Source organism: Pseudomonadota bacterium (assembly GCA_039193195.1).
In the GTDB taxonomy this organism is placed as follows: domain Bacteria; phylum Pseudomonadota; class Gammaproteobacteria; order Steroidobacterales; family JBCBZW01; genus JBCBZW01.
Window position 1 is genome coordinate 402,858 of record JBCCWS010000001.1, and the last position, 56,778, is coordinate 459,635.

Sequence of the window (56,778 nt, forward strand, 5' to 3'; positions counted from 1 at the left end):
GCGCAGTGCCCATGAGGGAAAGAACCCAGCGGACGGCGCGGTGCTCTACTACCACCTCTCCCCGCCAAGCGAGGGCGATGGAGAGGAGGAGCTGGCGATCACGATCGAGATCGAGGAGGCCGCTAGCGGGCGCGTGGTACGCCACTACTCTTCCGCTGGCCTGGCGGACGATGAGTGCGTTAAGGGCAACGAAGATCCCCGCAGTCCGGTGAGCATCGACAATCCGAGTGCCTCGCCGGGGCTCAATCGCTGGGTGTGGGACTTCGCCGAAGATCGCCTGAACTGCGTGGAAGACGTGCGCTTATTCGCCGGTTGGGCAGGGCCGCGAGTGGCGCCTGGAGAGTACCGCGCAGTGTTCACCTACGCTGGCGAGCAAGTGAGCGTCCCCATCAGCGTGAGACCCGATCCGCGCCTGCCCTACGATGTCGAGGGACATGCGGCCAGAAGCGCCGCTTTGCGCCAAACCGTGACGTTGATGAACAGCCTCCTGGGCACCTTAGATCGGGCGCGCCATGTGCGCGAGGCGCTGACAGATGCCCGCGGGCGCTTGGACGGTCTGGGGCAAAGCGGGGCGACGCTCACGCGCCTGGCGGACGAGGCGATCGTGCGCCTGGATGCGTGGGAGCAGACTGTGACGCAGCCCTTGCACAAAACCTTCGAGGACGACATCAACTGGCCGAACATGATCGATGTGCAAGTGCGCCATTTAATCGATGCCATCGATTCAGCTGGCACGCCGGTGACAGTCGGCGCCAAGCGCCGTCTGTCCGATCTGGAGCAAGTGTGGGCGGGGCGCATCGACGCGTTGGCGGCGATTCACGACGAGTACCTGGCGCCGTTCAACTCAGGTATGCGTGAGCGCGGTGAGCCGTACGTGGAAGCGGTGTTGCAGCCCTAGCGATCGATGGCGGACGTTGATGTGGTGAAGAAGTCGGCCGTCGAGGCAGCTCATCCTTTCGATAGGTTGACGCCTAGCTTCATCCTCGACGCCCTCGAAGCGCAGGGCCTAGCTTGCGACGGCCGCCTGCTCGCTCTGAACAGCTACGAGAACCGCGTCTACCAGGCGGGCCTCGATGAGGCGGAGCCGGTGATAGTCAAGTTCTATCGACCCGGGCGTTGGAGCGCGGAGCAGATACAGGAGGAGATCGACTTCACCTGCGAGCTCGATGAGCTTGAGTGTCCGGTAGTAGCGCCCTTGTTCGATGGCGATGATGAGGCGCTGTTCGAACACGCGGGCTTTTTCTACACGATTTCGCCCCGTCGCGGCGGTCGGGCACCGGAGCTTGATGACCTGAGCAACCTCGAGGTCTTCGGACGTACCCTTGGGCGCATGCACCAGGCGGGCGCGGCGGAGGATTTCGAGCATCGTCCGGTGCTCGATGCTCAGGGTTTCGGCCACGACAGCGTCGAGTTTCTCCTCGCCAGCGAGATGGTGCCCCCAGAGCTACAGGAGGCTTGGGAGGCTGTCGCTCGCCAGGTGTTGCTGGAAGTGGACGCGCACATGGACTTCGTGCCAGCGAGTCGATGGATTCGCTGCCATGGTGATTGCCACGCTGGCAACGTGCTGTGGCGCGAGTACACGCCCTGGTTCGTGGACTTCGACGACGCGCGGACCGCGCCTCGCATCCAAGACCTGTGGATGTTGCTCTCTGGCGATCGCGATCGCCAGCAAGCCCAGCTAGCAAAACTGATCGCAGGCTACCGTGAATTCTGCGATTTCGATAGTACGGAGTTGAATCTCATCGAGTCGCTGAGATCCCTGCGTATGCTTCATCACAGCGCCTGGCTAGCCCGGCGTTGGGATGATCCGGCCTTCCCTCCCGCCTTTCCTTGGTTTGGCACCCAGCGCTACTGGGAGCAGCAAATTCTCGAGCTGAAGGAGCAGTTGGCTGCGATGCGTGAGCCGCCGCTGGAGCTGCTCTGAGCGCCAGGGGCGCATCGACGGGGGCTCGGCGGTTCACGCTGACCTGTGCCCGGCACCTGCCGTCCCTACTGTTGCAAGAGGTTGGCGAGTTCGGCTTCGAGCAGGTGCAGGAGCGCGCAGGCGCGGTGATTGCCAGCGGTGAGTTGGAAGCTGCCTACCGTGCCTGCCTGTGGTCGCGCACGGCCGGGCGCGTCCTGATGGAGCTCGGTGCCGGTTCGGCCGCAGATGGTGACGCGCTCTACGCGACGGTGCGCGAGATCGACTGGAGCGAGCACCTGGGACCGAAGCAGACTCTCTCCGTAGCCGCCACCCTGCAGCGTGCACGCATCCGTCATAGCCACTTCGCCGCCCAGCGAGTAAAGGACGCCATCGTCGACCAATGGCGCGAGCGTAGCGGCGAGCGCCCCGACGTGCAGCCGACGCGCCCCGACGTGCCCCTGCACGTGCTGGTTCGCGGCGAGCAGGCGGTGATCTCCGTCGACCTGTCCGGAGAACCCTTGCATCGGCGCGGCTACCGGTTGGAGCAGGGGGCGGCACCGCTGCGAGAGACCCTCGCCGCGGCGTTGCTGATGCGTGCCGGATGGCCGCAGATCGCTGCTGCTGGCGGCGCATTCGTCGACCCGATGTGCGGCGCGGGCACGCTACTCATTGAGGCGGCGTGGATAGCCGGTGATGTTGCGCCTGGTCTGCCGGCTCGCCGCTACTGGGGCTTTGACGGCTGGCTCGGACACGACCGGGAGCTTTGGGAGCGCTTGCTGGAACAGGCAAGCTCGCGCGCAAGCGCTGCTCGAGATCGCTTGGCGACGGGGCGCGTACGGGGATTCGATGCCGACGGCAAGGTCTTGCGTATCGCCCAGGGCAACCTTGTGCGTGCAGGCCTGGGCGATCACGTGCCGCTAAGTCGTCGCGAGATTGCGGATGATGGGTCGCTCTCGGATCTGCCGGCTAAGGGGCTAGTGCTCGCGAATCCGCCCTACGGTGAAAGGTTGGGTGAACAGCGCGAGCTTGCGGCGCTGTACGCGAGTCTCGGTCAGCACCTGCGTCGCCACTACCGGGCGGGTTGGGCTGGCGCCGTGTTCACGGGCAATCCACCCCTTGGTCGCGAGCTCGGCCTGCGAGCCACTCGCACGCACCGCTTCATGAACGGTCCTATCGACTGTCGCTTGCTGCAGTTCGACCTCGGGCAGGTGAGCCGACCGGTCTCGGACAAGCGCGAGCGGGGGCCTTCCGATCTATCCGCCGGCGGCCGTGAGCTGGCAAACCGCCTGGCCAAGAACCTGCGCAACCTCTCGCGCTGGCGGCGCCGAGAGAGTGTGACGTGCTATCGCCTCTACGATGGCGACCTGCCGGAGTACCGTTTCGCGATCGACCTCTACGAGACCGTGCAAGGACAACTGCACGCGCACGTGCAAGAGTACGCTGCGCCCGCCAAGATCGATCAGGCACGCGCCCGCGAACGGGTGCGTGATGCCTTAGGGGCCGTGCGCGAGGCGCTTTCCCTGTCGCCGACGCAGGTGCACCTCAAACGGCGCCAGCGCCAACGCGGCAGTACCCAATATGCCCGTCAGGCAGATCGCAACGATCGCCTCGAGGTGAGCGAACACGGTTATCGCCTTGAGGTGAATCTGGATGATTACCTAGATACGGGCCTGTTCTTGGATCATCGGCCCCTGCGGCGCTGGGTGATGGAGCAAGCTGACGGCGCGGACTTTCTAAATCTCTTCGCGTACACGGGGGCGGTGACCGTCGCAGCTGCAGCAGGCGGCGCCCGTGCCACCACCAGCGTCGATCTCTCCGCGACCTATCTCGATTGGGCGCAGCGCAATCTCGCCATGAACGTCCCTGAAGGCCCTTGGTCGAAGGCGGCTCATCAGTTCATCAGAGCTGATGTGATGGGATGGCTGGCGCAGCGCTGGGAGGGGCCGCAGGCGCGCTACGATGTAATCTTCGTCGACCCGCCGAGCTTTTCCACATCCAAGCGCGTGGAGGGCACCTTTGATGTGCAGCGTGATCACGTTGACCTGCTGCTGCGAGCCCTGCGCTTGTTGAAAGCGGGTGGGACTCTACTGTTTTCGAACAACTTGCGCGGTTTCAAGTTCGATCAGGCCGCGCTGCTGGCGCGGGCGGGTGTGATAGCGATCGACGATCTCACCCGGGACAGCATCCCGCTGGACTTTGCGCGCAACCCGCGCATCCACCATTGCTGGCGTCTGCGCCGCACTTAAGCAGCTCTAGAGATTGAGTTCGCGCAGCATCTCGCGCTTGAGAGTGCGGGGGACATCGTCGAGGTCATCGATGAACTCGCGCGTGGCATCCGCGTCGAGGTTGCTCAGCAACACCACCGTGCGATCGCCTTCGTCTTCGCCGCGGGCGTGTATGCGCACAGCCCCGTTCTCAGCGTTGCGGGCGTTTCGGCTGGGGTTGCCAAAGCTGATGTGAACGCTGTCCTCGCCGTCGCCATCGGCGTGGATCTCGATACCGTGTTCGCCGATGGAGATGTAGGCCGTGCCGCCGCCATCACCGGTATCCTCCGCAACGATGGTGACCTGCTCCGATCCCTCTGAGTCGATATCGACGAGGTTTACGCCATTGTCATCGGCGAGTCGGCGGATGCGACGCGACGCGCGCTCGACGTCTCGGCCCTGCAGCAGTCGGGCGTCGTCGTCCATGCCCTCGACGCCGGTGGCGGTGTCGCGATCGAGGCGAATGACGATGATCTGCTCATCGTGGTCGTCATCGCTAAACAGCGCCACGTCGAAGGTGCCCTGTTGCGAGTGACGTGCGCCGGCGGTGATGGGGGCGCTAGCAATGGCGAAGATGGAAAAGCCGAGCAGCAGGGCTGCGGCGGTAGGATGGGTACGGCTCATGACTGGGTCCCTCGATCACTCCAACGGGTCGACGAGCCCCGCCCCGGTCTGATGCCGGAGCAAGGGTGTGTTTTCTCGTTGGATGCGCCTTGGGCCCGGTTGGTTTGCCTCGGTGTCGGCGCGGGGGCGTCAGCCCCTCTTCTTGCCGCCATCGCCCTCGCCGCTGGGCACGGCGAAGCGATCGTTGAGGGTCTCGATGAAGCGCCCGGCGTTGGCGAGTACCGTGTCGAGCTTGCGTCGCGTCAGCGGGCCCCACCCGGTCGGCTGATCCGCCACGGCCAGCATCCAGCCGGAGGTGTTCTTGCGGATGGCGTTCAAGATCCAGTCGCGATGCGTGTTGCCTTCGAGCTTCGCGCCGAAGTGCTTTACGGTCTGCCCGCTGGCGGCCCGTCTCAACACCAGGTGCAGATACGCGATAAGGGCGATCAGTACGGCCAGTAACACCCAGTTGATGAACGGGAACTGCTCGGCGAGGCCCGTCCAGGGCGGAGTAAAGGAGAACCCCTCCCACATCCCGAAGGCTACGCTGGTGCCGAGGGCGACCAAGAGCAGCGCGCCCATCGCCGCGGCATCGAGGATCAGCGAGCGTCGCTTCCACCAGCGGCGTGCCTCGCGCACGGTCGGCATCATGTCGTCGCGCACGGCCCGCGCCGTGCGTTCCAGGGCGCCGGTCACGCGGTAGGCGCGCTCTACTTCCACCCGGTCCAGACGCATGTTGATCTCGTCAGCGTCTACCTTGCGCTTTGCCTCGAAGCGGGCGGCTAGCGCTTCGTCTTCGATAGGCAGGGCGGAAGCGACGTCGTAGATGCGGTAGAAGCGGCCCGCTGTCAGGCCCTGGCTGGCCAGGGCACGCTGCCAGGCGGCGAAGACCTCCTCTGGGTTGTCCTCGCGAGCCGTAGCGTCTACCTGGTTGAGGATGTACATGAACTTGTTGAAGTCCGGCCGATCCTTCACGTCGCCTACCAGGTGCTTGAGCGTTTGCTGCATGGCGCCCGGTTCAGGGTGACGCGCGTCGAAGAACACCAGCACCAGGTCTGCCAGGTCGATAATGTGCTCGATGATGGCGAGCGTCGCGGCGCGTTGTTCGTCCGAGTCGAAGCCCGGGGAGTCGATCAGAATCTTGCCGCGGATCGCCTCTGAGTTGCAGGCCTTTAGCTGCAGGAAGGCGTCCATGCGTTCGGCGTCGCCGTCGGATACCTCTTCGATCTGATGACTGATCTTGTAGAAGGGGAAGCGAGGGTCGCTGTCCAATGCTAGGCCTGGCAGCACCTGGGGCTGCTCGTTGGGGCCGTAGCAAACCACCGTGAACTTGTCGTCGACCGCTTGGTTGCCCGTCAGCTGTAAACGCTGGCCCAGGTAGGAGTTTACGAATGTTGACTTACCCGCGGAGAAAGTGCCGAGCAGGGCGACCACCGGGAACCACGACACCTGCGAGGCCAGGGATTCGTTGGGCTCGGTCAGGCCGAGGCGATGAGTTACCTGATCGAGCTGGCGAAAGGCCTTTACGACCTCGAGAAGTACGGGGTTCTCCCGCTGTAGATGCGTTTCCAGACGGTGCAGGCGCTCTTCCAGACTGGAGAGTTGCAGTTGGGACATGAACAAGCTCCGCGGCGTGGCACACGTAATGGCGGTCAATCGTGCCAGCAGGCGAGTGTGGTTACCAGCGAATGGGGGGCCGGTGAGTGCGGTCTAGGCGGCGCATGTTGCGATCCAGCGGAGTCCGCTCAAGCCTCGGATGGACCCTCGGCCGTGAAGCGGCCACGGTGGAAGAGCAGGGGCTTGCCGGCGCTCTCCTTCATCGCCAAGACCTCTCCGAGCAGGATCACGTGGTCACCGCCATCGTGGGCTTGGCGCGTGGCGCACTGAAGCTGTCCGATGCAGTTGGCGAGCAAGGGCACGCCGGCGATACCGTCGATGACTCCGCCTAGGTCTGTGAACTTGTCCGTCCGCTTGCTGGCGAAATGGGTAGCAAGCGCTTGCTGTTTCTCGCTCAGCACGTTGACAGCGAAATGGCTGGCGTTGCGGTACGCCTGCAGGGCGGCAGACTCCCGGCCTAGGCACCAAAGGATCAGCGGTGGCGACAGGGACACGCTGGTGAAGCTGTTGACGGTGATGCCGATGGGGTCGCCAGCCTCGTCGCGGGTGGTGACCACCGTGACGCCGGTGGCGAAGGTGCCGAGCACATCGCGCAAGCGCCGACGTTCGGCATCGTTGGAAAGATCGAGGGTCATGTCGTGGTTCAAGTGGCCTGGGGGAGCGACGGAGCCGCCGCTGCAGTGCATGATATCAGGTCAATTCGTGGCGACGGGGCCGGGGCCGGTAGCATACCGGGGGCTCGTCGCACCGCGACACTTCAAGATCGGAGTCGCCTGACGTTGACCGGAGAGTCTCGCCGTCGCCTGGCTGCCGCCATCGGTCCCGGGGTGTTGTTCGCTGGCACCGCCATCGGCGTTTCGCATCTTGTGCAGTCAACTCGCGCTGGCGCGGTCCACGGCCTCGGCTTCGTGCTGATCATCGTGCTTGTGCACGCCTTGAAGTACCCGGCTTTTCGCTTCGCGCCCCATTTCGTCGCAGCCACCGGTGAGTCGCTGCTACACGGCTACCGGCGCCGCGGGCGCGCCATCTTGGTGCTCTACTTCCTTACCTTTCTCCCCACCCTATGCACTGTCATGGCTGCCTTGGGCATCACCCTAGCCGGCCTTGCAGGGGTCACCTTCCAGGTGACGATGACGCCGCCGGTGCTGGCGAGCCTGCTGGTGGTGGCGGCAGTCGTACTCACCCTCGCCGGGGGCTTCGCGCTGCTCGACCGCCTGACCAAGGTGTTCGTGGCCTTCTTGACCCTAGCGACGCTCGCGGCCACGGTGCTGGTCCTGCCGCGTATCGACTGGCAATGGGCAAGCCTTGCGCCCCCTGCGCTCGACGGGGCTACGCTCGCCTTTCTGATCGCGCTGGCTGGGTTTATGCCAGCGGGACTGGATCTCTCCGTCATGCACAGCTTGTGGAGCGTGGCTCGAGCCCGTCAAACGGGCCTTCGCGCACCCATCGCCGAGGCCATGGTCGACTTCAACATCGGCTACGTGGCCTCGATCGTGCTGGCTCTTTGCTTCGTACTCATGGGCGCAGGTGTGATGCACCAAGAAGGTGTGGTGCCGGAAGCTGGCGCCGCGGCCTTCGCCGCGCAGGTGGTAAGTCTCTACGAGCAGACCCTTGGGGCCTGGAGCGGCGCCCTGGTTGGTGCCAGCGCCTTTGCGGTGCTGCTGACCACGCTGCTGGCCATCACCGATGGGTTTCCGCGGGTGGTCGCCGCCGTGCTGGCGCAGGTGTCATCGCCGACGCCCGGGTCCGCGCGAGGGGGGCGCCGCGACCCCGCGTACGTAGGCGTCATGCTCGCCATGGCCGCGGTGGCGGTGCTCATGCTGCACTTCGCCTTGAGTAGCTTTCGAGCCTTTATCGACCTGGTCACCACCGTTGGGTTCATCACCAGTCCGATCATTGCGTTACTCAACCACTTGGCGGTGACGGGGCCGGACGTACCCCAGGCACTTCGCCCGGGGATCTGGCTACGGCGATGGAGTCTGCTGGGGGTGCTGGTGCTGTTCGCCGTCGCCATCGCCTACGGGGTGATGTCTTGGCTCACGGCCTCATCATCGTAGTAGGCGAGGAGTAGGTCGCGTAGGCGCTCGAAGGCTGCCGCCGCCTCCTGCATGGTCTCCTCGAGAGTGAGGGTTTGGTTCGGTTGCAGGCCAGCCGCGTAGTTGGTGATGAGGCTGATCCCCGCGATTCGAACGCCTAGGTGCCGCGCAGTGATAGCCTCCGGTACCGTGGACATACCGACCGCGTCGGCGCCTAGGCGGCCCAGCATGCGGATCTCGGCCGGCGTCTCGAAGCTCGGCCCGGTGACCTGAACGTAGACCCCGCGTCGCAAGGATACCCCACTGCGCTCGCTCGCCCGTTGCAGATGCTCCCCTAGCGCGGGGTCCCAGGCGCGGCTCATGTCTGGGAATCGAGGGCCTATGTTCTCGTCGTTGTCGCCGATAAGGGGATTGCGACCGGTGAGGTTGATGTGATCATCGATGCGCATGAGGTCGCCGGGTGTGAGCTGCGGATGAATGCCGCCAGCGGCATTGGTCATCATCAAGCGTTTGACGCCGAGCGCGTGGAGCGTGCGCACTGGGAGGGCGATCTGGGCCGCGCTGTAGCCCTCGTAGTAGTGCATCCTCCCCTGCATGCACAGGAGCGATCGGCCGTTTGGTAGCTCGCCGAGAAGTAGGCGCCCACGGTGACCGCTCACGGTCGATCGCGGGAAGTGGGGTATCTGCTCATAAGCGATCTCTGCGCGCAGGCGGAGCGTCTCTGCGAAGCGCCCGAGCCCGCTGCCGAGGATGATGGCGTCTTCGCCGAGGGGGGCCCTACCGACGAAGCGTCTGATGGCCTGGGCGGCGTGCTGGTGTTCGCTCATCACGTGGGGGTCCTGACAGTGCGGTATGCAGTTGTAGGTGATGGCACCACTAGGGGGCGCGTTCTTAGCGCTCTTCACTGCGAAGTAGCTTGTCGACCTCCGGCGCCCGGTATTGGCGTATGCGCTTGAGCAAGGACGTTGCGTCATCTTCGATGATCAGCATCTCGCGGTGCTGAGCGCGCAGAAAGCCCTCCTCAACCATGTTGTCAATGAAGCGATGGAGGGCCTTCCAGTAGCCGTCGATCTCCAGCAGAGCCACGGGTTTGGCGTGGTAGCCAAGTTGGGCCCAAGTCCAGACTTCGAAGACCTCCTCCATGGTGCCGATGCCGCCGGGCAGGGCTACGAACGCGTCTGAGAGCTCGGCCATGAGCGCCTTTCGCTCGTGCATCGTGCCGACGACGCGAAGGTCCGTTTGATGGTGGGCGACTTCCACCGACATCATGGCTTTGGGGATCACGCCGATCACCTCGCCACCCTCGGCCAAGGCTCCATCCGCCACGGCTCCCATCACGCCGATCCTAGCACCGCCATACACAACACCGATGCCGGCCTTCGCGAGCATCCCGCCGAGGACACGGCCCGCCTCACGGTAGCGTGCATGGCGCCCGTCACTCGATCCGCAAAACACGCAGATACGCATACGATTCCTTTCCTTCCAGTCTTCGGGCATCGTTCGAAACTCACGCAGTTTCAGTCTATTATCTCGCCGTCGGGCGCGTCTGGGGAGGCGCCCGCCGGCGTATGGGGGAATTGACGGTCGCAGGTGTCAATGGCGCGTATCGAAACCGATGGCGAGCCATACCCGAAACCTTCTGCTGACAGCAGCTCGGCCTGCTCGCCAGGGCGAAGGGCGGCGCGCAGCCGCGAAGCCGAGAACGAGCGCAACGCGTGGAGCGGCCGAACATGGCGAAATGTCACAGCTGATGTCGCCGGCTCTCACGCCCAGCATAATGGTGAATTGCCCCGTCGCCGGGCGCGCGCGCAGCGCGCAAGGCCTCAGGCTCGAGTTAAGGAATTGTGATGCGAATCCTGCCTCTACTTACCACGACCATCGCTTGCGCCGGGCTCAGTGCGCAGGCCCTCGCCGGCTTCGACGAGCGACGCTGGGAGTTTAAGGTGTTCCTAGACGATCGCGAGATCGGTTACCACACCTTCGTCGTCCGTGAGTCCGAGGATGTCCAGACCGTCGACAGCGAGGCACGCTTCGACGTCAAGATTCTGTTCATCAACGCCTTCAAGTATCGACATCGCAGTGAAGAGCGTTGGGTGGACGGCTGCCTGCGGGATATTGCCTCCAGCACCCGCACCAACGGTGATCGCAACCGCGTGGAAGGTGAGGCAAGCGGTGATGGCTTCACCTTGCGTTCCGTCTCAGCTAGGAGAAAGGCTGATCTGCAGTTTGGCGATGACGACGAGCGCAAGGTGGACTCGGGCTGTCTGAGCACCTTCGCCTACTGGGATCAGGCTTTCGTCGACCGCGACAGCCTTCTCAACCCGCAGACGGGTGAGGTGGTCCCCGTAGAGATCACGCGAATGGGGCAGGAGGAGCTCGACGTGAGCGGCATTCGTACGCCAGTCATCCGCTACCGCATCGAGACGCCCGATGGAGAGGTGCAGGTCTGCTACACCAAGGTGCGCAATCGTTGGGAGTGGGTTCGCCTAGAGTCTCCCATCGAGAACCGTATGCTGCGCTACGAGCGCGAAGGCGGTGAGCTCCCCCGGATGTTGGCGGCCGCTACCGTCGACCCCTTCGCCGATGAGACCCCGAGCGAAGGTACGCGCTGATGGCCACGCGAGCGCCGTCGATTGGGCTGCGGGCTGCTTGCTTCGCGCTGGTTGCCTTCTTCGGCCTCGCCGCTTGCTCCGATGAGGGAGAACCTATGGAGACCGTCAGCTACGTTGACCTCGAGCGTTTCTCCGGCGATTGGTACGTGGTGGCGGGGATCGTGACCTCGATGGAGGAAAAGGCCTACAACCCCGTGGAGACGTACGAGGTTGCCGGGCCTGGCAAGATCGCTACCACTTTCACCTTCAACAAGGGCTCCTTCGACGGTAAGCAGAAGATCTTCAAGCCGAAGGGGTTTATTCGCAATTCGGAAACGAATGCAGAGTGGGGTATGCAGTTCATCCCACCCTTCAAGCTCGACTACCGCATCATTTACCTCAATGATAAGTACGAGACCACGGTCATCGGTCGCAATAAGCGCGACCTGGTATGGATCATGGCGCGCACGCCGTCGATCGACGCGGCAGAGTACGCGGATATCGTCTCCATGCTCGACCAGGTGGGCTACGACACCTCCAAGATTCGTCAGATGCCTCATGAGGCCACGAGCCAGGGTTGAACTCCTCCCGCCTGCGGCGCGCCCGAGCTAGACGCCGCGCACCATCGCGGTGTAGTCCGCGAATGCTGCCTCCACCGCCGACGCTTCCAAGCCGTAGTCCGCAAGGCTGTACTGGTGGCCGCCCTGCTTGTGGCTTTGTCGTTGTTTGGATAGGTAGGCGCTCATCGCCTCCCGGGCGGCCGCCGTCAGTTCGCGGTCCATGGCCGCGTAGACGCGCTCCGCGGCGCGCATGGGGTCTGCGATCAGCTCGGGGTAGTCGATGTCGACGAAGTCTGCAGCCGGCAGCTGGTGGCGCGCGGCGACGTTGCGGTTTACCGCATCGCCGAGGTAGCGCAGGGCCTGGCGGCCGACCTGCTCGTTGTCCACCTTCAACATAGTGGGTTTGTAGGCCTCCGCAGACAGGCTGCAGTAGGACGCGACGCAGCTCACCGGGTCGCGGCATTGCTGGACCACCAGCGCATCGGGGAACACCTCGAGGATGGCCTCCATTGCCCATAGGTGGAAGGGCGTTTTCAGCACCCAGAACTTCCCCGGGTACCACCACTGAAGCAGGCGCAGTTGGTCCGCGTACAAGCGGTAGGCGTCCACCCACTGTTCATGGCTGCGGCCATCGAGCCAGTCGAGGTAGCTGGCGATAGGGCCATAGAACATGAAGCTGTGGGACATCAGGGAGGTTTCCAACAGCCCGTAACACTCCTCCGGCACGTCGACGGCGGAGGAGTGAATGCTAGACAGGCCCGGGGTGAAGCGCTTGCGAGCACTGATCGCCTTGCGCGACATCTCCACACGGTAGTCCTGTTCGAAGTACTGCGAGTCCTCGCGCCACTTGGGCGTCGCTGGCGGCGGCTGCAGCGTCTCCCACAAGCGGGGGGCGCGCACGCTGGAGTCTTGGGCGAGCAGGCGATGGAGGAACGTTGTGCCTGTGCGCGGTGGTCCGATCAGGAACACCGGTCGCGCCAGCTCGATGCCGCCGATCTCTGGATAGCGCGCGAGGTACTGGCGCAGGCGAACGCGCTTGATCAGGTTGGCAAGGAGGAGCTTTTGCGCGCGGCTGCGGCCGATGAAGTGAAGCTGCTTCGTTTCCGCAAGGCTCGTGCACAGTGCGTGTAGCGCGTCGCTCTCAAGGTAGCTTACGTCCTCCTCGCTAGTGTCGCGCGCCGCCCAGCGCAGAAGCTGGGGGACGTCGAAGGGCGGGGGTGCATCCTTGGTTTCGTCGCCGCGATGGTCGTTCGCCATGTAGCACTCCTGTGGTCGCGGCGCAGTGTGGGGGAATCGGCGCGTAGGCGCTACCGTCTCACGGCGCACCGTTCTGCAAGCTAAGGTAGGGGCTGATCGAGGCGCGGGATGTGCGTTTGGTCACATCCCCGCGTGCTGGCGACATCTCTCACGATACGTACGCAAAAGGGCGGTACCGATCGTTCGGTACCGCCCCATTAGCGGCTGCGCAGTGCGGGATCGGCGTGCCTTACAGCACTTCGATGATGCCTGCAGCGCCCATGCCTGTGCCGATACACATGGTGACTAGGCCATATGCGGACTGGCTGGCGGCCTTGCTCTTGCGCAAGTTGTGCACGAGCTTGGTGGTCAGGATAGCGCCGGTGGCGCCCAGGGGGTGGCCAAGGGCGATGGCGCCCCCCAGCGGGTTAGTCTTTTCCTCATCCAGGCCGACCTCGCCGATCACGGCCAGGGCCTGGGCGGCGAAGGCTTCGTTCAGCTCCACCCACGCGAGGTCGTCTAGCTTGATACCGGTGCGATCGAGCACCTTGGGGATAGCGCGGATCGGCCCGATGCCCATCACCTCCGGCGGCACCCCGGCCACGGAGAAGCCGTGGAACACCGCCAGCGGTTGGGCGTTGTGCTCTTTGAGCCCACGCTCGCTCATCAACACCAGGGCGGCGGCGCCGTCGCTCATCTGTGAGCTGTTCCCTGCGGTGACCGAGCCCTTCGCTGCAAACACCGGGCGCAGCTTGCCGAGGGCTTCGAGGCTGGTGTCCGGGCGCGGTCCTTCGTCTACTTCAACCGTGTGGCGTATCTCGCTCACCGTTCCGTCACTGCCAGGGGCATGGCGAACGGTTTCGTAAGGTAAGACGCCGAGCTGCTGAGCACCGCTCTTGATGGCGGCGATCGCGCGCTGATGGCTGCGCAGGGCAAAGGCATCCTGGGCCTCGCGGCTCACCTCCCACTTCTGCGCGACCTTCTCGGCGGTGATGCCCATGCCGTAGGCGATGGCCACGTTCTCATCCTTCGCCAGCACGGCTGGGTTGAAGGAAATCTTGTTGCCCATCATGGGCACCATCGACATCGACTCCGTGCCGCCGGCGATCATCACGTCGGCCGCGCCCGCCTGGATGCGCTCTGCAGCCATCGCTACGGTCTGCAGGCCGGAGGAGCAGAAGCGATTCACGGTCACGGCGGGAACGGACTCGGGCAGGCCGGCGAGCAGGGTGCCGATTCGGGCCACGTTCATGCCCTGTTCGCCCTCGGGCATAGCGCAGCCGATAATGACATCCTCGATCGCGCTCGGGTCCATGGAGGGCACCTGACCCGCCACGCCGTGCAGGACGTGGGCGAGCAAGTCATCGGGACGGGTGCTGGCGAAGCCGCCCTTGAAGGCGCGACCCACGGGGGTGCGTGCCGCGGCAACGATATAGGCTTTCTCGGTCATTCGATGTTCTCCTGATCAGTTGCGCAGGGGCTTGCCCGTCTCGAGCGTGTGCATGATGCGGGCCTGGGTCTTCTTCTGCAGCGTCAGGGCAACGAAGTGCTCGCGCTCCACGCGCAGCAGCCACTCCTCGTCCACCACAGTGCCCGGATCGAGATCGCCACCGCACAGGGCGTCGGCGATGCGCGAACCGATCTCGTAGTCGTGCTCGCTGATAAAGTGCCCTTCCAGCATGTTCACCATGTTGGCCTTCAGGCTCGCGCTGGCGAAGCGCCCTTGCACCGGCCAGGTCTGCCACGGGTGAGGCGGACGGTAGCCGGCAGCGTGCATGGCCTTGGCCTGGGCGAGGGCCGCGTGGAGGATCTCGTCCGGGTGCATGACGATCCGATCGCCCTCACGCAGGTAACCGAATTCCCGCGCTTCGTGGGCGCTGGAAGCCACCTTGGCCATGGCCACGTTCTCGAAGTACTTCGCCAGCTGAGCGAAGCGGTCGCCGGCTTGGGTCGCATCGGCCGCGCGGATTGCGAGCTCCTTGCAGCCGCCGCCGCCCGGGAGCAGGCCAACGCCCGCTTCCACCAGCCCGATATAGGTCTCGTGGGCAGCCACGATACGGTCGCTCTGCAGCGCCAGCTCACAGCCGCCGCCGAGGGCCATGCCGCGGATGGCAGCGACCACCGGTGCGCCGCAGTACTTCAGGCGCATCATGGTGTTTTGGAAGGTGGCGACGAGATCGCGCAGACCGTCTACGTTGCCGCTGGCCACCAGCCCCGTGGCACCGGACAGGTCAGCTCCAAAGGAGAAAGGTTCCTGGGTTTGCCAGACGACAAGGCCGTGCCAGTCCGGGCCTTCGGCTAGGTCCGCCGCCCGGCGTAGGCCGGCGAGTACGCCCGGCGAGAATGTGTTGCGCTTGGTCTTGAAGCTCGCGATCAGTACCTTGTGGTCGAGGGTCCAGAGGCGGATATCGTCCGTCTCCTCGATCACCGTGTCCTGTGGGGCCGGTTCGCCGAGAAGCAGCTGCGGGCGTGCCTGGCGACGGGTGATCTTATCGTTGCGTGGCACATCGGCCTGGCGCACCGCGGAGAAGGAGCCGGCGGCGCTGTGCACGCCCTGGCGGTCCTGCCCCTCCACCCACCCGGGCAAAGGTGCGCTCGCGAGCGTGCGGCCTGCATCGATGTCCTCACGGATCCATTGAGCGACCTGACGCCAACCGCAAGCCTGCCACAGCTCGAAGGGACCGAGCTTCCACCCGTAGCCCCAGCGAATGGCGAAGTCCACCTCGCGGGCGCTGTCAGCGATTTCCGCCAGGTGGTAGGCGCAGTAGTGGAAGAGATCGCGGTGCAGGGCCCACAGGAACTGTGCCTGTGGATGATCGCTGGCGCGCAGGGCGGCGAGGCGCTTGGCCGGGTCGCTTTCCTTCAGGAGTGTCACGACCTCCGGTGCGACGCTCTGATCCGTGGGACGGTAAGCGCCAGCTTGCGGGTCCAGCACTTCGATGCCTGCCTTGGTCTTGCGGTAGATGCCTGCGCGGGTCTTCTGGCCGAGAGCGCCTTGATCCAACAGACCCTGGTACCAAGCCGGGAGCTTGAAGTGCGCGGCCCAGGGATCGTCAGGCAGCTGGTTGGTCATGGTGGCGACCACGTGCGCCATCGTATCCAGCCCCACGACGTCTGAGGTGCGGTAGGTGGCGCTCTTCGGACGGCCGAGGGCAGGTCCTGTCAGCGCGTCCACCGTGTCGAAACCGAGCTGGTATGAGGCCGTGTGCGCCAGCGTGCTCAGGATGGAGAAAACGCCGATGCGGTTGCCGATGAAGTTCGGTGTGTCCTTGGCCCTGACCACGCCCTTGCCCACCTGATGGGTGAGGAAAGACTCGAGGGAGGACATGACCTGCTCGCTCGTGCCCGCGTGGGGGATCAGTTCCACCAGGTGCATGTAGCGCGGTGGGTTGAAGAAGTGCACGCCGGCAAAGCGTGACTTGAGGCCCTCCGGCACGGCACCTGCTAGCTCGGTGATGCTCAGGCCGGAGGTATTGCTGGCGAAGATCGCGTGAGCCTCTAGGTGCGGGGCCACCTGCTCGTACAGCGATCGCTTGATGTCCATGCGCTCGGCCACCGCTTCGATGACCAGATCGCAGTCCGCGAGCAGCGCGAGGTCGGTCTGATAGTTAGCGGGGCGTAGGCGCTTGGCCTGGGCGGCAGTGGCGAGCGGAGCTGGCTTCAGTTTGGCCAGCATTTTGATCGCCTTGGCGGCGTTGGCGTTCGGATTGGCGCCCTCGGCGGGCAATTCGTAGAGCAACGTCGGAATGCCGGCGTTGGTCAGGTGGGCAGCGATCTGGGCGCCCATGACGCCGGCGCCGAGCACGGCAACCTGGCGGACGTACGGCGCATCGGCCGAGGCGGTGGCGGACGAGGTGGTCACTCGAGTTCTCCTTTGCCGGAGGTGGTTTTCGCTCGCAAGGCGCAGGGCGCGGGGAGCGCCCGCGCCATTGTGAAGCCGATTGTAGAACGAAAACCGAGCGAACGCTCGCGTTTTTTCGATCGGGATAGGCGCCCCGATCGAGGCCAATCAGGTCCTGGTGTTGTTCTGTAGGTTTGTCAGTACCGCTTGCACGAGCGCCTCGGGAACATCCGAGACTTCCTCGTCTTCCGTCGCGGAGCAGGCTTTGCGACCGAGCGTAATCGCGCGCTCGTAGTCGCGGACGTACTCGCGGCAGTCCTTACAAAGCCCCAGGTGCAGGTGCATGGAAAGCTTCTGCCGGAGCGGCAAGTTGCCGTCGAGAAAGTCGACGAGAAATCCGTCAAATTCCTTGCAAGTCAGCATGTTAAGTACTCAAGTGTCTAAAGCAAGTCACGGCGATCCAACAGCCTCTCCAGTAGGGTTCGCAGGGCGCCCCGGGCCCGATGCAAGCGCACCTTAGCGGTGTTCGCCTGAATCCCCAGGATGTCGGCAGTCTCCTGCGTGGAGTGACCCTCGAAGTCTCTCAACACCAGGATCGTGCGGTACTGCTCAGGCAGCTCCGCTATCGCATCACGCACGTATTGGCCTACGTCGCCGGTTTCCACCTCGTCCGCAGCGGAGCGGGGGTTGTCCGGCATAATCCTGTGTTCAGTCTCGTCGTACGACGGCAGCAGGTCGTCGATGCTGGTCTCGTTTCGGCGCCGTTGCTGGCGCAACTTGAGCAGCGACAGCTTGATCGTGATCCCTCGCACCCAGTACCACAGGGTGGAGCGCCCCTCGAACTTGTCGATGCTCTTCATCACCTGGATGAAGGTTTCCTGGAACACGTCTGCAGCGTCGTCGCCGCTACGCAGATACCGTCGGGCCGCGGCCATAACGCGCGAACCGTACACGCGCACCAACGTTTCGTAGGCTGCTGGATCCTGCCTCAGCAGGCCCTCCAGCAGCGTCCTTTCGTCAACCTCAGCATGACCCGCCGCGAGTTGCGGATTGCGCTTGGAAACCATCTCTGTGCCCCGCTCCAACCGTTGCGCACGGCGACTCGGCACGCGGCTGCCTAGCCGCGCGCGCGTCGACGCCAGTGGGCGTCGTGGGCCGTACCGGGCGGTCAGTCTGCGCAGGGCTATCGAGGGTTGCAACGATGGTCTCCCAAATTCGACGCATATCGAAACAGGGCGCGAGCCCGCCTTCACCGCAATCCGCACGGCAGGCGTAGCGTTAGGCATGGCTGGGGAGTTGTAGGTAGTGCTCGAGGAGTTACACTTTTGTGAGAATTCTATCCTCGCCGAGATGCCGTGCCCCGCGCGAAAGTGGGCCGCGGCGAGGGCCCCTGCCGCCTCTACGGGCAGGGGCGCGAGCGCGCCGCTGGGGCTAGCTCTTCTCGTCGTCTTCGATGCCGATCTCCCAGCTCTCGACCTGCACTTCGACCACCTCACCGGTGGTGGCGTCGATCTCGACCTTGAACTCGACTCCGAACTCGTCGATCACGTCGAACTCGTAGCTGGCGTCGCCGTTCATTTCGATCTCGTACTCCACCTCGTCGATGGTGCCGGGGTACAGGCGCAGGGCTGTGGCGCGGGCAGCCGCCTCCTCAACCTTCATCTTGGCGGCGAACAGGGGATGCTTGACGCTGTCCACTTCCTGTTCCATCTCGATAATGCGACCGTTCTCATCGCACTCGAACTCCCAATCCGTACCGTTGCTGGCGGCGACTTCGATCTCGTAGGCTGAGCCGCCTTCATCGGTCACGTTTAGGTACTCCACCTTGGCGAACTGCCCGGGGCGTACTGCTGAGGCCGCGTGCAGACACCTCTCGAGGCTGCCGCCTTGGCTGCTGTGATCGGCAAGGGCGGGCAATGCCGTCAGGGCGAGCGTGGCGCCAACGGCGCTAGCGATTACCTTCATGATGAGCTCCTAGTCCATTGAGCAAGTAGAATTTCGGGGGCCAAGGGTACGTCTTGCGCAGCGCAATAGGTGCTGGCTTGCGCGGGTTCGCGGCGTAATCTTGGGGAATGCTGCGCTCTAGGTGCGTCGGGCGGGTCGATTCCCAAATCCCGTTTCATGAGCGCGAGTTTTCGACCCGCTAAACGTCGATTTATGTCCCGTTGTCAGGAGCGCTCTTGAACGCGATATCCCCGCTGCCAGAACCCCAATGCGCTAACGCGGTCCTTATGGTCCGTCCGCGTGAATTCGCCTCGAATCCACAGACGGCGGCGTCGAATGCCATTCAACGTTTCGATGAAGCACCACCCGCGGATCAGGCCCAGCGCGAGGCCCTGATGCAGTTCGAGGTGCTGGTGGCGACTTTGCGTGAAGCAGGCGTCACGGTGGTGGTGGTCGATGACGATCCAACGGTTTGGACGCCCGATGCAGTATTCCCGAACAACTGGTTCAGTACCCACGCCGACGGCCGACTCGTGCTCTATCCGATGTTGGCGCCCAACCGCCGCGCTGAGCGACGCGCGGACGTCTACGAGAAGATCTTGCCGCAGGCAGGCTTCGCCGTGGAACGAGTCATCGATCTCAGCGACCACGAGGCAGACGAAGTCTTCTTGGAGAGCACCGGCAGCTTGGTGCTCGATCGCGTTCACCGCGTAGCCTATGGCTGCCGTTCGGCGCGCACGCACGATCGGGCGGCAGAGCACTTCTCGCGCACGCTTGGCTATCAGCTCGTACTCTTCGACGCTCGCGATCCCCAAGGCGCGGAGATCTACCACACGAACGTAATGATGGCGATCGGCGAGCAGTTCGTGGTGATCTGCAGCGACGCGATCGTCGAGGACGGTCGCGACAAGGTGCTAGCGCGCTTGGAAGCCACCGGGCGCGATATTATCGACATCTCACCGCTGCAGCTCGCCGCCTTCGCTGGCAACGTACTGGAACTTGCCGTCGCGGGGCGCAAGAACGTGATCGCCATGAGTCAGTCTGCCCACGATGCTTTCACGGCTGCGCAAATGGCCCGCTTGACTCGCCTGGCGCGCCCGCTGGCGGTGGGGATTGGTACGATCGAGCTGTGTTCCGGTGGCAGCGTTCGGTGCATGCTGGCGGAGATCCACCTGCCCCGGAGCACGTCGAGGTGATCGCAACGCACGTCCGTGAGCTTGCAGTTGAAAACGGCATACAGCCGACGCTGGCTCCGCGCAATACCTGCTACGGATGCGGGCCGTCGAACGCCGATGGCTTGCAGTTGGTCAGCTATCCCGCAGCGCCCCCCTCGCGCGAGATCGTGGCGCAGTGGCAGCCGGCGCCGCGGCATCAGGCCTTTCCTGGGGTGCTGAACGGCGGCGTGATCGGTACCCTGCTCGACTGTCACTCGAACTGGGCGGCGATCTGGTACTTCCTCCACGAGGACGGCGGCGAGGTGCCGCGCTGCTGCGTCACGGGGGAGTTCACCGTGCGCCTGCGACGCCCGACGCCGCTCGGGCCGCCCGTCATCGTGCGCGCGTGGGTAGCCGAGCAACCAGCCGATGATCGCGTGCTCGTCAGTGCCGAATTGCACTGTGCTGGTGAGGTCTGCGCGACCTGCCGTGGCGCGTTTTTCTCCGTAGGTCAGGATCATCCCGCGCATCACGCGTGGTAGCGTGATACTTCTGCTTCTTATCCTCCCGACAAGGTGTGCCCATGCCCAAGTTGGCCGTTCCGGCGATCGTTATCGCCATCATTCTCATTCTTGTGCTGAGCTTCGGCTCGCGTCTGGTAAAAACCGTGGAGCCAGGACATGTGGCCGTGGCCACTCTGTTCGGCAAGGTGCAGGACACGCGCTACGGCGAGGGCCTGCACGTGCCTGTCAACCCGCTATACGAGTGGCACGATTACGACGCTCGTGAGAAGACCCATAAGGAGCGGGCAAACGTCCCATCCCAGGATCAGCTACAGACCTCCCTGGAGGTCAGCGTGCAGTACCGCATCAACGCGGCCATGGCACCTTCCATCTTGCGCGACACGGGAACTGCGGACGACGCCGTGCAAGTGCACCTGACGCCGAAGCTTCGCTCGCTCCTGCGCGAGCAGGGCAAGAGCATTGTGCGTGCCGAGGACTTCTTCCAGGAGCAGACGCAAGAGCGTCTCCAGGGCAACCTGCTCGAGGGCATGAAGGCCTACCTGCAGCCGAAAGGGATGGATGTGGAAGCTGTGCTGATTCGGGACATCACCTTGCCGCCATTCATCACCAAGGCGATCGAGGCGAAAAAGGAGCGCGAGCAGGAGGTGGAGAAGCAGAAGGCCGAGCTCGAGCGCTTCCGTACCGAGCAGGAGCAGAAGGTGGCAGCGGCCCAGGCCGAACGTCAGGCGGCGGAAGAGGAGGCCAATCGTAAGCGCATCCTCGCCGACGCGCAGGCCTACGAGATCGAGCAGATCAACCGGGCGATCGCGCAGAATCCGGCGTACGTGCAGCTGCAGGCGATGGAGGCGCTCAAGGAGATCGCTGAAGATCCGGCGGCCAAGCTCTACTTCCTCGATGGCAGCAGCTCGATGCCCCTGCCGTTGATGCACCTTGGCGATCCCGTCGCCGCTGGCGCCAACCCGCGCTGAACTCGAGGCTGCCCATGACCGACATGCCTGCTCACGCCACGTACACGCTTCGCGCGGCTGATCCGCACGCGCACTTGTTCGAGGTGACCTTGGCGCTGCCGGCGCCCGCAGCGGAAGGTCAACGCTTGCAGCTTCCCGCGTGGATTCCGGGCAGCTACATGGTGCGCGACTTCGCTCGCCACGTCGTGCGGCTCGAGTGCGAGGTGCAGGTGGCAGGTCAGCGCCGCGCCTTGGCCGTGCAGAAGGTGGACAAGTCGACCTGGGCGTGCGCGCCGATCGCGGCGGGTGATGAGCGCGTGATTCTGATCGCCCGCTATTGGGTCTACGCCTACGACCTCAGCGTGCGTGGGGCGTGGTTAGATCAAACCCGGGCCTACATAAACGGCGCGTGCGTGTTCCTCGCTGCCCAAGGGCGTGAGCGAGAGCCGCTGCGGGTTCAGTTCGAGCGTCCCGCTCCCCCTCACGATCGGGGTCATCGCGTGGCCACATCCCTTCGCGCCGTCGAGGTGGACAGTGCAGGCTACGGCGAGTACGAAGCGCGGGACTATGCAGATCTCATCGACCATCCGGTCGAGATGAGCGACGTTGAGCGAGAGGTTTTCGAGGTGCAGGGCGTGCCGCACGGCCTGGTCTTGAGTGGCCGCCAGCGCTGTGACATCGATCGACTGCTGCACGACCTCTCTGCCATCTGCCATCAGCACCACGCGCTGCTGGGGTGGCCCGAGGACCTCGATCGCTACGAGTTCCTCGTGCACGCGGCGGACGCTATGGGAGGCGGCCTAGAGCATAGGTTCTCCAACAGCTGCATTGTCGCGCGCGACATGCTTCCGCGCCGCGGGATGTCGAGTGACGACACGCGCTACGTCCGCCTGCTGGCCCTGCTTAGCCATGAGTACTTCCACCTATGGAACGTCAAGCGCACGCAGCCCGCGGCTTTCCAGCCCTTCGATCTGCGTGCTGAGCAATACACGCGTACCCTGTGGATATTTGAAGGCATCACCTCTTACTACGACAAGCTGGTCTTGCTGCGGGCACGGGTGATTTCGCCTGCGCGTTACCTGAAGCTCCTAGCAGAGGTGATCACCGGTGTGGTGCGTACTCCGGGGCGTGAGCAAATGTCAGTAGCGGATTCGAGCTTCGATGCTTGGATCAAGCTCTACAAGCGCGACGAAAACGCGCACAATTCGCTAATTTCCTACTACACCAAGGGCAGCCTCATCGCGCTCGGCTTGGACCTTCACCTGCGCAGCGAAACCGATGGGGCATGTTCGCTCGATCGGGTGATGCAAGTCTTGTGGAAACGGCATGGAGCCACCGGTGAGGGGATCGCCGAGGGTGCCTTCGAGGCCCTGGCCGAGGAGGTGAGCGGTTTGCCCTTGGCAGAGTACTTCGCGGCGACGGTCTACGGTACGGACGATCCGCCCCTGGAGCAGTTGCTGGCGAAGGTGGGCATTTGCTTAGCGTGGCGTGTCGCGGAGAAAGAGGGTGGGCAGCGCGCCTGGCACGCGGGGCAGCTCGGCGCCGGTTGCCGGTTGGTGGGGGACGGGGTGGTACTCGACTACGTGAGTCGCGGTGGTGCCGCTCACGCGGCGGGACTTTCCGCCGGCGATCGTCTGCTGGCGCTCGACGGTACGCGCCTAGACGCCCACAACGTGCGCACCCGACTGGGCGATGGCGCACCCGGGACCACCGCGAGCCTGCACGCCTTCCGGCGTGATGAGCTCATGCAGTTTCACGTGACCTTCGACGAGCTGCCGGCGGACACGGCGCACCTCAGCCTGATGGACGATGCGCCGCCCGTCGCAGGTGCGCTCCGCCAGCGGTGGTGGCAGGGGCTCGATGGCTGAGTCTCGTATCCGTGCGCGCCCAGGTGAGTAGCACGGAGGCGCGGCTCGTAGACGGCGGCAAAGGGGCGACGGTTCGCCTACTGATCGGCGCCGTGCTGATCAGCTTCTCCGCCGTATTCGTCAAGCTAACGAGCGTCAGTCCGACGGCCTCCGCGGTCTACCGCTGCGCTTTCGGTGGCGCGGTGCTGTTCGCCTGGTTGGCGATCTCCCGCCAGCAGGTGTGGATTCGCCCGCGGCCGTGGGTCACGCTGCTGGTCGCGGCGCTGTTCTTCGCTGCCGACCTGGCCGCTTGGCACCGCAGTATCGTGTTCGTCGGCCCCGGCCTCGCCACGCTGCTGGCGAACTTCCAAGTGTTCGTGCTGGCGCTGGTTGGCGTGGTTGTGTTCGCCGAGCCTGCGCGACTGAGTCTGTGGTTGGCGATCCCCCTTGCCATGATTGGGTTGGCGCTGCTGATCGGGGTTCAGTGGACTTCCCTTCCTGCCCTTCAGCAGGAAGGTGTGCTTTGGGGGTTGGCGACCGCGTTGTTCTACAGCGGGTACATCCTCTCCTTGCGCCGTGCTCGTCAGCTTTCCCCGGGGGTCGGTGCGGCCAACGATCTGGCAATCGTATCTGCCGCATCCGCGATACTGCTGGCTGTTCTCGCGCTCGCCTCTGGGGAGAGCTTGGAAATACCAGACCTGGCGAACTTGGGCACCCTCGTCGCCTACGGCGTGGTGGGGCAGGTGCTGGGATGGCTGCTGATCTCGAGCGGCCTGGAGCGCGTGCCGGCAGGGTTGGTTGGCCTAATTTTGTTGCTACAGCCGACTCTGGCGTTTCTCTGGGACATCGCGTTGTTCGGCCTGCCGATGAGCGCGTACCAGGGACTTGGTGCCGGACTTGCAATCGCCGCCATCTACGCCGCAACCCGTCGCTGAAGCTCGCCGGCACGAAGGCGTGGCCGCCTACGCTTGTCACGCCGCTGGCGGATCGAAAGAATGTCCCTAAGGTCGGCGCCGCTCGGTGTTGCCGAAGCAAGATAGGAAGGTAATGATCGATCTAGGGTTTCGGCTGCTGCTGGCGTACATGCTGGGATCGTTGATGGGGGCACTCATCGTCGGGCGACTCAGCGGCGGCGGTGATATCCGTGAGGAGGGCAGCGGAAATGCCGGGGGCACGAATGCCCTGCGCACCCGTGGCATCGCCTTCGCGGTGGGCGTAATTGCGATCGACATTGGCAAGGGCAGCTTGGCGGCGACTCTGGTGGCGAGTATGCCGCTAGTTACCGCCACCAACCCCAGCACGCCCATCACGGCCATGCTCTGCGCGGCGGCGGCGGTCGTCGGCCATGTGTTCCCGCTCTGGTTTGGCTTCCGCGGTGGCAAAGGCGCCGCCACGCTCGTCGGGGCCTACCTCGGGCTTGCCGCAGTGGTCGTGGTGCCCGTGTTCTCGGTTTGGCTACTCTGCCTCGTGCTCACGGGGTTCGTAGGCCTATCCACCCTGGTGGCGGCGGCATCAGCAGCGCTTGCGGTTTGGGTGCTGCAGCCAGGGCTAGCCCCGACGGCGCTGATCTGGTTCGCGCTGGCCATGGCGCTGCTTCTGGTCTACACCCATCGCAGCAACCTCACGCGAATGCTCCAAGGTGTGGAGGATCGCAAACACTCGCTCATGCTGTTCGCCCGCCGAAGTGAGCGGAACTCATGATCGATGCGGCGCTCGACCCCTTGTGCGGCGAGAGGATCACGCAGCTCTGTGAGCGATCGTTGGGAGCTGAGGTGCCGCGCCTGCGCATCCTGGAGGAAGTTGATTCCACCAGCAGCGAGGCGATGCGCTGGCGCACCGAGTTGGCGAACGACAGACAAGCGGTGGCGGTCGTAGCGGAGCAACAGAGCGCCGGCCGGGGGCGTCGTGGGCGCTCGTGGAACACAGCGCCCGGAAGTGCCGTCCACTTGTCCTTGGCCCGGCCGCTCGATAGCGCCTACAACATCGCCCCGCTGGGCCTCGCGTGTGCGATTGCCGTGCACGAGGTATTGGCGATCCTGGGTGTAGCTGACCTCGCCATCAAATGGCCTAATGATATCGTTTGTACCGATGCGGGTAGCAGACCCTACGCGAAGCTCGGCGGACTACTGCTCGAGGCCAGCCAGCGAGGAGGGGTGTCCGATGAGGGGTCGGGGCACGAACTGGTGGTTGGGCTCGGACTCAACCTTTCGCTCCCCGCGGCTCTGCGGGCCGAGCTTGAGGCGGGCACGGAGTATGCGGTGGGGGACCTCGCCGCTTTGGGGTTTGACCCGAGCGGTCGCAACGAGCTCATCGCGATGTTGATCGTTGCTCTCGCCGGCACGCTGGAGCGCTTCCAGGAAGAGGGCTTCCCTACCTTCCGGGCGCGCTGGGATGCGGTGGATATGCTGCGAGGTTTGGGTGTGGCGGTGCGGGGCGGCGACGGACGCCTCCGGCGTGGCGTGGCGCACGGTATCGACGCTGAGGGCGCGTTGCGCGTGCGGCTCGAGGGTGCGCAGGAGTTGTTGCGCGTGCATGCGGGCGAGGTGTCCGTCCGGCCGCTGCCATGAGTGCTCCTGCTTTGCTCATCGATATCGGTAACTCGCGGGTGAAATGGGCGCAGGCAACGCCCGGCGGCGGCGCGCTGCAAGCCCACGGTGCCTACGCCTACGAGCACCCGCAGGACGAGGATCTCCGTGGGAGCCTATCAGCGGCGTTGATGCAGGTGCTGCCGCGAGCCGTATCCGCCGCAGTGATCGTAAGCGTGGGTCGCCAGGCCCTAGCTCAGGGGGTCGCGCAGAGTTTGCGTCGGGAACGGTCGGCGCGGGTAGTGCTGGCGCAGGTCCAGCGGGAATTTAGAGGGTTAACCGTCGGCTACAATCATCCTAGCCACCTGGGCGTGGACCGCTGGGTCGCGATGCTGGGCGCGGGACGCTTGGTCGGCTACCCCTGCACCGTCGTCGATTTGGGCACCGCAGTCACCGTGGACGCGGTGGACCGTGCGGGCCAGCACCTGGGCGGTGCGATCGCCCCAGGACGTACCTTGCAGCGGCGCTCGCTGCGTCAGTCGACGGCACGGATTCGCACCGGTGAGCGCGAGCCGGCGCCGTCGTCGCTGTTCGCGCGCGACACGGCGGAGGCCGTGGCCGCGGGTGTTGATCATGGGCTCGCCGCGCTGGTCAATCTCGCCCAAGCAGACGCAGCCCGCGAACTTGCGCTCTGCGGGTCGTTGAAGGCAGATCGGGCCTGGCCACCTCTGCTCGTGACCGGCGGCGATGCTCCTGATTTGCTCCCCCTGTTGCCCGCGCACGCCCAACACGTGGATGATCTAGTCCTCGAAGGGGCTCGCTCGCTACTCGAGGGGGCCGAGGAGATTCGATGAGAGCCATCGCATTGCTGCTGGTACTGGTGAACCTGGGCTTGCTCGGCTGGAGCCGTTGGGTGGCGACTGCGCCGATGCCCTCGGCGCGCCCGCTGCCCGCCTCTGTGGAGCGTTTGGCGTTGGTCGCCCCGCCCGGGCAGGTTCGCGAGGACGAAGTGGGAGGCGAGGTGCTCGCCGATGCTAGCGTCGAGTCAGACCCTCAAGAAGCTGGCGAGCCGGCTCCGCCGGCCGCCGTGCCCGCGAGCATACCGGCGGCCGAGCTGGCAGGCAGCCAGCTCGTGGTGATCGCGCCGAGTGCGCAGGCCCAGTGCGCTTCGGTAGGACCATTCCTAGATCTGGCTGGCGCGGCTGAGTTCGCCGCCGCGGTGCGCGCCCGCGGATTGGAGCCAGGTCAGCGCCGGCTCGCCTCGGACGTCTGGGTTGGGTACTCGGTCATGCTGCCGCCGTTGCCGTCGCGTGAGGCCGCCCGGGCAACGGCTAGCGCGTTGCGCGAGGCTGGCGTTGAGGATCTCTACATCGAACCAGGTGGGGATCTGCGCAACGCCATTTCCCTAGGGTTGTTCAGTCAGCGCGATGGCGCGGATCGCCACGCGAAGGCTATTCGTGACCTTGGCTTTGAGCCTGAGATTCGCGACCGTACGCGCACGGCCGACGTCTACTTCGTAGACTTCGAAGTGCCCGCCGGCAAGCGAGTCGATCTATCCCGCTTCGAGCGCCAAGGTCGGCGCCTCAGCAACGGCGTCTGTTCGGTCGCCGCTGCCTAGGGGGCGGTATGGCGCTAGATGACGATCCAACGAACGCGAGTCCGAAGGCGCCAGCGCAGCCGTACGTGTGCTGGCGTTGCGGCGAGAGCCTGCCATTCGCGCTCTTCCCTCTGACTCACTCGGCGCTCTGTCCGCACTGTCGGGCGGATTTGCATGCGTGCCGATTGTGCCGCCATCACGATCGAACGCGCTTGAACCAGTGCCGTCACGAGCGCGCCAACGCTCCCAACGATCGCACGCAGGCCAACTACTGCACTTACTTCCGCCCACGACTGCACGCCTTCGAAGCAGGGCACGACTCGGCTGCGCGCCAATCCGAGCAAGCCCTGGCAGAACTATTCGGTGCGCAGGTCCCTGAAGGACAGGGGGACGCCTCCCCTAGTCAGGCCCATACGGATGTCGTCGATGATGCGCGCGAAGCCCTGGAGGCATTGTTTGCCAAACCGGATGCGACGGACCAAGACAAGGGCTGATAGGCTCAACCTCATGAGCGAATCCTCCCCTTTGGCCGCGGTGGCCGCGTGCACGAGTGTCCTGCTGCTGATCGCCACCACACCCAACGCTTGGGCGATGGAGCCCGAGGCCGGTCGCTTTCTGGTGGCGGCGGAGGCGCTAGAGGATCCAAACTTCGCGAAAACCGTAGTGCTGCTGCTACACCACGACGGTGATGGCAGCATCGGCCTCATCATCAATCAGCACTCCGACATCGCTCCCGCGCAGCTCCTGCCCGGTATCCGTGGGTTGGATCGGTACCAGGGGAAGCTGTTTTTGGGTGGGCCGGTGGAGCTGAGCCACGTCAGCGTGTTGGCAGCTGAGGGCGCAGGCGGTACCGCGGTATTGAAAGGCGTTTACCTCAGCAACGATCCAACTACCCTGGAGGGTCTGCTGCTGGCGGCAAGAGGGCAGGGGGAGCGCGCCGTGCGCATCTTCATTGGCTACGCGGGGTGGTCTGGTGGTCAGCTCGAGGCGGAGATCTCCGCAGGTGGTTGGCGTGTACACGCTGCCAGCGCAAAGCATGTGTTCGAACAGGATCCGTCCCGCTTGTGGGGCAGCTTGAGGGAGGCTGCATCGCAGTCATCGCCTGATGAGCCCTTCGTCGTCCGAGCGTTACCGGCGACCGGTTCGCCAACGCCCGGCGCCAGCCGATAGATAGCGGATGGCGCAACGGGCGCGTTACACTTTGCGGTCTTACTGGCCTCTTCGGGCCCTTAATCTTCCTTGCCGGAATAGCTCAATTTGGTAGAGCAACCGCCTTGTAAGCGGTAGGTTGGGGGTTCAAGTCCCTCTTCCGGCACCACTTTTCGGCGGGAGCCGAGCTGGCCCCGCCGTTACCCCTACGCGCGGTCCGCGCGTCAGCTTGCGTTCGCGAGCTGCTGCCACACGCTAACGATGGCGCGTACGTCGTCGCTTACGGTGTACTGCTCGCCGTCCCATTCCACCCAGCCGTCCGCCCGAAGTGACGACCACAGCACGTGGAGCGTGCGTAGGGGAATACCCAGCAGGGTGGACAGGTGTCCGCTGGTGCCTTCCTCACCTAGGGCTAAAGCCGTGATAACGGCACGTTTTTGGGGGGATGGCCACTTGTACGCCTTCACGGCGTCGATGGTTTTGAGCAGTTTCGCTTTTTTCATGGAGACTCCCGGTCAGAAAGAACCACGTTTGTTGAACAGATCAACGTAAACGAGCGAGGTCGGCACCGGTGCACAAGCGCCGCATGGGCGGTGCTGACCCCGTTCGTTAGCGCGCAGTGTAACGGCACAGCGCGAATAACGGTAGCGTTGCTAACGAAAACAGCACATTGTGGGCGCTTCGGGAGTTTCTCGCCGAGCTCAACGGTTTCGATAGGGCAGTCTATTCACCGCTAGGAAGGCGCGTTGCCGAGGCGTCAGGCGGTCGCGGCGGCGATCACCTCGAGCAGCTCGCGCTCGGTGAAGGGCTTTTGAAGGAAGTGATAGGTCGCGTAGGAGGCATCGGTGAGGGCGGACATCAGGATCACTGGCATTTGCGCGTACCGCTCGCGCACCCAGTCAGCAAGCTCGATGCCGTTCCGTCCGTCACCTAACCGCACGTCCGACAGGACCGTGTCAATGCTCGGCGTGACGGCGCTCAACTGGCCTATGGCTTCGTTCATGCTGGCCACGGGCGTTACCTGAAAATTGTTCGCCTCCAGTACCGAGGTGATCATCTCGCGCACTAAGGCTTGGTCCTCGACGAGCAGCACGGAACAACGATCACCCGTTACCATGGGCCTCAACCTTCGCAGTCAAGCGGTGACCCACTGTGACACAAAGCCCGGACACGCGCGTGAGGCGATCCCCTGAGTCATCGCCCGGCGCCAGGGCAAACGGGACGGCGGAATGCTGCCCGCGGGATCGGGAGCGTCTCGTGCATGCCTGCGCACACCAGGTGTTCATCGATTTTGTCCGCTACAACTCCGAATTTCGCTCCATTACGCAGCGGGCGAAGCGGCGCTTCGAGCAGCGCAAGTGGGCGGCGAGCCGAGCCGACGCGGTTGAGCGCATCCAGCTGTACGACAATTGCATCAACGCCACCGTGGCGCGCGTGCGTGCCCTGTTTGAGCAGACCCCAGCCACGCCGATTTTCGAGGAGGATGTCTGGCATGCGATGCGTCGGCGTTTCGCCGAAAACATCGCGACCTACCGTGACATAGAGTTTACCCGGACATACTTCAATTCCGTCGCGCGCCGCATCTTCGGTGTAGCCGATGCCGTGCAGCGCATCGTTTTCCAAGCAGAGGATAGCCAACCCTTGGCTCAGTCCGCTCATCCTCTTGGCGTGCGTCGCTACGCCTTGCGCGGCGGTTCACTGACGCAACTATTCACAGTATTGCTAGCCGACTATCCGTTCGCGGTCACCTACCGAGACATCGTGCGAAGCGGCGACCACGTGGCGAGCGAAGTGCGTGCGTTCCTTAGGGATTCTGGCGCCGGCGAGCCGCAGCAGGTGGAGATGATTGGCCCCGTCTTTTTCCGCGATACCCGGGCCTATCTGGTCGGTAGGCTCACCTCCGGGAGCCGCCAACATCCGCTGCTGATCGCCCTGCGCAACGCGCAGACAGGGATCGAAGTCGACGCGGTCCTGCTCGACGATGACGAGGTGAGCTTCGTCTTTGGCTTCGCGCGCTCCTACTTCCACGTCGATCTCGAGAGCGTGACCAGCGCGGTGATCTTCCTGCACTCGATCATGCCCCACAAGTCGGTGGTGGACCTGTTCACGATGCTGGGGCGTGCCAAGCAGGGTAAGACCCAGCGCTACCATGAGATTCGCGAGCACCTGGCCGTGTCCAGCGAGCGCTTCCGCGACGCCGCCCTCGACAAGGGGATGGTGATGATCGTTTTTGCTCTGCCGTCCTATGGCGGCGTGTTCAAGGTCATTCGAGACAACTTCGCATATCCGAAGACCACGACTCGCCAGGACGTCAAGGATAAGTACCGCCTGGTCGCCACCCACGATCGGGTCGGTCGCTTGGTAGAGGCGCAGGAGTTTGCTGGCATGAAGTTCGCAGTGGAACGCTTCGAGCCATCCTTGCGCGATGAGCTTCTCAAGGAGGCCACGGCGAGCACTCACCTGGAGAGCGATACGACCCTAGTGTTGGATCATGTATACGTCGAGCGGCGCCTCATCCCCCTCAACAAGTACCTGCGCGAGGCAAGCGGTGAGGATCGCATGCAGGTGGTGATTGACTACGGTCAGGCCATCCGCGACCTTGCCCACGCCAATATCTTCCCCGGTGATCTGCTGCTGAAGAACTTCGGCGTGAGTCGCCAGCGCCGAGTCGTGTTCTTCGATTACGATGAACTTTGCCTCGTCACAGACTGTAACTTCCGCGACCCTGTGCAGACCAACTACGAGGAGGATGAGATGCGTCCCTCCGATTGGTTCTATGTGGCGGACACTGATGTCTTCCCGCACCAGTTCGCTTCCTTTTTGGGCTTCGACGGGGAGTTGCGCGATCGTTTCTTGGAAGCTCACGGCGAGCTGTTCACGGCGGCGTGGTGGCGCGATGTGAAGGCGCGCCACGAGCGTGGCGAGGTGCTGGAGCTGGTGCCCTACCGGCGCCGTGGCGAGCGCACGATAGGTGAGGCGCAGCCCCTAGAAGAACACTAGGCGAACCACCAACGCGATCAGCGCCAGGTTGAACACTAGGTGCACCAGTCCCGCCCCGCGCGTCATCGTGTGGTGGGCACCGAGCCAACCCCCGATCGCGTTGCCGAGGGCTAGGGCGGCGCCGGTGATCCACAGCACGCTCGACTGCCCCGCGTACACGGCGAGCACGGGGATCGTGTAGGTCAGTACCGTGAGTACCTTGTACTGATTGACGCGCACCAGATCGAAGCCGAGCACCCGATGCAGCACCGGCATGAGCACAAAGCCCACGCCCACCTGAATGAGTCCGCCCCAAAAGCCGACGCCGACCATGCACAGATGGCCTAGGATCAGGCGAGGGCGGCTTGGGGGCCGCGAGGCAGGGGGTGTCGGGGCAGCGGCGGCATGTTTCTTGGCTCGCCCCTGCTGCCACATGGCCGCCATGGAGACGAGCATGACCCCTGCGAGCACGAGCTCGAAGCGCTCACCACGCAGCTGCACGCCGGCAAAGGCCCCGACCAGAGCGCCCGGCAGTGTCGCCAGCCCAAGCGATAGGCCGAGCAGGGGTTGTTCGTAGCCGCGCTTACGAAAGGCGAGGACGGCCACTGCATTTTGGGCCAGGATGGCGACACGGTTGGTGCCATTGGCGACGGGGCCGGGGAGGCCGAACAGAAGCATCACGGGAACGGTCAGCATCGAGCCGCCGGCAGCCATCACGTTTATCCAGCCTGCCGCGACGCCGACGCCGCACAAGGCCATTGCCTGCCAAATCTCCAAGCCTTCCCCTGCGCGGTTGACCGTTACCTGGCGCGTCCCGGCAGCGCAGCGGCGGCCGCTGGCACCCTTGCGTAGAATACATGCGCGCGGCGACCTACGCCGCGGGCGTGCCTTGAGCGGAGCCGAAGCGAATTGCAGATCATCCGAAACGCAGCCTTGGTGGCTGCACCTTTGCTGGCGATGCTCGTGGGGATGCTGGTCTCCTGGCAGGGCGTGGGCACGGCCGGCGCGCCTTGGGTTGCCGGCATCACCACTCTCACTGCGCTCTGGTGGATCTTCGAACCCATCCCGATCCCGGTCACCTCGTTGTTGCCCCTGGCCCTGCTTCCGCTCCTCGGCATCCTCTCGCCGGGCGAGGTGGGCGAATCGGTGGGCAGCCCGCTCATCCTGCTCCTGATGGGCGGTTTCATGCTCTCCACTGCTATGGCCCGCAGCGGGGCGCACCGTCGCCTCGCATTGAACGCCGTGCGCGCCTTCGGCCGTGGTGGTGGCCGCTCCTTGGTGTTCGGCTTTGTGACCGTCTCCGCCGGCCTGAGCATGTGGATCTCGAACACGGCGACGGTGCTTATGTTGCTACCCATCGTCATGGCCATCATCGAGAAGACGGATGATCGAGCGCTTCAGCGTGGATTGCTGCTCGGTATTGCCTACGCCGGGAGCGTGGGGGGTATCGGCACGCCCGTGGGTACTCCACCCAATCTTATCTTCCTGCGCGTCTACCAGGAGACTACTGGTACTGAGGTTGGTTTCTTGTCCTGGATGGGTTTTGCCATTCCGGTCGTGCTGGTGCTCGTTCCTTTCATTGCCCTTTGGCTAACCAGAGGGATCAGTACTCGGGAGAAAATCGATATTCCAAGCGCGGGGCCCTGGCGCGCCGAGGAGATTCGAACGCTCGCTATCTTTGGGATGACAGCATTTGCGTGGATCACTCGCACCGAGCCCGGTGGAGGTTGGAGCGAATGGTTCGCTCTGCCAGGTGCCAACGATGCCAGCGTCGCGTTGCTCGCCGTGGTGCTGATGTGCCTGGTACCGAACGGTCGCGGTGGCCGGCTCCTCGACTGGGAGACGGCCTCGCAAATCCCTTGGGGCATCCTGCTGCTGTTCGGATCTGGCATTGCGATCGCCAAGGGCTTCGCCGCCACTGGAATCAGCGCCAGCCTCGGTGAGGCGCTCGCTGGGCTGAGTGCGCTTCCCCCTTGGCTGCTGATCGGCGCGATTTGCGTGATGGTGACTTACCTGACGGAGGTGACCAGCAACACGGCGACCACTGCGCTGCTGATGCCGATCTTGGCCGCTGCCGGCGTGGCTGCGGGACTAGATCCGCGATTGCTCATGGCGCCCGCCGCAATGACCGCTAGCTGCGCCTTTATGCTGCCCGTGGCCACAGGGCCCAACGCCGTGGTCTTCTCTAGCGGGCGCCTCAGCATTCGCGAGATGGCTAGGGAGGGCTTTGTGATCAACCTCGTTGCGGTGGGTGTGGTGACCGCGGTGGCCTCTCTGCTGCTGCTCTGAGATGGCCGGCGGGGCCAGGCTGCTGCCTAAGGACGCGCCGCGGTCATCGCTAAGTGCCTGTTTTCAATCGCTCATCGCAGAGCGTTATAAGCGGATAAGTAAAGAGTCGTTCGGTCCTGGGGTTGCCGTCCCTACACTCCGCCTCCTCAGTCGGAGGAAGGCACCGCCATGGCTCAACCCAGTTCCGCGCTTGATTTCAAACAAGGTCCCCTCGACCCGGCGCAGGCTGCCGCGGTCAGTCAGGCCGTGGATGGCCTGAATGTCACTCAGCTCACCTGGGTGAGTGGCTACCTGGCAGGCCTGGCGGCAACGGCGGGCGCAACCTCTCCTGCGCAGGCCGCGTCGGCCCCCGCCGCGCTCGCGGCGCCGTCTCCAACCCTAACCGTATTGTTCGGTTCTCAAACAGGCAACGGGCAGGCGATCGCTCAAGAACTCGCGCGCGTAGCGGCTGAGCAGGGCATGCCCGTTGAGCTCAAGGCCATGCAGGACTACCGCCCAGCGAGCTTGAAACGCGAATCCTACCTGCTGGTCGTCGTCAGCACGCACGGTGAGGGCGAACCTCCTGATGAGGCTGCTGGCCTGCATGAGTACCTGGGGTCAGCGCGTGCACCACGCCTCGATCACCTGCACTTCGCAGTGTTGGCTCTCGGTGACTCCAGCTACGAGCACTTTTGCCAAACCGGTAAGGACTTCGACGAGCGACTGGCTGCACTCGGCGCCACGCGCCTAGGTGATCGTGTCGACTGCGACGTGGACTACGAGTCGCCCGCAGAGGCTTGGCGCGAGGCGATGCTCGCCCAGGTCCAGGATGCTCTTAGCGCGCAGGCGACCGAGTCCGCAGCCCGACCCGCCGTGCACCTGCACGCGGTGACGAGCGCGCCACGACACGATAAGCGCAATCCCTACGACGCGACGCTGCTGGCCAACCAGCCGATCACTGGACGCGGATCCGGGTGGCCCGTGCGTCATCTGGAGTTCTCCCTCGAGGGAAGTGGCCTCAGCTACGAACCGGGCGATGCGCTTGGCGTGCTGCCGCACAACCCGCGGCCTCTGGTCGCCCAGCTTATGGACCGGCTGCAAGCCGGTGGCGATGAGCCGGTCGCCTTAGGCGATGGCGAAGTGCTCAGCCTGCGCGAGGCCTTGACCTCGCGCTTTGAGGTGACGGTACTCAGTCGCAGCTTCGTCGAGCGCTACGCCGCAGTCAGTGAGTCGCGGGCCCTGAACGAGTTACTCGCGGGCGATCGCAGCACCTACAGCGCTTGGGCAGGGCAGCGCCAGGTCATCGATGTGCTTCGCGAGTTTCCAGTCACGCTCTCTCCGGGGCAGTTTGCCGGGATGCTACGCAAGCTAACGCCGCGCCTGTACTCGATCGCCTCGAGCCCGTTGGCGACGCCGGATGAAGTGCATCTCACGGTGGCTGAGGTTCGCTACGAGAAGTTTGGTGAGCCGCATTGGGGTGCTGCTTCCACCTATCTCGCGGATGCCGTAGCCGAAGGCGATACGGCGCCAGTCTACGTTCAACCTAATAATCGCTTCAGGTTGCCTGCCGATGGTGATACGCCCGTGATCATGATCGGCCCGGGCACGGGGGTGGCGCCATTTCGGGCCTTCGTCGAACATCGCCAGGCCTTGGGCGCGAACGGTCGTAACTGGCTCTTCTTCGGCGCTCGCCAATTCGACACGGATTTCCTGTATCAGATCGAATGGCTGCGCCATCTGCGTCAGGGCGGCCTAAGCAAGTTGGATGTGGCCTTCTCCCGTGATCAGCGCGAGAAGATTTACGTGCAGGATCGACTCCAAGAGCATGGCGCAGATCTCTACGCATGGCTCGAAGAGGGCGCCCACGTGTACGTGTGCGGGGACGCCTCGCGGATGGCCGTCGATGTTGACGAAACCCTTCGTCGTATCGTGGCAACCCATGGGGCAAGGGACGATGATCAGGCGAGTGATTACCTGGCTCAGCTGCGCGACAGCGGTCGCTACCAGCGGGACGTGTACTGAGAACGGAGCGAGAGCATGAGCGATATGCCACTGTCCGACGTCGAGCGCATCAAGACCGCAAGCCGTCACCTGCGCGGCTCCCTCTCAAAAAGCCTGGGGGACGCGGTAACCGGTGCCCTGGCCGACGACGACACGCAGCTGAGCAAGTTTCACGGCATCTACCAGCAGGACGATCGGGATTTGCGTGCCGAGCGGCGCAAGCAGAAGCTAGAGCCAGCGTTCAGCTTCATGATCCGCGTGCGCGTGCCCGGTGGATTGGTCACCGCGGAGCAGTGGCTGGCGCTGGACGATATCGCCGATGAGTACGCCAACAGCACCCTGCGCCTGACCACTCGCCAGGCCGTTCAGTACCACGGCATCGTCAAGCGGGGCCTAAAGCAGGCCATGGCCTCCATTAACACCACCCTGCTCGATACCCTGGCGGCGTGTGGAGATGTCAACCGCAACGTGATGTGCACGGCGCACCCTGATGATTCGGCGCTGCACCAGCAGGTCTTCGAAGCGGCACAGCAGGTGCACGAGCACCTGACGCCCCAGACCGGCGCCTACCACGAGATCTGGCTCGACGGGAAAAAGGTGAAAGGGGCTGATGTCGAGCCGATCTACGGCGACACCTATCTGCCGCGTAAGTTCAAGTCCGTGGTTGCCCTGCCGCCGGTGAACGACGTCGATATCTTCGCCCACGATCTGGGCTTCATCGCCATCGTCGAAGATGGCGAATTGGCGGGCTTTAACGTGACCGTCGGCGGTGGTCTTGGGATGACCCATGGCGACCAGGGGACCTACCCTCGCTTGGCAGACGTGATCGGGTTCTGCACGGCTGATCAAGTACGCGATGTTTCCGAGCACGTGGTGACCGTGCAGCGCGACTTTGGCGATCGCACGAGTCGAAAGCACGCACGTCTTAAGTACACGATCGAAGACCGCGGCGTCGATTGGTTCGTCGAGGCGCTGAATGCGCGCCTGGCGCAACCCCTGCAGGCGGCACGACCCTTCGAGTTCGCCACCACGGGCGACCGCTACGGCTGGTATGAGCGCGAGGACGGGCGTTGGAACTACACGCTCTTCGTGGAGAACGGCCGCATCGCCGATAACGCGGAACATCGGATGCGCACGGCCCTACGCGAATTAGCAGCGCAGTTCGATGCGAATTTCCGTATCACGCCAAACCAAAACCTGGTCATCGTTGGCATCGATGGACAAAAGAAGGATGCGGTAATCGAACTTCTGGAAGGTCATCAGGTCACGGGTAAGGGAGGGCCATCGGCTCTGCGTCGTAACGCCATGGCCTGCGTTGCCTTCCCCACGTGCACCCAGGCGATGGCCGAGGCAGAGCGCTACCTACCCTCATTGTTGAGCCGCATCGAGGCGCTCATGTCGTCGCACGAGCTTGGTGATACGCCGATCGTCACGCGGATGACGGGCTGCCCGAACGGCTGTGCAAGGCCCTATCTGGCGGAGATCGGCCTCGTTGGGAAGGGGCCTGGGACCTACAACCTTTTGCTCGGTGCGGCGCCCGATGGCAGCCGCTTGAACACGCAGTATCGGGAGAATATCGGTGAGGAGCAGATTCTCGCCGAACTGGATCAGTTGTTGGGGGACTTCGCTGCGCATCGCCACGAGGGCGAGCGCTTCGGCGACTTCGTGGTGCGAGCGGGCCATGTGCCCGCGCTGGACCACGGTCGCGACTACCACCGCCTTGCGGCGGCGGTCACCGGATGAGGACGCCATGAGTGCCGAACCACAGCTCCTGATGAGACCCACGGAAGTGCTCGACGAAGGCCAGACTCGCGAAATCGCCGTCGAACATGCAAACCAAACCTTAGCCGCGATGACGGCACCGCAGCGCGTGGCTTGGGCCCTCGAGCACTTGCCGGGCAGCGTTGTCGTGAGCTCGAGCTTCGGCGCACAGTCCGCGGTCATGCTGCACATGGTCACCCGCCAGCGGCCGGATGTTCCCGTCATCTTGATCGACACAGGTTATCTGTTCCCAGAAACCTACCGTTTTGTCGACGAGCTTACGGAGCGCCTGTCACTAAACCTGAAGGTATATCGACCCGCCACTAGCGCCGCATGGCAAGAGGCCCGCTACGGCAAGCGGTGGGAACAGGGGGAGCTTGGGATATCGGCCTACAACCAGGAGAACAAGGTTGAGCCGATGGAGCGCGCCCTGCGTGAGCTGCAAGTAGGCACCTGGTTCTCCGGCCTTCGTCGAGTTCAGGCGAGCACCCGCCGCGCGTTGCCGGTGCTCAGCGGCAGCGGTGAGCGCTGGAAGGTTTTGCCCGTCGTGGATTGGAGCGATCGCGACGTGTTCGAGTACCTAAAGGCCCACGAGCTGCCCTACCACCCGCTCTGGTTCGAGGGCTACGTCTCGATCGGCGATGTACACACGACCCAGTCCCTGCACGATGCGGGCAGCGCGGACGATACGCGATTCTTCGGCTTGCTGCGTGAGTGCGGTATCCACGAGATCGACCTGCAGCAGGTGGATGGCGCGGCGAGGCCATAGGGTTCGGTGTGTCCTATCCGACCTCAGCCGGTGCGCAGGGGCCGTAGAGTTTCAGATCCGTATCGGCCAGGAGCGCATCGACGGCAGTTTGACTCGCCGTCTCCAGGGCCTGGGTAGTCAGCTCTCGCGTTAGGTGTGGGGCGAAGAGCTCCAGAAAGACCTGCATGTAGCGCGGCAGCACAGCGTCGCGGCGCAGGGCGACCCAGGTGGTGCAGCGGGGGAACAGCCCAGCGGCGTCGAGGGTCATGAGATCACCTTGCGGATCGCACTCGGCAGCCATGCTGGCGACAATGCCAACGCCCATGCCGATACGTACGTAAGTCTTGATCACATCGGCATCGCGCGCCGTGAAGACCACTTCGGGCGTCAAGCCCTCCTGCTCGAAGGCGAGCTTCAGGGAAGACTCGCCGCTGAAGCTGAACACGTAGGTAATCAATGGGTGCTCGGCGAGGCGCGGGAGTGTCAGCCTTTCATCGCTGCCGGCCAGCGGATGCTGCCTAGGCACGATGACGGTCCTATCCCACCGATAGCAGGGCAGCATGATCAGCTCAGAGCGTGGCGTCGGCTGTCCGCTGGAGCTGACGATCGCGAAGTCGATCTCCTTGCCGCGTATCATCTGCCAGATCTGCTCAGAGGTGCCCTGGTGCAGGTGCAGGGATACGCTGGGGAAGCAGTCGCGAAAGCGCTTGATGACCGGCGGTAGCACGTAGCGCGCCTGCGTATGGGTGGTGCCGATCGACAGACTGCCGTTCTGTTCGCTGTGCTGATTCGCGGCGAGATGTTGAATGTTCTCTACTTCGCTCAGGATGCGCCGCGCTCGCTCGATGATCTCTCGACCGATTGGGGTCACGCTGTCCAGGCTTTTGCCGCGTCGGGTGAACACCTGCACGCCGAGCTCGTCCTCGAGGAGCTTCAGCTGCTTGCTCACGCCCGGTTGGGAGGTGAACAAGCGTTCGGCGGCGGCCGTAATGTTTAGCTCGTTATCCGCGATAGCGAGGAGGTAGCGTAGCTGCTGGAGCTTCATGCGGAACCCGCCGGACGGCGACAGTGGGCGGCTCTGCTTTGGAGCAGATCCCGCCATGGTGAACCGGTTCGCAGTCTAGCGGGTTGAGCAGCGTGCCTGTCAAGCATTGCCGGGCTGGAGTCTCAAGTCGTCGGTGCAGTCGTCGTTAACCTCGACATGCGCCCAGCTTATGCCCCGAAAAATCGGCTATGCGCCGTGCCTGCATGACGATGAGCGAACCGCACCGTCTGCTCATCATCGATCCCGACCCGCTGTTGCGCGACTCCCTAAGTGAGGCGCTCGCACGAGGGGGCTACGAAGTCGCCGTCGCCGCGGCGCTCCAAGACGCCTTCCAGCAGTTTCTCCGCGTACGGCCCGCGGCCGTGTTGTTTGAACTCGCCGGCAGTGATGGGCCCACGCAGAGCGAAGGCCTCCATCTGTGTCGCCAATTCCGTGCCCTGCCCGGCAGCGAGCACCTAGTGTTAATTGCGATGAGTCGGGAGGCGGACGCGGAGCCGCTGCTCGAGGCCGCATTCAACGCTGGTGCGACCGACTGTGTAGCGAGACCGGTCAACTACATGCTCTTGCAGCGACGCCTCGAACAGCTACTTCAGGCGCGCGAGATGACCCGCTCTCTGCAGCGCAGCCAACAGCGCTTGCAGGCGGCTCAGCGGGTCGCGCATCTGGGCGATTGGCGCTTGGGCTGCAGGTCTCGCGCACTGACCTGTTCTGATGAACTCGTGCGCATCCTCAAGGCGACGGACGACACACGCGTCAGTACGTTGACAGATCTGTTGGGTTGGCTCCATCCGGAGGACTCCTCCATGGTGGCCGATGCGTTCACAACCGCCATCGAGCAGGGCACCTCCTTTAGCTTCGAGTGCCGAGTGCTCAGCGGCGATGGCAAGCTGCGCACGGTTCAGCTCGGCGGACAACAGGAGAGCGAAGAGCTGGCGGATGAACCCACGCTCGTCGGGTCGATCCTCGACATTACGGATCAACGCTCTCAGCAAGCGCAGCTGCGCTACTTGGCCAACTATGATCCGGTCACACGGCTCCCGAATGAGAGCCAGCTAGATAGCTGGCTTGCCCGCCACACGGGACGCGGGGCGAAGTCGGCGCTGGTGCGACTCGGTCTCGATGAATTTCGCCGGGTCGCCGAATCGCTTTCGCGCGAGCAGCACAATGAGCTCCTGCGACTGATAGGCGCCAGGCTGAACTCAGCTATTCGCTACCGTGAGCGAAACGCTGGCCCAGGGGGGCGTCGCGGCAGGCGGCAGGATATCGCCGCGCGCGTGGGTCGTGCGGAGTTTTCCGTGTTGCTAGGTAAGATCGACGATGTCGCGCTCGCGCTCGATGTGGCAGATCGACTGCGGTCGGAGCTTGAGCTTCCCTTCGAGGTCGGTGGGCAGCGCATCTACCTGAGCGTGAGTGCGGGGGTGGCGCTGTATCCGTTGCACGCGCAGGACACGGAGGGGCTCGTTCGTGCAAGCGAGGCCAGCCTCGGTGTCGCTGTACGTGCGGGAGGCGGGCGCTCGGTGGTGTTCGATGTGACTATCGAGGAGCAGATACGCCAGCGTTGGGGGCGCGAAGCTGCCCTGCGCTCGGCGCTCGATGACGGACGGTTCCTCGTCTACTACCAGCCACGAATCGATCTTATGGCTGGACGTGTCGCGGGGGCAGAGGCGCTCCTACGCATGCGCGCCGAAGACGGCAGCCTCGTGGCACCCTCTGAGTTCATCCCGTTGGCAGAGGAGCTCGGCTTGATCGTTGAGCTCGGCCGCCTAGTGGTCGCCGAGGCGATTCGACAGCTTCGCCAGTGGCAGAGCCTAGGGTTGGTCGACCGGCGTTTCGTGATGTCCGTCAACATCTCCCCGCGCCAGTTTCAGGACCCCCACCTGTTCGAGCACATTGAACTGGTGTTGCGCAACGAGCACGTCGCGCCTGCTTGCTTGGAGCTCGAGATCACGGAGAATACCCTGCTCAGCGATCTCGAGCTGGCCTCGCGCTTGCTCGAAGCGCGGCGGCAGATCGGCGTTCGAGTGGCGATCGACGACTACGGGACCGGCTATAGCTCACTGAGCTACCTGCGCGAGCTCCCGGTCGATACGCTTAAGATCGATCGCAGCTTCATCAGAGGCCTGGGAGTGAACCAGACCGACGAGGTGATCGTCCGCTTTACGGTGCAGTTAGCTCAGGCTTTGGGGTTGCGCGTTTGCGCAGAAGGTGTGGAGTCCGAAGAGCAGCTGTCGGTGCTGCGCGCCCTTCGCTGTGAGGAGGTACAGGGATTCTTGTACGGCAAGCCGATGCCTGCAGACGATTTCACTACGGGGTTGATGCCCCACGGGGTGAGCCGGGAAGCGACTCACGGGGGCCTCGCGTTGGCCGATGGGCAAGCTGCTGACGATGTCATCGTGCTAGAGCCCGAGGAACCGCAGGCGGATCCGATTCCTCAGCAGTCTAGACCCCTGACGGGGTAAGCAGGCCGCGCGACGCCTGCGCCGACCCCCAGGAGGTCGGCCTACTTAACTCTTTGTCGCCCGGCTCAGGGCCGAGCTTCGGTCAGCGGCGTTGCGGACCGGCGCCAGGCGGACGAGGCCGACGCTCACGCTCTTGCGCTTCGTTCACGCGCAGCGGGCGACCGCCGTAGTCTTTGCCATTCAGTTCCGAGATGGCATTGGCGGCGTCGCCGGACTCCATTTCAACGAAACCGAACCCTCGCGATCTGCCGGTTTCCCGGTCGGTGATCACCACCGCCGAATGCACCTCACCGATGTTGGCGAACAGGTCGCGCAGATCTTCATCTGACGCGCGCCAGGGCAGATTTCCTACATAAAGCTTGGTCATTCCAGAACTCCGAGAGAGCCCCTCCAGGCACAGCACAACGCCCCGATCCCTATTGCGTGCGATGCCTTGATGGCGAAGTGGCTCGAGATTTACGCGCTGCGGTTATGCTGTGCTGTGATGGCGCCGGGGAAAAGGGAGGGAAATAGTCTATGCCCGCCTTGGGGTTCCGGCCTGAGCGGTCAGTATATGACCGGTAATTCCAACTTACTACGTCAACTTTTTGGCGCTCCAAGACAAGCAGATGACGGTTTGTAGGCCCACCCGTTGCCACTCAACGACGGGCGACGCTACCGGTTCATTGGGGTACTGTGGCACCCTTAAGTTAGAGCACAAACTATCGACATACTTTACAGTCGCTGGGGGCAGCGGCCGGTCAGCGCGAAAATACGATCCAGAACCAGGCGTAGCTGACTGATTCAGCAGGAGTTTTGCGGGCTGTCAGGGAATGGCACGCCACTTGCTACCGCTGAGGGGGATGCCGCTCGTCACCCGGCGCAAAGAACCGGGACCACGACGAGTCTTTTCGTACGGACACGATAAGGTAACTAGACCGATGCACACGAACACCCGCCGGGCGGTTTTCGCCACCGCGCTGCTCACCTTCGCGGCGAGCGTCTCACACGCTGACGTGATCGACGGCATCATCATTAACGATGACCAAAACCTGTTCAGCTTCTACCAGCCTGACCAGATGGACATGCCGTTCTTCTTCGAAGACGATACGCCCTTTGAGTTCGATTTCGATGCTGCGGATGGCATCGTCAGCCTGACCAGCGAGCAGCGCTTTCTGCTGGAAAACGCTGATGGCGACTCGGGCCTCCTAGCGATCACGGGCATGAGCTTGAACATCAACGACACCGACGGCTTCCTCGGTGGCATGCTCATGGGCAGCTTCGACGACGAAGAGTTCACCATCCTCTTCAACAACGAGAACATCGACGGAACGCCCTTCAACACCACCACCATCGAAAACGGCGTCTTCAGTGCGTTCCTCAGCGGGACCACCTTGGAGATGGACGGTCGTCAGATGAACTTCGCGTTCACCGGTCGGGTGGGCGACGACATGATGGATGTGGCTGAGCCTAGCGTGCTCGCGCTCATCGCCTTCGGCGGCCTTGCCCTCGGGTTCTCACGCCGCAAATGACCTCCCCCGCGGCTGCCGGTTTCACTCCCGGTAGCCGCTTCTACCTCGCCTTGGGCGATACTCGCCGGGAATTCGAGCACGCCCACACCCTCCCCGGCGCCTGCTTCCACGACTCGCAGATCTTCCGCCTTGAGCAGCTCGCGTTGTTCGAACGTGCCTGGCATCCCGTCGCGCGTAGCGAAGACCTTGCCAAGCCTGGGAGCTACCGTCGCGTGGAGCTGCTCGAGCAGCCCCTATTGCTGACCCGCGCCGCCGACGGCGAACTCCACGCACACTACAACGTTTGCCTGCATCGCGGCTCCCGCCTGATCGATGAAGCCCAGGGTGAAGTGCAGCAGATTCGCTGCCCCTATCACGCATGGTGCTACGCGCTGGACGGCCGACTCACGCACGTGCCTCGGCAGGCGGAGGTGCCGCAGCGCCGCTTGGCAGCGGTCGCAGTCGCCGAGTGGCAGGGTTACGTGCTGGTTAACCTAGACCCAAGCGCGGTGCCGTTAGCCCAGCAATGGCATGACTTGCCGGACCTGTCGCCCTACGCTCTGCCCAGCTTGCGTCTGGCGCACCGCGAAGTGTACGAGGTGCGCGCCAACTGGAAGCTCCTGTGCGAGAACTACAGTGAGTGCTATCACTGTCCGGGTTCGCACCCGCAGCTCGCCCGGATCAGCGACTACGTGGGGGGAGGCGATCAGACCGCACCTGCCGAGACGCATTTCGGGGAGTCTTTCAACGGCGGGCCCATGGCGCTGCGAGAGAACGTAGGCACCATGTCGATGACGGGCCGGTCGCGCTTGCCAAGCATCTCATCGGTGCCCGCGTCCGACCGTCACCTCGTGCATTACTACGTGATCTACCCCAATGTCCTGCTGAGCCTGCACCCGGACTACGTGCTCCTGCACGTGCTGACGCCAATGGCACCGAATCGCACGCGAGTGAGCTGCGATTGGTTAGTGTTACCAGAAGCATTAGCTTATCGAGAGGCGATCGAAGATGCGGTGCAGTTCTGGGATCTGACCAACCGGCAGGATTGGCAGCTGTGCGAACGCAACCAGGACGGCGTGCGCGCCCGCGGCTACGCGCCAGGTCCTTACCATGCGAGTGAGGCGTGCGTACACGGTTTCGACGCGTGGTACGCGGGCTGGCTTCAGGGGGCTCTGCAGAGCGCCACTACCGTGCAAGGCTGAGTCGGTCAGGGTGCGGGTCTGGGCGCCCCTCGCAAAGATCGACCTCGAAGCTCCGTTGAGCCAGCAACACTGCCAGGTGGGGCGCCGCTAAGGCCTGCGCCAACGATGCTGACAGCGGCCGTTGGTGTCGTCGAGCCGGTCATGGCTTGGCAGCCTTGCTCAGTCCTTCAGCAGCGAATGAAGCACCTCGACGAAACGCCATACGTCTTCATAGCGGTTGTACAGCGGTGCGGCAGCAACGCGAATGACGTCTGGCTCGCGCCAGTCGCACACCACGTGAGCGGCTGCCAGGCGCGCGAACACGTCGCGCCGGTGCGCCGTCTCCCCGCGAAGGCGCAGGCTGAGCTGGCACCCATGGCGCAGCGGCTCCACGGGCGTGATGAGCTCGACGAGGTCTCCTAGTCGGTTGCGTAGCAAGGCATGCATAAAAGACCACTGCCGCAGGGCCTTGTCGCGAAGTCGGGGCATGCCGGCCTCGTCAAAGATCTCCAGGGAAGCGAGCACGGGGGCCAAGGCGAGGACGGGAGGATTGCTCAGCTGCCAGCCATCTGCCCCAGCGGTGGCGTGAAACTCCGGCCCCATCTCGAAACGGCGTTCGGCATCGTGGCCCCACCATCCCGCGAACCGCGGCAACGCCTGGTGTGCGTGGCGTTCGTGTACGAAGGCGCCCGCGACCGCGCCTGGGCCTGCGTTCAGATACTTGTAGCTGCACCAAACGGCGTAGTCTGCCTGCCACTCGTGGAGTGCCAAGGGGATGTTGCCGATCGCATGTGCTAGGTCGAAGCCTACGGTGGCGCCGCAGCGGTGCGCGGTCTCGGCGATGCTCGCCATGTCGTACACCTCGCCGGTGTAGTACTGCACGCCGGGCAACATGACCGTGGCAAGGGTGTCGCCGAGGGCATCGAGTTCGGCGCAGATATCCTGCGTGCGCAGGCACCGCTCACCCTCGCGGGGGACCAGTTCTACCAGGTCTCGCTCGGGATCCATGCCGCGCACCTGCAGGTGCGAGTGCAGGGCGTAACGATCTGAGGGAAAGGCGCCGCGTTCGATCACCATCCGGCGGCGACGGCCCTTCGGTTGATAGAAGCTAGCCAGCATCAGATGTAGGTTTACGGTGAGCGAGTTCATCGCCACCACCTCGATCGGCTTGGCGCCCACGAGCCGTGCTAGGCCGTCGCGCGCGAACTCGTGATAGGGTGCGAAGGGTCGTGCTCCCTCGAAGTGCCCTTCGACGCCGCGCTGCGCCCAGCTCGCGAGGAGCTCATCAACGAAGGTGCGGGTGCTGCGTGGCTGCAGGCCCAAGGAGTTACCGCACAGATACAGTACTGGTTCCCCGGCGTTGAGCGGGAAATGGAACTGATCGCGGAAGCCGGCGAGTGGGTCCTGATCGTCTAAGCGTTGGGCGAGAGCCAAGTCCAGAGTTAGTTCATCGAACTCACCTGCCCGCTCGCTCATCGAGCCATTTCCAGCGGATAGACGAATACCCGCGAGGGGCTTGCGTCGCAATTGAATGGCGCGATTTGCAGATTCAGTAGGTAGAGGCCATCGGCGACGCTATCATTTGCGTAGATCATCTCCGTGATCGTGCAGTGCTCGCGGCCAGGCGCTGGTATGTGTTCACCCTCGCGCATGCCCCAGAAAGCGCGGTGAGCGCCGAGGTGGCCTTCGTCGTGAGCGCGGTCCAGGGAGGGTACGTCAACGAGGAGATGGCGTACGCCTCGGTCGCGAGCGAATGCGGCTGCCTCGAGGGTGAAGAAGGGTGCCGGCGAGGCACCTTCGTAGGTGCGATGGCGCTTGTCCGGGTCGTTCGGCCAGGTGCGAACGATCAGCCCCGGTAGCGTGGGCACGCCGGCTAGGGCCTTAGCCAGGGCTTCGGCGGTAATCAGTCGATCATCGTTCACAAGCGCGTGGCGGGCCCGTTCCTCGGACTCGGCGGGTGGGCACGGGGTAATGCTGATCACGGCGGCCGGGATCAGGGTTTCGAGGAGCAACTCATCCACACTACACCGTGCGTGCGTCAAGTGGCCGACGCTCTCCGTGTGAGTGCCATTGCAGTGGGGAGTGAGCTCCAGCGTAAGCGCGTTGCAACTACCGCCAAGGCGCGTGTCTGCCGTGAAGCCATCGCCCTTCAAGGCTTTGGCGCGAGCGCGCGGTGCCTCGAAATGGTTCGGTTGTAGCGCCGGCTCGTGCTCATCGTCTGTCTGATCGAAATGCAGTGGAATGTGCAGTCGTGCCGGCTGATCCAAGCGCGCCAAGTAGCGGTTACCTTCCAGGCAAATCTCGCAGATCACTACGCCGTGCATCGCGCTTATGTCCTGCCCGTTAGCGCAGCAAGGAAGGGGAACCTGCAGCGGTAGCGCTGGGTGAGGTAGGACCGCAGCCACTCCGATGTGCCGTGGCCGATCTTCAGCATCGTGAGAGCGGTTCTCATGAGGGGTCTTGGACCGTGCCGCAGCGACGACACGTGCGAAGTGCCTCATTGGCGGCGAACTTGGCAAACAGCGGTGCCAGCTGCGTTTCGATGTTCTCTAGGGCGAAGTACTCGCTGTGCAGTTGCGCACCGCAGTTCTCGCAGTACCAAAGGAAGCCGTCCCTTTCGCTGGGAAGTCGGGGGCGCTCGACGACCAGTCCGACGGTGTGCGCGAAGCGCTGGGGACTGTGCGGCACGTGGGCGGGGAGGAGGAACATCTCCCCCTCCCGTATGGGGATGTCGACGACCTCGCCGTGCTGGATGGTCTTCAGCAGCATATCGCCCTCCACCTGGTAGAAGAGCTCTTCGCCGGGGTCATCGTGATAGTCCTTGCGGCTGTTCGGCCCGCCGACGACCATCACGATGAACTCGCCCATGGGGAAGACGCGTTTGTTGCACACGGGAGGCTTGAGGGCATCTCGGTTCTCATCGATCCACTGGAGAAAGTTGATCGGTGCAGGCAAGGGCGCACGACTTGGTGATGGATCGGCCATCGTTTCCCCTAAGAGTGCTCGTCCACGGGCAGGCCGCCAGGGCAGTCGACCTCCACGAAGTCTACCGGATGCGGGGCCAGTCGCGCTGCCGTGAGGCAGCCGCCCCACACGCAACCGGTGTCGAGACCGAGCACGTTGTAGGCGCGGTAGCGGCCGAGCGTCGACCAGTGACCAAAGACGATGGGCGTGTCTGCGGAGCGGCGTCCGGGCACGGCGAACCAGGGCAGCTGCCCTTCGGGCTGGCTGCCTGGGGCACCTTTTGCCTTGAACCTCAGCTGCCCCTGCAAGGTGCAGTAGCGCATGCGCGTGAGGCAGTTGACCGTGAATCGTAGGCGTTCATCGCGCGCTAGGTCGTGGTGCCACTGATCGGGATCGTTGCCGTACATGCGCGAGAGCCAAGCCGTAGCTTCGCCGCTGTTTAGCACGCCCTGCACCTCTGCCGCGTAGGTGAGCGCATCGTTGCGACTCCACTGCGGTGGTAGGCCTGCGTGTACCATTAGCCAGCCCACTTCGGCGTCGTAGTGGGCGAGCGGTTGGCGTGCCAGCCAGGCGAGCAGTTCGGCGCCGTCGTCGGCATTCAGGATCGGGCCTAGCGTGTCTCCCTTGTGCGGGCGGGCCGGGCGCACGCCGGCGGCGACCGCCAGCAGGTGTAGATCGTGGTTGCCGAGCACGGCGATCGCCGCATCGCCGAGGGAGTGGACTAGGCGCAGGGCCCCGATCGAGTTCGGGCCGCGATTGACCAAGTCACCGCAAAACCACAGTCGATCAGCGGTTGGGTCGAAGCGAAGCCTGTCTAGGAGACGCTCGAGTGCTTCGGCGCAGCCCTGTAGGTCGCCGATCGCGTATACGGCCACTAGTTGAGGGCGCGGGGGATGGCAAGAGTGAAAGGGTCGACCGGCGCACGAAAGCGCTCGCCATCGTCACCTATCCACTCGTAGTGCCCCTGCATCGCGCCGACGGGGGTCTCCAGGATGGCGCCGCTGGAGTAGCTGAAGTCTTCCCCAGGGCGAAGGTAGGGTTGCTTGCCGACAACGCCCTCGCCAATTACCTCCTGCACCTTGCCGTTTGCATCGGTAATCAGCCAATGGCGAGTGAGCAAGCGAGCCGGTTGATCGCCGTGATTGCGCATAGTGATCGTGTAGGCGAACACGTAGCGACTGCTGCTGGGATCTGACTGCTCGTCGAGAAACTGGGTTTGCACCTCCACCGCGATGGGGTGAGCGTCGTCTGCCGTGCCCTCGATCATGTGGCTCTCCCATCGTGATTCATGCTGCTCTCACGTCCTTAGCTTGCGGTGATTCGAACGGCCAGAACGTCGCAAGGTGCCGCGTGCAGCACCGTGTCCTCGGTCAGATTCAAGATGAGTGCGAGGCCGTGCCGTTCACGGTTGCCGAGTACGATTAGATCTACCGCTTGTTCGCCTGCCAGTGCGACGATCTCATCTCGTAGGCCACCGATCCGTATCACTTGCTGCACGTCGCCCAGGTGAAAGCGCTCGCTGAGGGCATCGAAGCGCTTGCGTGCGCTCGCTTCGAGCTCTTGCGTCAAGGGTGGTGGCGGTGTCGCTGCCTTGCTGCCGGCGTTAGTCGGCGTCATCTCGATCACGTGCAGTAAAATGAGGGCAGAAGCTTGCGCGCGGGCGAGAGCCATGGCCCGGGCCACTACCTGATGACTGTCGTCGGAAAGGTCGACGGCGGCCAGTATTGTGCGGTAGGGGTCGCTCATCTGCGGTGTTTCCTGATCGGGCGGATAAGGCGCCCCGGCGCCAGTATAGGCCACTGGCTCAGCCCCTTCAGGGGGTGGCGGCGGCTCGTGTGAGGGCGGCGTAGTCAGCCGCCGTCAGCGTTTCTGGTCTCGCACCTGGGTCGAGCCCGGCCGCTTCGATGGTGCTCGCATCCACCAGGCGCTTGAGGGCGTTGCGCAGGGTCTTGCGGCGCATCGAGAAAGCTTGGCGCACTAGACTGGCAAACAGGGCTGTGTCATCGACTTGCACTGGTGCTCGCCGTGGGATCCGAATGCGCACTACGCTGGAATCCACCTTCGGCGGCGGGTTGAACGCGCCAGGTCCCACATGAAAGAGCATTTCCACCTCGCAGACGGCACCGAGCATCACCGACAGGCGGCCGTAGGTCTTGCTGCCGGGCGTCGCCGCCATTCGAAGGACCACTTCCTTTTGCAGCATGAAGTGCATGTCGATCACATGCCCTCTGAACCCGAGCAAGTGGAAAATTAGGGGCGTGGAGATGTTGTACGGCAGGTTTCCGCACAGGCGCAGCGGCCCACCGAGCGAATCTGCTAGGTAAGCGTAGTTGAGAGTCAGCGCGTCGCTCTGAAGGACCGAGAGCCGCTGTGCTGCCCCCGGCAGCTCAGCGAGGGCCGGCGCAAGGTCTCGATCTAGTTCGATCGCGGTGAGGGTCGCGCCGCGGGCGAGCAACGGCGCGGTCAGCGCACCCTGCCCGGGGCCTATCTCGACTAGACGATCGCTGGGCGCGGGGGCGATCGCATCGACAATTCGCCTCAGCACTTGCGGGTCGTGCAGGAAGTGTTGGCCGAAGCGTTTGCGCGGAATGTGTTCGCTCACCGCATGACCAGTTCGCTCGCCAGCAGCAGTGCGCTCAGCAGGCTGGCGTGCTCCGCGGCGCCCGTGCCGGCGATGTCGAGGGCCGTTCCGTGGTCGACGGAAGTGCGCACGAATGGCAGCCCCAAGGTCACGTTGACCGCCTCACCGAAGCCGACGGCCTTGAGCGGGCCGAGGCCTTGGTCGTGGTACATCGCCAGTACCGCGTCGGCATCGGCCAGGGCTCTGGGCGTGAACGCTGTGTCGGCCGGGAGGGGGCCCACCAAACCGTCGACGCCGCTGTCGCGCAAGCGGGCCAAGGTGGGGGTGATGACGTCTATCTCCTCGCGACCGAGGTGACCGTCTTCGCCGGCGTGGGGGTTGAGTCCGCACACTAGGATGCGCGGGCGCTGCAGTCCAAAGCGTTCAACGAGGCCTTCGCGGAGCAAGGTAACCGTGCTGGTTAGGCTTTCCGGCGTCAGGGCATCACTCACCTCGGCGAGCGGGAGGTGGGTGGTGGCGAGCGCCACGCGTAAGCGTCCGGCGGCCAGCAGCATCACCGTGCGTGGCACTCCGGCGCGATCGGCGAGGAACTCCGTGTGGCCAGTGAACGGCACACCCGCATCGTTGATCACCCCCTTGTGTACCGGAGCAGTCACCAAGGCATGGCGATTGGGGGATGCACGGCACAAGTCGGTAGCAGCACCGAGCATCTCCAGCACGCTCGCGGCGTTGCCCGTGCTAAGCACGCCGGGCTCGACCCGATCGCGTACGGAGAAGTGCCAAACGGGCAGGTGCCCCGGGCGATGGGCACCCTCGACCTGTTGCGGCGACTCCACCCGCTCGAGGGTTAAGGTCAGACCGAGTCGACGGGCCCTCTCATCGAGTACCTCTGCATCGCCAAGGGCGATGAGCGCAGGGAGGCGAACGCTCGGATCTGCCGCTAAGGCTAGGGAAATGTCTGGGCCGATCCCCGCCGGCTCTCCGGTGCTGAGCAGCAGCGTCAAGGTTGATCGTCCCTCGCTAGGACTCGAGGCGAGTTTCGACGTAGGCCTCGTCGCGCAGCTGGCGAATCCAGCGCTCGGTCTCCACCACTTGCTTGTCGCGGCGCAGAGCGCGGATTGCCTCCTGACGGGCCACCTCTTCGCTTCGATCGTATTCGCGGAAGCCGAGCACGCGGATGATGTGCCACCCAAACTGCGTGCGCACGGGCTCGCTCACTTGGCCGGGCTGCAGGCCGTACACCATCTTCTCGAAGTCCGGCACGAAGGAGCCGGGCGAGGTCCAGCCGAGGTCACCGCCGGCGTTGCCGCTGCCCGGATCCTCCGAGTACTGCTTCGCCATCAGTTCGAAGTCCTCGCCGCCGACGATGCGGTCGCGCAGCTCCTGGATGCGGCGATACGCCTGGTTGTTGGTCACCACTTCGTTGGGTTTGATGAGGATGTGCTGGGCGTGGGCCTGCTGCACCATCATCTTCGAAGCGCCTCGCGTTTCTTCCAGGCGAATCAGGTGGAATCCGCTACCGCTCGGAATCGGTTGGGACATCTCCCCCGGGGCTAGGCGAGTGATCACGTTCACGAACAGGGTCGGCATCTGGGACACGTTCATCCAACCGAGGTCGCCGCCTTCGAGCGCGGTTTGACCTGAGGAGTAACTCACGGCCAGCTGACCGAAATCCTCGCCCTCGCCGATGCGATTGCGCAGCTCGTTCGTGCGCTGTCTGGCTTCGGCGATCTCTTCGTTCGATGCGGCGTCCGGTGTCGACACCAGGATGTGGCTGATCAGGTACTCAATGCTCGTATCGCGGCCCGCCTGCTCGGCGAGGCGACGATCGATCTCGGTCTGCGTGATGTTGATGCGCGACATGACATCACGCGCCCGAAGCTGCTCGATGATCATCTCCTGGCGCAGCTGGCGACGGTAGGCAACGTAGTCAATGTTCTGAGCGGCGAGGGCGCGCGGCAGATCGGCAAAGCTGATGCCGTTGCGCTCTGCAACGGCCGTGAGGGCGCGGTTCAGCTGGTTGTCGTCAATCTGCATGCCGTAGCGCTCCGCGCGCTGTAGCTGGATTTGGCGTACTACCAAGCGTTCGAGGACTTGAGTTTCGAAGATGTCCCGCGGGGGGAGCATAGTGCCCTGTTCGCGCAGGCGCTGGCCGATCGTATCGATCTCCTCATCTAACTCGCTTTGCAGGACAACCCCTTCGTTGACGATGGCAACGATTCGATCGAGGAGCATGCCTGCGCTCGGCAGCTCCTGAGCGTGGGTGCTGAGCAGCGAGGTGGCAAATAAGGTGAATAGGGTGATGGCGCCGCGGCGGCGGGTACCGGTGCGGTTGTGACGCATGCTGGCTCCGTGACGTTGGGCAGGGCTAAAGGTCTGAATATCCTAGGATACCACGGTCAAGTAGGCGGCTTGTCGCCGACCCGATGCTGGTCAGGCCCTTCAGCGTGAATTGAACGTAAAATTGGTTGTCTCGATCCCCGAGGCGGGTGGAGACGAAGTTTCGCTGCACCAGGCGCAGGGCCCAGCAGCAGCTCTCGTAGCCGACGCCGACGAAGCGCTCGAGGGTCTCCCGCTCATCGAGGGAGTAGTTCCAGCGCCCGACGAACTCCCACCGATTCCCAAGGGGAAAGGCGAAGGAGAGGTCGGTCTGCTCAAGATCATCATCGCGAAATCGGTAGCCTACGTTTACAACGCTCCGTTTTCCCGGTCGAAACTGCACGCGAACGGCCGCCTTGTCCCAGCTGCGGGTGCCCGCATCGAACTGCAAGCCCACGTCCGCATTCCAGCGGTCCGCCAGGCGCAGGCCCACCTCTGCCAACAGGTCCGAGAGATCGTCCACCTCGGGCCGACCCGCCGGGATGGTCACGTCCTCGTCAGCAAAGGAGATAATGCTGCCCACCGTGGCCGTGAGGAACTCCTTGCCGTTGTCCTGATCGATGAGTCGTCCGGTCACGCCGACGCTTACCTGGTTGGCGTCGCCGATGCGATCGGTGCCTGCGAAGCGGTTTGACCGAAACAGCTGAACGAGGTTCAGATCGGGCGCTCCCGTATCGAACACGGGCAGGTCATCCTGCTCGCGGAAGGGAATGTAGGTGTAGCGAATACGTGGTTCGAGCAGCTGGATCGGGCCACCCTTGCGCGGTTGACGCTCGAAGGTCGCACGCGCATCGAGGCTTACGATCGGTAGGGTGCGCGAGGGGCTACTGTCGATGCCAGTCTCCTCTAGATCGGCGAGGGCGTAGCGTGTGTGGGAGACGGTCACCGCCGGCAGAACGGTGATCCCGCGGCGGGTGAGCGGCACGGAGAAGGTGCTGGCGGTGTCGAGACGTACGCCCGTGACGCCGTCGGCGCGATCGAAGTTGACGAGTTCACCGTCCAGGGCGAAGTCGATGCCCTTCCACAGGTTTGGCCAGCGCCCGCCGCCGACCAGCTGCGGCACCCGTTCGTAGGGTCGCGCTGAGCGCGGGATGCTGGCGTCCAGGGTTTGAAAGTCCTGCACGCGCGCCAGGAGGTTCCACCTTTCCTCACGCAGGGTCAGGTCCACACGGCGCTCGAGGTGGGTGATGCTCGCGCCGCTGAGCGAACCGCCGAAATCCTCCAGGTAGTTGCCGTCGGAGGCGCGTGCCAGGTCGGCAGTGAGCGTCAGAACGTCGCTGATGCGGGTCTGTTGGTAGAGCGTGCCGAAGCTTCGGTTGCGACCGGTTTGATCGTCGTTGCTCAAGAACTCGAAGCGCGCTTCGCCCTCGCTCTTGGGCAACAGGTAGCGAAAGTCCGTTCGCAGTTGGGTGCCTCGGTCGGTCAATAAGCGCGGCGTGAAAGTGGCATCGATGTTCGGCCGGATGTTCCAGTACCACGGGATGGCGATATCGGTACCGCTGCGTCTAGACGCGCCGAAGCTCGGCGTCAGCAATCCGCTCTTGCGCTTGTCGCTCAAGGGGAAGGTGAGCCAAGGCGCGTATAGGATGGGTACGCCCTGAAAGGTAATGCGGACGTTTCGCGCGGTGCCTACGTCCTTCTCCCGATCCAAGCGAATGTAGGGGGCGCGTAGGCGCCAACCGGAGGTTTGCTCAGGACAGCCGGTGTAGGTGACATTCTCGAGCACGGCCACGTCGTCGTCGACGCGCCGAATTCGCTCGGCGCCGCCGCGTCCCGGCTGGTCGAGCAGCTTGAAGCTTGCATCGCTGAAGGACGAGCCGGCGGCGCTCTCGGGGGCGTAGTCCGCAGTTGTGCCATCAATGCGCAGTAGTGGGTCTAGCAAGCGCACGTTACCGCTGGCGCGCATGCGCCGAGTTTGCGGGTCGTAGCGCACCTCATCGGCTCGCAGCTGACGGCCTTCGTAGGTCACGGTGACATCGCCGGTGAGCACCGATTCGCCACGGCTGCTCACCTGGGCCGAGTCCGCCTCTACCAGCACGCGAGTAAGGCTCTCCTCGGGCGCCGGTGGGGGAAGGTCGTCTGCGCCCGGTGGCGCGAAGCACTGCAAGGGCTCTGCCTGAGCGGCGGCTAGGGCTAGCGTCGAACCAAGCGAGGCGAGTGCCAGGCGAGTCGCCGAGTGCCAAGTGCTGTGCCCGCCCGCTAAGCTCCGTAGCGTGCGTACAATGGCGCGGTGGCGCGCGCGAGCGTTCGATCCTGGTGGTGGCAGTGCAAGACTCCTCAAGACAGCGTCAGCTGCGCAACTGGCTGGCCCAATACTTGGGTGAGATTCCCCGGGACGGCTTGGTACCCGCCTCTTCGGATGCGAGTTTCCGGCGCTATTATCGCCTGACTCTGGGCGACGATGGAGTCTTGCCATCGGGGGGCTTACGTGGCACGGCGCCGTGGCGTGTGCAAGGCACACCCTCGAGCGTCATTCTGATGGATGCGCCACCACCCCAGGAAGACCTTGGACGTTTCGTCACCCTGGCGCGGCGCCTGCGAACGCTAGGGCTCCATGTGCCGCAGATCTACGCGGCCGATCTCACGCTTGGCTTCGCCATGGTGAGCGATCTGGGGCCTACCACGTACCTCGCGGCCCTCAAGAGTGATCCTAGAACGGTTGGACCTTTGTACGACGCTGCGATCGACGCGCTGGTGAGCCTGCAGTGCGCACCCCCTGAGTTCACCGCCGCCCTTCCGGCTTACGATGAGGCATTGCTGCGGCGTGAGTTGTCTACCCTAGAAGACTGGTATCTGCAACACCACCTTCGTTTGCCCGCCGCCTGCCACGCGCCGGTCCTGCACCCGGCAGGTGAGCAACTCGTGGCCTACGCCCTTGCGCAAGCACCGGTTGCTGTCCATCGCGACTATCACTCGCGCAACCTCATGTGCAGCGAGCCTCTGCCCGGTGTGGTGGATTTTCAGGACATGGTGCGAGGCGCACCAGCCTACGATCTCGCCAGCCTTCTGCGCGATTGCTATCTCGAGCTGCCGATCGCGTTCCAGCAACGCTGCCTGCGGCGTTACCAAGAGGGGATCGACGCACAGGCGAGAGGCCGGGCATCTGTGCCATCCCTCGAGGCTTTGGGCGAGCAGGTCGATTGGGCAGCGATTCAGCGGCACCTGAAGGTGCTCGGGATCTTCGCTCGCTTGTACTACAGAGATGGTCGCGCCGAGTACTTGCAGTACTTGCCCCGGGTGCGAGCCTACCTGATCGATGCGTGCGCCCGTCACAGGGCCTTCAAGGCGCTTGGTGAGTTGATTGCGAATCTGGGTGCCGAGGACGATGCGGCGGTGGCCCGCGTGCGCCGCGAGGAGAGCGCTTCGTGAGGGCAATGGTGTTGGCGGCGGGGCGAGGCGTGCGCATGCGCCCCCTAACTGACCGCACGCCGAAGCCCCTGCTACGGGTTGGCGGTGAGCCGCTTATCGTGCACCACCTGCGCAGTCTTCAGTCGATCGGCGTGCGCGACGTGTTGATCAACATCTGTTGGCTAGGTGATCAGATCCGTGAGGTGCTTGGTGACGGTAAACGCTTCGGGTTGCGCATCGTGTACTCACCTGAGCCCGAGGGTGCCTTGGAGACCGGGGGAGGGATATTCCGCGCGCTGAGCTGGCTCGGTCAAGGGCCGTTCCTGGTGATCAATGGCGATGTGTGGGTGGAGGGTCTCGCATCCTGGTGGCAATCCCTCACCATGTGCGAGGGCGACGAGGGTGCTTTGATGCTGGTGCCTTCCCCTTCCTGGAAAGAGCGCCACGACTTCGCGCTGACCGAGGATGCTCGCGTACGTCGAATCGATCCGAAGTACACCTACGCTGGCGTTGCCTGCCTGTGCGCGGGGTTGTTCAGGCGGATCGATGTATGCGGCTTCAGTGGCCGCTCGCGCTTTCCTCTCGCTCCATTGCTATTCGACGCGGCTCGGGACGATCGCTTGAGCGGCGCGCTGCATCGATATCCCTGGAGTGATGTTGGTACGCCCCAGCGACTCGCCGAGTTGGCACGCGAATTCGGCGAGCGCCAGCCTTGATCTCGCCTATAGTATTCGATTGCTCAGTGGCGAGCTGCGGCGCGTCCGAAGGACTGGACAATTCGGGTGATGCCCTTGAGGTCTGTTTCCTTGGCGACCGCGCCCAGCTTGGCGGCTTCGGCGGGCATTCCATAGACGACACACGAGCGCTCGCTCTGACCCACTGTCAGTGCCCCAGTGCTACGAAGCTCAGCTAAACCACGGGCCCCGTCGTCTCCCATGCCCGTCATGATCACGCCGAGGGCGGCATCCCCGGCGGTCTGCGCGACGGAGCGGAATAGGACGTCCACGGACGGGCGGTGTCGCGAGACTAGGGGGCCGTCCACGATTTGGCAGCTGTAGCAATCGCCGCGCGGGCGCACGATCAGGTGATGACCGCCCGGGGCGATGAGCGCGAGGCCAGGTTCGACCTCATCCCCGCTTTGCGCTTCGCGCACCTCGAGCTTAGAGACGGCGTTCAAGCGACGGGCGAATGCCGCCGTGAAGTGTTCGGGCATGTGCTGCACGACGACGATGCCAT

At 64.1% G+C, this 56,778-nt stretch carries 54 protein-coding genes and 1 tRNA gene (2 of these 55 running past the window's edge); 28 read left to right on the forward strand and 27 right to left on the reverse strand.

Annotated features, from left to right (window positions below; all coding sequences use genetic code 11):
- The 3 genes in view from AAGA68_01700 to rlmKL are tightly spaced (at most 38 nt apart) and all read left to right on the forward strand, a layout consistent with a single transcriptional unit that may run on beyond the window.
- Positions 1-898, forward strand: partial view of a glycosyl hydrolase gene (locus AAGA68_01700; protein ID MEM9383747.1) — the 3' portion only. Its footprint begins 2,315 nt before the window's first position; the window shows 898 of its 3,213 coding nt (coding positions 2,316-3,213); its start codon lies beyond the left edge, outside the window; its stop codon occupies positions 896-898.
- A 6-nt stretch (positions 899-904) separates the two neighbouring features.
- A complete protein-coding gene (locus AAGA68_01705; GenBank protein MEM9383748.1) occupies positions 905-1,924 on the forward strand; it encodes a serine/threonine protein kinase in 1,020 nt (339 codons plus the stop codon).
- A gap of 38 nt (positions 1,925-1,962) precedes the next feature.
- Positions 1,963-4,149 carry a bifunctional 23S rRNA (guanine(2069)-N(7))-methyltransferase RlmK/23S rRNA (guanine(2445)-N(2))-methyltransferase RlmL gene (gene rlmKL / locus AAGA68_01710; protein MEM9383749.1) on the forward strand — a complete coding sequence of 729 codons (2,187 nt, stop codon included), beginning with the start codon at positions 1,963-1,965 and terminating at the stop codon, positions 4,147-4,149.
- Positions 4,150-4,155: 6 nt separating this feature from the next.
- Here rlmKL and AAGA68_01715 read toward each other — a convergent pair whose 3' ends face one another.
- The 3 genes from AAGA68_01715 to AAGA68_01725 form a co-directional block, all read right to left on the reverse strand.
- A complete protein-coding gene (locus tag AAGA68_01715) occupies positions 4,156-4,791 on the reverse strand; it encodes a hypothetical protein (protein MEM9383750.1) in 636 nt (211 codons plus the stop codon).
- A gap of 129 nt (positions 4,792-4,920) precedes the next feature.
- Positions 4,921-6,387, reverse strand: a complete 1,467-nt coding sequence (locus tag AAGA68_01720) for a dynamin family protein (protein ID MEM9383751.1) — start codon at positions 6,385-6,387, stop codon at positions 4,921-4,923.
- Between the two features lie 128 nt (positions 6,388-6,515).
- The gene (locus AAGA68_01725; protein MEM9383752.1) at positions 6,516-7,022 is read right to left on the reverse strand and encodes a flavin reductase family protein; all 507 of its coding nucleotides are present in this window, start codon (positions 7,020-7,022) and stop codon (positions 6,516-6,518) included.
- A 144-nt stretch (positions 7,023-7,166) separates the two neighbouring features.
- Here AAGA68_01725 and AAGA68_01730 point away from each other — a divergent pair, with 144 nt between their 5' ends.
- A complete protein-coding gene (locus AAGA68_01730) occupies positions 7,167-8,444 on the forward strand; it encodes a divalent metal cation transporter (protein ID MEM9383753.1) in 1,278 nt (425 codons plus the stop codon).
- Here the strand turns inward: AAGA68_01730 and AAGA68_01735 are convergent.
- Positions 8,405-9,250, reverse strand: coding sequence for a purine-nucleoside phosphorylase (locus AAGA68_01735; GenBank protein MEM9383754.1), 846 nt, complete (start codon positions 9,248-9,250; stop codon positions 8,405-8,407). The genes AAGA68_01730 and AAGA68_01735 overlap by 40 nt on opposite strands.
- A 64-nt stretch (positions 9,251-9,314) precedes the next feature.
- The gene (locus AAGA68_01740; GenBank protein MEM9383755.1) at positions 9,315-9,890 is read right to left on the reverse strand and encodes a TIGR00730 family Rossman fold protein; all 576 of its coding nucleotides are present in this window, start codon (positions 9,888-9,890) and stop codon (positions 9,315-9,317) included.
- A gap of 380 nt (positions 9,891-10,270) precedes the next feature.
- On the opposite strand from AAGA68_01740, the gene AAGA68_01745 reads away from it, so the two are divergent.
- Both AAGA68_01745 and AAGA68_01750 read left to right on the forward strand, forming a co-directional pair.
- Positions 10,271-11,035 (forward strand): DUF6134 family protein, encoded by a 765-nt coding sequence (locus AAGA68_01745; protein MEM9383756.1) that lies wholly within the window; start codon positions 10,271-10,273, stop codon positions 11,033-11,035.
- Positions 11,035-11,595, forward strand: coding sequence for a lipocalin family protein (locus tag AAGA68_01750; GenBank protein MEM9383757.1), 561 nt, complete (start codon positions 11,035-11,037; stop codon positions 11,593-11,595). Before AAGA68_01745 ends, AAGA68_01750 begins: the two co-directional genes overlap by 1 nt.
- 27 nt (positions 11,596-11,622) lie before the next feature.
- Here the strand turns inward: AAGA68_01750 and AAGA68_01755 are convergent, their stop codons facing one another.
- The 6 genes from AAGA68_01755 to AAGA68_01780 form a co-directional block, all read right to left on the reverse strand.
- Entirely contained in the window at positions 11,623-12,831 is a 1,209-nt protein-coding gene (locus tag AAGA68_01755; GenBank protein ID MEM9383758.1) for a sulfotransferase, read from the reverse strand.
- A 229-nt stretch (positions 12,832-13,060) separates the two neighbouring features.
- Entirely contained in the window at positions 13,061-14,260 is a 1,200-nt protein-coding gene (locus tag AAGA68_01760) for an acetyl-CoA C-acyltransferase (protein MEM9383759.1), read from the reverse strand.
- Positions 14,261-14,275: 15 nt separating this feature from the next.
- A complete protein-coding gene (locus AAGA68_01765; GenBank protein ID MEM9383760.1) occupies positions 14,276-16,672 on the reverse strand; it encodes a 3-hydroxyacyl-CoA dehydrogenase/enoyl-CoA hydratase family protein in 2,397 nt (798 codons plus the stop codon).
- A gap of 147 nt (positions 16,673-16,819) precedes the next feature.
- Positions 16,820-17,074, reverse strand: a complete 255-nt coding sequence (locus tag AAGA68_01770; protein ID MEM9383761.1) for a zf-HC2 domain-containing protein — start codon at positions 17,072-17,074, stop codon at positions 16,820-16,822.
- Positions 17,075-17,091: 17 nt separating this feature from the next.
- The gene (locus tag AAGA68_01775) at positions 17,092-17,718 is read right to left on the reverse strand and encodes an RNA polymerase sigma factor (GenBank protein MEM9383762.1); all 627 of its coding nucleotides are present in this window, start codon (positions 17,716-17,718) and stop codon (positions 17,092-17,094) included.
- A gap of 364 nt (positions 17,719-18,082) precedes the next feature.
- Positions 18,083-18,616 (reverse strand): PepSY domain-containing protein, encoded by a 534-nt coding sequence (locus tag AAGA68_01780; GenBank protein MEM9383763.1) that lies wholly within the window; start codon positions 18,614-18,616, stop codon positions 18,083-18,085.
- A gap of 266 nt (positions 18,617-18,882) precedes the next feature.
- Here AAGA68_01780 and AAGA68_01785 point away from each other — a divergent pair, with 266 nt between their 5' ends.
- From AAGA68_01785 to AAGA68_01840, 12 genes are all read left to right on the forward strand, one after another.
- Positions 18,883-19,791 (forward strand): arginine deiminase-related protein, encoded by a 909-nt coding sequence (locus AAGA68_01785; protein ID MEM9383764.1) that lies wholly within the window; start codon positions 18,883-18,885, stop codon positions 19,789-19,791.
- Entirely contained in the window at positions 19,788-20,291 is a 504-nt protein-coding gene (locus AAGA68_01790; GenBank protein ID MEM9383765.1) for a PaaI family thioesterase, read from the forward strand. The genes AAGA68_01785 and AAGA68_01790 overlap by 4 nt, the downstream gene beginning before the upstream one ends.
- Before the next feature lie 41 nt (positions 20,292-20,332).
- Positions 20,333-21,241, forward strand: coding sequence for a prohibitin family protein (locus AAGA68_01795; GenBank protein ID MEM9383766.1), 909 nt, complete (start codon positions 20,333-20,335; stop codon positions 21,239-21,241).
- A 14-nt stretch (positions 21,242-21,255) separates the two neighbouring features.
- Positions 21,256-23,088, forward strand: a complete 1,833-nt coding sequence (locus tag AAGA68_01800; protein ID MEM9383767.1) for a PDZ domain-containing protein — start codon at positions 21,256-21,258, stop codon at positions 23,086-23,088.
- Positions 23,089-23,111: 23 nt separating this feature from the next.
- On the forward strand, positions 23,112-24,002 hold the full coding sequence (locus tag AAGA68_01805) for a DMT family transporter (GenBank protein MEM9383768.1): 891 nt from the start codon (positions 23,112-23,114) through the stop codon (positions 24,000-24,002).
- Between the two features lie 112 nt (positions 24,003-24,114).
- Positions 24,115-24,768 carry a glycerol-3-phosphate 1-O-acyltransferase PlsY gene (gene plsY, locus AAGA68_01810; protein MEM9383769.1) on the forward strand — a complete coding sequence of 218 codons (654 nt, stop codon included), beginning with the start codon at positions 24,115-24,117 and terminating at the stop codon, positions 24,766-24,768.
- Positions 24,765-25,634: a biotin--[acetyl-CoA-carboxylase] ligase gene (locus AAGA68_01815; protein ID MEM9383770.1), complete on the forward strand. Its 870-nt coding sequence runs from the start codon at positions 24,765-24,767 to the stop codon at positions 25,632-25,634. The genes plsY and AAGA68_01815 overlap by 4 nt, the downstream gene beginning before the upstream one ends.
- Complete coding sequence (locus AAGA68_01820) at positions 25,631-26,446, forward strand: type III pantothenate kinase (protein ID MEM9383771.1); 816 nt, start codon at positions 25,631-25,633, stop codon at positions 26,444-26,446. Before AAGA68_01815 ends, AAGA68_01820 begins: the two co-directional genes overlap by 4 nt.
- Complete coding sequence (locus AAGA68_01825) at positions 26,443-27,210, forward strand: hypothetical protein (GenBank protein MEM9383772.1); 768 nt, start codon at positions 26,443-26,445, stop codon at positions 27,208-27,210. Before AAGA68_01820 ends, AAGA68_01825 begins: the two co-directional genes overlap by 4 nt.
- A gap of 191 nt (positions 27,211-27,401) precedes the next feature.
- A complete protein-coding gene (locus AAGA68_01830) occupies positions 27,402-27,683 on the forward strand; it encodes a hypothetical protein (GenBank protein MEM9383773.1) in 282 nt (93 codons plus the stop codon).
- 13 nt (positions 27,684-27,696) lie between these two features.
- A complete protein-coding gene (locus AAGA68_01835; protein ID MEM9383774.1) occupies positions 27,697-28,359 on the forward strand; it encodes a YqgE/AlgH family protein in 663 nt (220 codons plus the stop codon).
- 71 nt (positions 28,360-28,430) lie between these two features.
- Positions 28,431-28,507, forward strand: a tRNA-Thr gene (locus tag AAGA68_01840).
- A gap of 55 nt (positions 28,508-28,562) precedes the next feature.
- Here AAGA68_01840 and AAGA68_01845 read toward each other — a convergent pair.
- Both AAGA68_01845 and AAGA68_01850 read right to left on the reverse strand, forming a co-directional pair.
- Positions 28,563-28,841, reverse strand: coding sequence for a hypothetical protein (locus tag AAGA68_01845; protein ID MEM9383775.1), 279 nt, complete (start codon positions 28,839-28,841; stop codon positions 28,563-28,565).
- Positions 28,842-29,095: 254 nt separating this feature from the next.
- The gene (locus AAGA68_01850; GenBank protein MEM9383776.1) at positions 29,096-29,455 is read right to left on the reverse strand and encodes a response regulator; all 360 of its coding nucleotides are present in this window, start codon (positions 29,453-29,455) and stop codon (positions 29,096-29,098) included.
- A gap of 140 nt (positions 29,456-29,595) precedes the next feature.
- Here AAGA68_01850 and aceK point away from each other — a divergent pair, with 140 nt between their 5' ends.
- Complete coding sequence (gene aceK, locus AAGA68_01855) at positions 29,596-31,338, forward strand: bifunctional isocitrate dehydrogenase kinase/phosphatase (protein ID MEM9383777.1); 1,743 nt, start codon at positions 29,596-29,598, stop codon at positions 31,336-31,338.
- Here aceK and AAGA68_01860 read toward each other — a convergent pair.
- The gene (locus tag AAGA68_01860; GenBank protein ID MEM9383778.1) at positions 31,324-32,076 is read right to left on the reverse strand and encodes a sulfite exporter TauE/SafE family protein; all 753 of its coding nucleotides are present in this window, start codon (positions 32,074-32,076) and stop codon (positions 31,324-31,326) included. The genes aceK and AAGA68_01860 overlap by 15 nt on opposite strands.
- 150 nt (positions 32,077-32,226) lie before the next feature.
- Here AAGA68_01860 and AAGA68_01865 point away from each other — a divergent pair, with 150 nt between their 5' ends.
- The 4 genes from AAGA68_01865 to AAGA68_01880 all read left to right on the forward strand — a co-directional run bounded on the left by AAGA68_01865 (position 32,227) and on the right by AAGA68_01880 (position 38,116).
- Positions 32,227-33,606, forward strand: a complete 1,380-nt coding sequence (locus tag AAGA68_01865; GenBank protein MEM9383779.1) for an SLC13 family permease — start codon at positions 32,227-32,229, stop codon at positions 33,604-33,606.
- Between the two features lie 168 nt (positions 33,607-33,774).
- Positions 33,775-35,607: an assimilatory sulfite reductase (NADPH) flavoprotein subunit gene (locus AAGA68_01870; GenBank protein MEM9383780.1), complete on the forward strand. Its 1,833-nt coding sequence runs from the start codon at positions 33,775-33,777 to the stop codon at positions 35,605-35,607.
- Positions 35,608-35,622: 15 nt separating this feature from the next.
- On the forward strand, positions 35,623-37,329 hold the full coding sequence (locus AAGA68_01875; protein ID MEM9383781.1) for an NADPH-dependent assimilatory sulfite reductase hemoprotein subunit: 1,707 nt from the start codon (positions 35,623-35,625) through the stop codon (positions 37,327-37,329).
- Between the two features lie 7 nt (positions 37,330-37,336).
- Positions 37,337-38,116: a phosphoadenylyl-sulfate reductase gene (locus AAGA68_01880; GenBank protein ID MEM9383782.1), complete on the forward strand. Its 780-nt coding sequence runs from the start codon at positions 37,337-37,339 to the stop codon at positions 38,114-38,116.
- Between the two features lie 13 nt (positions 38,117-38,129).
- Here the strand turns inward: AAGA68_01880 and AAGA68_01885 are convergent, their stop codons facing one another.
- Positions 38,130-39,140: a LysR substrate-binding domain-containing protein gene (locus AAGA68_01885; protein MEM9383783.1), complete on the reverse strand. Its 1,011-nt coding sequence runs from the start codon at positions 39,138-39,140 to the stop codon at positions 38,130-38,132.
- 209 nt (positions 39,141-39,349) lie between these two features.
- Here AAGA68_01885 and AAGA68_01890 point away from each other — a divergent pair, with 209 nt between their 5' ends.
- Entirely contained in the window at positions 39,350-41,599 is a 2,250-nt protein-coding gene (locus tag AAGA68_01890; protein MEM9383784.1) for an EAL domain-containing protein, read from the forward strand.
- Between the two features lie 82 nt (positions 41,600-41,681).
- On the opposite strand, the gene AAGA68_01895 is transcribed toward AAGA68_01890, so the two are convergent.
- On the reverse strand, positions 41,682-41,966 hold the full coding sequence (locus AAGA68_01895) for an RNA-binding protein (protein ID MEM9383785.1): 285 nt from the start codon (positions 41,964-41,966) through the stop codon (positions 41,682-41,684).
- Positions 41,967-42,519: 553 nt separating this feature from the next.
- Here AAGA68_01895 and AAGA68_01900 point away from each other — a divergent pair.
- On the forward strand, positions 42,520-43,110 hold the full coding sequence (locus tag AAGA68_01900; protein MEM9383786.1) for a PEP-CTERM sorting domain-containing protein: 591 nt from the start codon (positions 42,520-42,522) through the stop codon (positions 43,108-43,110).
- On the forward strand, positions 43,107-44,291 hold the full coding sequence (locus tag AAGA68_01905; protein ID MEM9383787.1) for an aromatic ring-hydroxylating dioxygenase subunit alpha: 1,185 nt from the start codon (positions 43,107-43,109) through the stop codon (positions 44,289-44,291). The genes AAGA68_01900 and AAGA68_01905 overlap by 4 nt, the downstream gene beginning before the upstream one ends.
- 159 nt (positions 44,292-44,450) lie before the next feature.
- Here AAGA68_01905 and kynU read toward each other — a convergent pair whose 3' ends face one another.
- The 10 genes from kynU to AAGA68_01955 form a co-directional block, all read right to left on the reverse strand.
- The gene (kynU, locus tag AAGA68_01910) at positions 44,451-45,746 is read right to left on the reverse strand and encodes a kynureninase (protein ID MEM9383788.1); all 1,296 of its coding nucleotides are present in this window, start codon (positions 45,744-45,746) and stop codon (positions 44,451-44,453) included.
- A complete protein-coding gene (locus tag AAGA68_01915) occupies positions 45,743-46,594 on the reverse strand; it encodes a cyclase family protein (GenBank protein ID MEM9383789.1) in 852 nt (283 codons plus the stop codon). Before AAGA68_01915 ends, kynU begins: the two co-directional genes overlap by 4 nt.
- Positions 46,595-46,718: 124 nt before the next feature.
- Positions 46,719-47,255: a 3-hydroxyanthranilate 3,4-dioxygenase gene (locus AAGA68_01920; protein MEM9383790.1), complete on the reverse strand. Its 537-nt coding sequence runs from the start codon at positions 47,253-47,255 to the stop codon at positions 46,719-46,721.
- An 8-nt stretch (positions 47,256-47,263) separates the two neighbouring features.
- Complete coding sequence (locus tag AAGA68_01925) at positions 47,264-48,109, reverse strand: symmetrical bis(5'-nucleosyl)-tetraphosphatase (protein ID MEM9383791.1); 846 nt, start codon at positions 48,107-48,109, stop codon at positions 47,264-47,266.
- Positions 48,109-48,501 (reverse strand): Co2+/Mg2+ efflux protein ApaG, encoded by a 393-nt coding sequence (apaG, locus tag AAGA68_01930; GenBank protein ID MEM9383792.1) that lies wholly within the window; start codon positions 48,499-48,501, stop codon positions 48,109-48,111. Before apaG ends, AAGA68_01925 begins: the two co-directional genes overlap by 1 nt.
- A gap of 38 nt (positions 48,502-48,539) precedes the next feature.
- The gene (locus AAGA68_01935) at positions 48,540-48,980 is read right to left on the reverse strand and encodes a universal stress protein (GenBank protein ID MEM9383793.1); all 441 of its coding nucleotides are present in this window, start codon (positions 48,978-48,980) and stop codon (positions 48,540-48,542) included.
- Between the two features lie 67 nt (positions 48,981-49,047).
- Positions 49,048-49,836 carry a 16S rRNA (adenine(1518)-N(6)/adenine(1519)-N(6))-dimethyltransferase RsmA gene (rsmA, locus tag AAGA68_01940; protein ID MEM9383794.1) on the reverse strand — a complete coding sequence of 263 codons (789 nt, stop codon included), beginning with the start codon at positions 49,834-49,836 and terminating at the stop codon, positions 49,048-49,050.
- Positions 49,833-50,819 carry a 4-hydroxythreonine-4-phosphate dehydrogenase PdxA gene (gene pdxA, locus AAGA68_01945; GenBank protein MEM9383795.1) on the reverse strand — a complete coding sequence of 329 codons (987 nt, stop codon included), beginning with the start codon at positions 50,817-50,819 and terminating at the stop codon, positions 49,833-49,835. The genes rsmA and pdxA overlap by 4 nt, the downstream gene beginning before the upstream one ends.
- Positions 50,820-50,835: 16 nt before the next feature.
- Positions 50,836-52,158: a peptidylprolyl isomerase gene (locus tag AAGA68_01950; protein MEM9383796.1), complete on the reverse strand. Its 1,323-nt coding sequence runs from the start codon at positions 52,156-52,158 to the stop codon at positions 50,836-50,838.
- Positions 52,159-52,183: 25 nt separating this feature from the next.
- Positions 52,184-54,301: an LPS-assembly protein LptD gene (locus tag AAGA68_01955; protein MEM9383797.1), complete on the reverse strand. Its 2,118-nt coding sequence runs from the start codon at positions 54,299-54,301 to the stop codon at positions 52,184-52,186.
- A 152-nt stretch (positions 54,302-54,453) separates the two neighbouring features.
- Between AAGA68_01955 and AAGA68_01960 the strand changes: the two genes are divergently transcribed.
- Positions 54,454-55,563 carry a phosphotransferase gene (locus AAGA68_01960; protein ID MEM9383798.1) on the forward strand — a complete coding sequence of 370 codons (1,110 nt, stop codon included), beginning with the start codon at positions 54,454-54,456 and terminating at the stop codon, positions 55,561-55,563.
- A 5-nt stretch (positions 55,564-55,568) separates the two neighbouring features.
- Positions 55,569-56,258, forward strand: a complete 690-nt coding sequence (locus AAGA68_01965) for a nucleotidyltransferase family protein (GenBank protein MEM9383799.1) — start codon at positions 55,569-55,571, stop codon at positions 56,256-56,258.
- 23 nt (positions 56,259-56,281) lie between these two features.
- Here AAGA68_01965 and AAGA68_01970 read toward each other — a convergent pair whose 3' ends face one another.
- Positions 56,282-56,778, reverse strand: partial view of a chemotaxis response regulator protein-glutamate methylesterase gene (locus tag AAGA68_01970; protein ID MEM9383800.1) — the end only. Its footprint extends 601 nt past the window's final position; the window shows 497 of its 1,098 coding nt (coding positions 602-1,098); the start codon falls outside the window, past its right edge; the stop codon is at positions 56,282-56,284.

Bases quoted from the DNA above. Each gene is read 5' to 3' on its own strand.
- AAGA68_01705 (MEM9383748.1), top strand. From the start codon at position 905: ATGGCGGACGTTGATGTGGTGAAGAAGTCGGCCGTCGAGGCAGCTCAT.
- AAGA68_01715 (MEM9383750.1), bottom strand. From the start codon at position 4,791: ATGAGCCGTACCCATCCTACCGCCGCAGCCCTGCTGCTCGGCTTTTCC.
- AAGA68_01720 (MEM9383751.1), bottom strand. From the start codon at position 6,387: ATGTCCCAACTGCAACTCTCCAGTCTGGAAGAGCGCCTGCACCGTCTG.
- AAGA68_01725 (MEM9383752.1), bottom strand. From the start codon at position 7,022: ATGACCCTCGATCTTTCCAACGATGCCGAACGTCGGCGCTTGCGCGAT.
- AAGA68_01735 (MEM9383754.1), bottom strand. From the start codon at position 9,250: ATGAGCGAACACCAGCACGCCGCCCAGGCCATCAGACGCTTCGTCGGT.
- AAGA68_01740 (MEM9383755.1), bottom strand. From the start codon at position 9,890: ATGCGTATCTGCGTGTTTTGCGGATCGAGTGACGGGCGCCATGCACGC.
- AAGA68_01745 (MEM9383756.1), top strand. From the start codon at position 10,271: ATGCGAATCCTGCCTCTACTTACCACGACCATCGCTTGCGCCGGGCTC.
- AAGA68_01750 (MEM9383757.1), top strand. From the start codon at position 11,035: ATGGCCACGCGAGCGCCGTCGATTGGGCTGCGGGCTGCTTGCTTCGCG.
- AAGA68_01755 (MEM9383758.1), bottom strand. From the start codon at position 12,831: ATGGCGAACGACCATCGCGGCGACGAAACCAAGGATGCACCCCCGCCC.
- AAGA68_01760 (MEM9383759.1), bottom strand. From the start codon at position 14,260: ATGACCGAGAAAGCCTATATCGTTGCCGCGGCACGCACCCCCGTGGGT.
- AAGA68_01770 (MEM9383761.1), bottom strand. From the start codon at position 17,074: ATGCTGACTTGCAAGGAATTTGACGGATTTCTCGTCGACTTTCTCGAC.
- AAGA68_01775 (MEM9383762.1), bottom strand. From the start codon at position 17,718: ATGGTTTCCAAGCGCAATCCGCAACTCGCGGCGGGTCATGCTGAGGTT.
- AAGA68_01780 (MEM9383763.1), bottom strand. From the start codon at position 18,616: ATGAAGGTAATCGCTAGCGCCGTTGGCGCCACGCTCGCCCTGACGGCA.
- AAGA68_01785 (MEM9383764.1), top strand. From the start codon at position 18,883: ATGGTCCGTCCGCGTGAATTCGCCTCGAATCCACAGACGGCGGCGTCG.
- AAGA68_01795 (MEM9383766.1), top strand. From the start codon at position 20,333: ATGCCCAAGTTGGCCGTTCCGGCGATCGTTATCGCCATCATTCTCATT.
- AAGA68_01800 (MEM9383767.1), top strand. From the start codon at position 21,256: ATGACCGACATGCCTGCTCACGCCACGTACACGCTTCGCGCGGCTGAT.
- plsY (MEM9383769.1), top strand. From the start codon at position 24,115: ATGATCGATCTAGGGTTTCGGCTGCTGCTGGCGTACATGCTGGGATCG.
- AAGA68_01815 (MEM9383770.1), top strand. From the start codon at position 24,765: ATGATCGATGCGGCGCTCGACCCCTTGTGCGGCGAGAGGATCACGCAG.
- AAGA68_01820 (MEM9383771.1), top strand. From the start codon at position 25,631: ATGAGTGCTCCTGCTTTGCTCATCGATATCGGTAACTCGCGGGTGAAA.
- AAGA68_01825 (MEM9383772.1), top strand. From the start codon at position 26,443: ATGAGAGCCATCGCATTGCTGCTGGTACTGGTGAACCTGGGCTTGCTC.
- AAGA68_01835 (MEM9383774.1), top strand. From the start codon at position 27,697: ATGAGCGAATCCTCCCCTTTGGCCGCGGTGGCCGCGTGCACGAGTGTC.
- AAGA68_01845 (MEM9383775.1), bottom strand. From the start codon at position 28,841: ATGAAAAAAGCGAAACTGCTCAAAACCATCGACGCCGTGAAGGCGTAC.
- AAGA68_01850 (MEM9383776.1), bottom strand. From the start codon at position 29,455: ATGGTAACGGGTGATCGTTGTTCCGTGCTGCTCGTCGAGGACCAAGCC.
- AAGA68_01860 (MEM9383778.1), bottom strand. From the start codon at position 32,076: ATGGCCTTGTGCGGCGTCGGCGTCGCGGCAGGCTGGATAAACGTGATG.
- AAGA68_01870 (MEM9383780.1), top strand. From the start codon at position 33,775: ATGGCTCAACCCAGTTCCGCGCTTGATTTCAAACAAGGTCCCCTCGAC.
- AAGA68_01875 (MEM9383781.1), top strand. From the start codon at position 35,623: ATGAGCGATATGCCACTGTCCGACGTCGAGCGCATCAAGACCGCAAGC.
- AAGA68_01880 (MEM9383782.1), top strand. From the start codon at position 37,337: ATGAGTGCCGAACCACAGCTCCTGATGAGACCCACGGAAGTGCTCGAC.
- AAGA68_01885 (MEM9383783.1), bottom strand. From the start codon at position 39,140: ATGAAGCTCCAGCAGCTACGCTACCTCCTCGCTATCGCGGATAACGAG.
- AAGA68_01890 (MEM9383784.1), top strand. From the start codon at position 39,350: ATGAGCGAACCGCACCGTCTGCTCATCATCGATCCCGACCCGCTGTTG.
- AAGA68_01895 (MEM9383785.1), bottom strand. From the start codon at position 41,966: ATGACCAAGCTTTATGTAGGAAATCTGCCCTGGCGCGCGTCAGATGAA.
- AAGA68_01900 (MEM9383786.1), top strand. From the start codon at position 42,520: ATGCACACGAACACCCGCCGGGCGGTTTTCGCCACCGCGCTGCTCACC.
- AAGA68_01905 (MEM9383787.1), top strand. From the start codon at position 43,107: ATGACCTCCCCCGCGGCTGCCGGTTTCACTCCCGGTAGCCGCTTCTAC.
- kynU (MEM9383788.1), bottom strand. From the start codon at position 45,746: ATGAGCGAGCGGGCAGGTGAGTTCGATGAACTAACTCTGGACTTGGCT.
- AAGA68_01915 (MEM9383789.1), bottom strand. From the start codon at position 46,594: ATGCACGGCGTAGTGATCTGCGAGATTTGCCTGGAAGGTAACCGCTAC.
- AAGA68_01920 (MEM9383790.1), bottom strand. From the start codon at position 47,255: ATGGCCGATCCATCACCAAGTCGTGCGCCCTTGCCTGCACCGATCAAC.
- apaG (MEM9383792.1), bottom strand. From the start codon at position 48,501: ATGATCGAGGGCACGGCAGACGACGCTCACCCCATCGCGGTGGAGGTG.
- AAGA68_01935 (MEM9383793.1), bottom strand. From the start codon at position 48,980: ATGAGCGACCCCTACCGCACAATACTGGCCGCCGTCGACCTTTCCGAC.
- AAGA68_01950 (MEM9383796.1), bottom strand. From the start codon at position 52,158: ATGCGTCACAACCGCACCGGTACCCGCCGCCGCGGCGCCATCACCCTA.
- AAGA68_01965 (MEM9383799.1), top strand. From the start codon at position 55,569: ATGGTGTTGGCGGCGGGGCGAGGCGTGCGCATGCGCCCCCTAACTGAC.